The organism is Oscillatoria sp. HE19RPO, assembly GCF_024220515.1.
In the GTDB taxonomy this organism is placed as follows: Bacteria; Cyanobacteriota; Cyanobacteriia; order Cyanobacteriales; family Laspinemataceae; genus Laspinema.
The window spans coordinates 1-57,671 of record NZ_JAMXOT010000158.1 but is presented as its reverse complement, the minus strand read 5'-3'; the positions used below and the strand labels follow the sequence as shown (position 1 = coordinate 57,671).

At 47.7% G+C, this 57,671-nt stretch carries 49 protein-coding genes and 1 tRNA gene (1 of these 50 running past the window's edge); 32 read left to right on the top strand and 18 right to left on the bottom strand.

The window, feature by feature from the left end:
• The 3 genes from NG833_RS15150 to NG833_RS15140 form a co-directional block, all read left to right on the top strand.
• On the top strand, positions 1-822 hold the 3' portion of the coding sequence (locus NG833_RS15150) for a pitrilysin family protein (protein ID WP_254566116.1). 447 nt of this gene lie to the left of the window's left edge; only the last 822 of its 1,269 coding nucleotides appear in the window; its start codon lies beyond the left edge, outside the window; the stop codon is at positions 820-822.
• Positions 823-858: 36 nt separating this feature from the next.
• Positions 859-2,175 carry a pitrilysin family protein gene (locus NG833_RS15145; protein WP_254566115.1) on the top strand — a complete coding sequence of 439 codons (1,317 nt, stop codon included), beginning with the start codon at positions 859-861 and terminating at the stop codon, positions 2,173-2,175.
• A gap of 395 nt (positions 2,176-2,570) precedes the next feature.
• Positions 2,571-3,146, top strand: coding sequence for a peptidoglycan-binding protein (locus NG833_RS15140; protein WP_254566114.1), 576 nt, complete (start codon positions 2,571-2,573; stop codon positions 3,144-3,146).
• 720 nt (positions 3,147-3,866) lie between these two features.
• Here the strand turns inward: NG833_RS15140 and NG833_RS15135 are convergent.
• The 3 genes from NG833_RS15135 to NG833_RS15125 all read right to left on the bottom strand — a co-directional run bounded on the left by NG833_RS15135 (position 3,867) and on the right by NG833_RS15125 (position 7,819).
• Complete coding sequence (locus tag NG833_RS15135; protein ID WP_254566113.1) at positions 3,867-5,075, bottom strand: aspartate aminotransferase; 1,209 nt, start codon at positions 5,073-5,075, stop codon at positions 3,867-3,869.
• A 160-nt stretch (positions 5,076-5,235) separates the two neighbouring features.
• Entirely contained in the window at positions 5,236-6,447 is a 1,212-nt protein-coding gene (locus NG833_RS15130; RefSeq protein WP_254566112.1) for an iron-containing alcohol dehydrogenase family protein, read from the bottom strand.
• Positions 6,448-7,105: 658 nt separating this feature from the next.
• A complete protein-coding gene (locus NG833_RS15125; RefSeq protein ID WP_254566111.1) occupies positions 7,106-7,819 on the bottom strand; it encodes a Uma2 family endonuclease in 714 nt (237 codons plus the stop codon).
• 186 nt (positions 7,820-8,005) lie between these two features.
• On the opposite strand from NG833_RS15125, the gene NG833_RS15120 reads away from it, so the two are divergent.
• Entirely contained in the window at positions 8,006-9,058 is a 1,053-nt protein-coding gene (locus tag NG833_RS15120; RefSeq protein ID WP_254566110.1) for a type IV toxin-antitoxin system AbiEi family antitoxin, read from the top strand.
• Between the two features lie 299 nt (positions 9,059-9,357).
• Here NG833_RS15120 and NG833_RS15115 read toward each other — a convergent pair whose 3' ends face one another.
• From NG833_RS15115 to NG833_RS15090, 6 genes are all read right to left on the bottom strand, one after another.
• Complete coding sequence (locus NG833_RS15115) at positions 9,358-9,894, bottom strand: Ycf51 family protein (RefSeq protein WP_254566109.1); 537 nt, start codon at positions 9,892-9,894, stop codon at positions 9,358-9,360.
• A 50-nt stretch (positions 9,895-9,944) separates the two neighbouring features.
• The gene (gene sufU / locus NG833_RS15110) at positions 9,945-10,421 is read right to left on the bottom strand and encodes a Fe-S cluster assembly sulfur transfer protein SufU (RefSeq protein ID WP_254566108.1); all 477 of its coding nucleotides are present in this window, start codon (positions 10,419-10,421) and stop codon (positions 9,945-9,947) included.
• Positions 10,422-10,562: 141 nt separating this feature from the next.
• On the bottom strand, positions 10,563-11,420 hold the full coding sequence (locus NG833_RS15105; protein ID WP_254566107.1) for an NgoMIV family type II restriction endonuclease: 858 nt from the start codon (positions 11,418-11,420) through the stop codon (positions 10,563-10,565).
• A gap of 23 nt (positions 11,421-11,443) precedes the next feature.
• A complete protein-coding gene (locus NG833_RS15100; RefSeq protein ID WP_254566106.1) occupies positions 11,444-12,595 on the bottom strand; it encodes a DNA cytosine methyltransferase in 1,152 nt (383 codons plus the stop codon).
• Positions 12,596-12,843: 248 nt separating this feature from the next.
• Positions 12,844-13,410, bottom strand: a complete 567-nt coding sequence (locus NG833_RS15095; RefSeq protein WP_254566105.1) for an FKBP-type peptidyl-prolyl cis-trans isomerase — start codon at positions 13,408-13,410, stop codon at positions 12,844-12,846.
• A gap of 154 nt (positions 13,411-13,564) precedes the next feature.
• On the bottom strand, positions 13,565-13,888 hold the full coding sequence (locus tag NG833_RS15090) for a phasin family protein (RefSeq protein ID WP_015149625.1): 324 nt from the start codon (positions 13,886-13,888) through the stop codon (positions 13,565-13,567).
• Positions 13,889-14,180: 292 nt separating this feature from the next.
• Here NG833_RS15090 and NG833_RS15085 point away from each other — a divergent pair, with 292 nt between their 5' ends.
• Positions 14,181-14,543: a zinc ribbon domain-containing protein gene (locus NG833_RS15085; protein WP_254566104.1), complete on the top strand. Its 363-nt coding sequence runs from the start codon at positions 14,181-14,183 to the stop codon at positions 14,541-14,543.
• Positions 14,544-14,556: 13 nt separating this feature from the next.
• Here NG833_RS15085 and NG833_RS15080 read toward each other — a convergent pair whose 3' ends face one another.
• A complete protein-coding gene (locus tag NG833_RS15080) occupies positions 14,557-15,471 on the bottom strand; it encodes a glycerol acyltransferase (RefSeq protein WP_254566103.1) in 915 nt (304 codons plus the stop codon).
• A gap of 395 nt (positions 15,472-15,866) precedes the next feature.
• Between NG833_RS15080 and NG833_RS15075 the strand changes: the two genes are divergently transcribed.
• The gene (locus NG833_RS15075) at positions 15,867-17,138 is read left to right on the top strand and encodes an HhoA/HhoB/HtrA family serine endopeptidase (protein ID WP_254566102.1); all 1,272 of its coding nucleotides are present in this window, start codon (positions 15,867-15,869) and stop codon (positions 17,136-17,138) included.
• A 200-nt stretch (positions 17,139-17,338) separates the two neighbouring features.
• Here the strand turns inward: NG833_RS15075 and NG833_RS15070 are convergent, their stop codons facing one another.
• The 3 genes from NG833_RS15070 to NG833_RS15060 form a co-directional block, all read right to left on the bottom strand.
• On the bottom strand, positions 17,339-18,211 hold the full coding sequence (locus NG833_RS15070; RefSeq protein WP_254566101.1) for a GGDEF domain-containing protein: 873 nt from the start codon (positions 18,209-18,211) through the stop codon (positions 17,339-17,341).
• Positions 18,212-18,582: 371 nt separating this feature from the next.
• Entirely contained in the window at positions 18,583-19,662 is a 1,080-nt protein-coding gene (locus tag NG833_RS15065) for a cell wall metabolism sensor histidine kinase WalK (RefSeq protein WP_254566100.1), read from the bottom strand.
• Between the two features lie 225 nt (positions 19,663-19,887).
• Positions 19,888-19,959, bottom strand: a tRNA-Thr gene (locus NG833_RS15060).
• A gap of 253 nt (positions 19,960-20,212) precedes the next feature.
• On the opposite strand from NG833_RS15060, the gene ureE reads away from it, so the two are divergent.
• From ureE to NG833_RS14985, 15 genes are all read left to right on the top strand, one after another.
• Positions 20,213-20,656: an urease accessory protein UreE gene (gene ureE / locus NG833_RS15055; RefSeq protein ID WP_254566099.1), complete on the top strand. Its 444-nt coding sequence runs from the start codon at positions 20,213-20,215 to the stop codon at positions 20,654-20,656.
• 88 nt (positions 20,657-20,744) lie between these two features.
• Positions 20,745-21,428, top strand: a complete 684-nt coding sequence (locus tag NG833_RS15050; protein ID WP_254566098.1) for an urease accessory protein UreF — start codon at positions 20,745-20,747, stop codon at positions 21,426-21,428.
• A 160-nt stretch (positions 21,429-21,588) separates the two neighbouring features.
• Positions 21,589-22,185, top strand: coding sequence for an urease accessory protein UreG (gene ureG, locus NG833_RS15045; RefSeq protein ID WP_254566097.1), 597 nt, complete (start codon positions 21,589-21,591; stop codon positions 22,183-22,185).
• Between the two features lie 337 nt (positions 22,186-22,522).
• Positions 22,523-23,821 (top strand): urea ABC transporter substrate-binding protein, encoded by a 1,299-nt coding sequence (gene urtA, locus NG833_RS15040; RefSeq protein ID WP_254566096.1) that lies wholly within the window; start codon positions 22,523-22,525, stop codon positions 23,819-23,821.
• Between the two features lie 149 nt (positions 23,822-23,970).
• Positions 23,971-25,128 (top strand): urea ABC transporter permease subunit UrtB, encoded by a 1,158-nt coding sequence (urtB, locus tag NG833_RS15035; RefSeq protein ID WP_254566095.1) that lies wholly within the window; start codon positions 23,971-23,973, stop codon positions 25,126-25,128.
• Positions 25,129-25,165: 37 nt separating this feature from the next.
• Positions 25,166-26,413, top strand: coding sequence for an urea ABC transporter permease subunit UrtC (gene urtC, locus NG833_RS15030; protein WP_254566094.1), 1,248 nt, complete (start codon positions 25,166-25,168; stop codon positions 26,411-26,413).
• A gap of 66 nt (positions 26,414-26,479) precedes the next feature.
• Positions 26,480-27,232 carry an urea ABC transporter ATP-binding protein UrtD gene (urtD, locus tag NG833_RS15025; RefSeq protein ID WP_254566093.1) on the top strand — a complete coding sequence of 251 codons (753 nt, stop codon included), beginning with the start codon at positions 26,480-26,482 and terminating at the stop codon, positions 27,230-27,232.
• A 384-nt stretch (positions 27,233-27,616) separates the two neighbouring features.
• Positions 27,617-27,826, top strand: coding sequence for a hypothetical protein (locus tag NG833_RS15020; RefSeq protein WP_254566092.1), 210 nt, complete (start codon positions 27,617-27,619; stop codon positions 27,824-27,826).
• 39 nt (positions 27,827-27,865) lie between these two features.
• Positions 27,866-28,435 carry a GNAT family N-acetyltransferase gene (locus tag NG833_RS15015; protein WP_254566091.1) on the top strand — a complete coding sequence of 190 codons (570 nt, stop codon included), beginning with the start codon at positions 27,866-27,868 and terminating at the stop codon, positions 28,433-28,435.
• Positions 28,436-28,481: 46 nt separating this feature from the next.
• A complete protein-coding gene (locus NG833_RS15010; protein ID WP_254566090.1) occupies positions 28,482-28,817 on the top strand; it encodes a hypothetical protein in 336 nt (111 codons plus the stop codon).
• Positions 28,818-29,008: 191 nt separating this feature from the next.
• Entirely contained in the window at positions 29,009-29,707 is a 699-nt protein-coding gene (urtE, locus tag NG833_RS15005) for an urea ABC transporter ATP-binding subunit UrtE (protein WP_254566126.1), read from the top strand.
• Between the two features lie 267 nt (positions 29,708-29,974).
• Entirely contained in the window at positions 29,975-30,838 is an 864-nt protein-coding gene (locus NG833_RS15000; protein WP_254566089.1) for an urease accessory protein UreD, read from the top strand.
• A 10-nt stretch (positions 30,839-30,848) separates the two neighbouring features.
• Complete coding sequence (gene ureA / locus NG833_RS14995; RefSeq protein ID WP_254566088.1) at positions 30,849-31,151, top strand: urease subunit gamma; 303 nt, start codon at positions 30,849-30,851, stop codon at positions 31,149-31,151.
• Between the two features lie 43 nt (positions 31,152-31,194).
• Positions 31,195-31,506 (top strand): urease subunit beta, encoded by a 312-nt coding sequence (locus tag NG833_RS14990; RefSeq protein ID WP_254566125.1) that lies wholly within the window; start codon positions 31,195-31,197, stop codon positions 31,504-31,506.
• Positions 31,507-31,651: 145 nt separating this feature from the next.
• Positions 31,652-33,013, top strand: a complete 1,362-nt coding sequence (locus tag NG833_RS14985; RefSeq protein ID WP_254566087.1) for an NAD(P)/FAD-dependent oxidoreductase — start codon at positions 31,652-31,654, stop codon at positions 33,011-33,013.
• A gap of 124 nt (positions 33,014-33,137) precedes the next feature.
• On the opposite strand, the gene NG833_RS14980 is transcribed toward NG833_RS14985, so the two are convergent.
• The 4 genes from NG833_RS14980 to NG833_RS14965 form a co-directional block, all read right to left on the bottom strand.
• Positions 33,138-33,458: an STAS domain-containing protein gene (locus tag NG833_RS14980; RefSeq protein ID WP_254566086.1), complete on the bottom strand. Its 321-nt coding sequence runs from the start codon at positions 33,456-33,458 to the stop codon at positions 33,138-33,140.
• 714 nt (positions 33,459-34,172) lie between these two features.
• Positions 34,173-34,394, bottom strand: coding sequence for a hypothetical protein (locus NG833_RS14975; RefSeq protein ID WP_254566085.1), 222 nt, complete (start codon positions 34,392-34,394; stop codon positions 34,173-34,175).
• 265 nt (positions 34,395-34,659) lie between these two features.
• Positions 34,660-35,940: a C40 family peptidase gene (locus NG833_RS14970; protein WP_254566084.1), complete on the bottom strand. Its 1,281-nt coding sequence runs from the start codon at positions 35,938-35,940 to the stop codon at positions 34,660-34,662.
• A 237-nt stretch (positions 35,941-36,177) separates the two neighbouring features.
• The gene (locus NG833_RS14965; RefSeq protein ID WP_254566083.1) at positions 36,178-36,360 is read right to left on the bottom strand and encodes a hypothetical protein; all 183 of its coding nucleotides are present in this window, start codon (positions 36,358-36,360) and stop codon (positions 36,178-36,180) included.
• 97 nt (positions 36,361-36,457) lie between these two features.
• Between NG833_RS14965 and NG833_RS14960 the strand changes: the two genes are divergently transcribed.
• From NG833_RS14960 to NG833_RS14915, 10 genes are all read left to right on the top strand, one after another.
• Positions 36,458-39,871 carry an ATP-binding protein gene (locus tag NG833_RS14960; RefSeq protein ID WP_254566082.1) on the top strand — a complete coding sequence of 1,138 codons (3,414 nt, stop codon included), beginning with the start codon at positions 36,458-36,460 and terminating at the stop codon, positions 39,869-39,871.
• Positions 39,872-39,873: 2 nt separating this feature from the next.
• Complete coding sequence (locus NG833_RS14955) at positions 39,874-45,954, top strand: PAS domain S-box protein (RefSeq protein ID WP_254566081.1); 6,081 nt, start codon at positions 39,874-39,876, stop codon at positions 45,952-45,954.
• Positions 45,951-47,093 carry a response regulator gene (locus NG833_RS14950; RefSeq protein ID WP_254566080.1) on the top strand — a complete coding sequence of 381 codons (1,143 nt, stop codon included), beginning with the start codon at positions 45,951-45,953 and terminating at the stop codon, positions 47,091-47,093. The genes NG833_RS14955 and NG833_RS14950 overlap by 4 nt, the downstream gene beginning before the upstream one ends.
• A gap of 304 nt (positions 47,094-47,397) precedes the next feature.
• Entirely contained in the window at positions 47,398-48,486 is a 1,089-nt protein-coding gene (locus NG833_RS14945) for a PleD family two-component system response regulator (RefSeq protein WP_254566079.1), read from the top strand.
• Between the two features lie 238 nt (positions 48,487-48,724).
• A complete protein-coding gene (locus NG833_RS14940; protein WP_254566078.1) occupies positions 48,725-50,065 on the top strand; it encodes a response regulator in 1,341 nt (446 codons plus the stop codon).
• Positions 50,066-50,221: 156 nt separating this feature from the next.
• Entirely contained in the window at positions 50,222-51,328 is a 1,107-nt protein-coding gene (locus NG833_RS14935) for a succinate dehydrogenase/fumarate reductase iron-sulfur subunit (RefSeq protein WP_254566124.1), read from the top strand.
• Positions 51,329-51,333: 5 nt separating this feature from the next.
• Positions 51,334-51,525, top strand: a complete 192-nt coding sequence (locus NG833_RS14930; RefSeq protein ID WP_254566077.1) for a chlorophyll a/b-binding protein — start codon at positions 51,334-51,336, stop codon at positions 51,523-51,525.
• A gap of 820 nt (positions 51,526-52,345) precedes the next feature.
• A complete protein-coding gene (locus tag NG833_RS14925; RefSeq protein WP_254566076.1) occupies positions 52,346-53,449 on the top strand; it encodes a dipeptide epimerase in 1,104 nt (367 codons plus the stop codon).
• The gene (locus NG833_RS14920) at positions 53,433-54,479 is read left to right on the top strand and encodes a DUF1611 domain-containing protein (RefSeq protein ID WP_254566075.1); all 1,047 of its coding nucleotides are present in this window, start codon (positions 53,433-53,435) and stop codon (positions 54,477-54,479) included. Before NG833_RS14925 ends, NG833_RS14920 begins: the two co-directional genes overlap by 17 nt.
• Positions 54,480-55,324: 845 nt before the next feature.
• Complete coding sequence (locus NG833_RS14915) at positions 55,325-55,720, top strand: hypothetical protein (protein ID WP_254566074.1); 396 nt, start codon at positions 55,325-55,327, stop codon at positions 55,718-55,720.
• Between the two features lie 324 nt (positions 55,721-56,044).
• Here the strand turns inward: NG833_RS14915 and NG833_RS14910 are convergent, their stop codons facing one another.
• Positions 56,045-56,314 (bottom strand): hypothetical protein, encoded by a 270-nt coding sequence (locus NG833_RS14910; RefSeq protein ID WP_254566073.1) that lies wholly within the window; start codon positions 56,312-56,314, stop codon positions 56,045-56,047.
• Positions 56,315-57,008: 694 nt separating this feature from the next.
• Here NG833_RS14910 and NG833_RS14905 point away from each other — a divergent pair.
• Complete coding sequence (locus NG833_RS14905; RefSeq protein WP_254566072.1) at positions 57,009-57,272, top strand: hypothetical protein; 264 nt, start codon at positions 57,009-57,011, stop codon at positions 57,270-57,272.
• Positions 57,273-57,671 lie beyond the last annotated feature (399 nt).

Here is a 57,671-nt window from a genome sequence, read left to right as displayed (position 1 = left end):
CAAGCGATGATGGAGACGATTTATCAGCAGCATCCTTATCGACGCCCAGTCTTTGGCGAGGCGGAGATTTTGATGGATCGATCGCCTGAAGAAATGCGAATGTTCCATCGCTGCCACTACCAACCAGAAAATATGACCGTGGCGATCGTTGGCAACGTCACCTTAGCCGAAACCCTCGATTTAGTACAGGACGCCTTCAACAGCTTTCCCACCCCCCTAGACTGGGAAGACTGCAAACAAGAGGCCGAACCCCCCATGACTGAAATTCGGCGTCGGGAACTGTTCTTACCCCGTCTGGAAGTGGCGAGGTTAACCCTAGCTTGGACGGGACCGGGAGTCGAACAGCTACAGGATGCCTACGGTTTAGACTTGCTTGCCGTCGTCCTGGCAGAGGGGCGAAATTCCCGTCTAGTTCGAGAATTGCGGGAGATCCGGGGACTGGTTCACGGCATCGGCAGCGATTTTTCCCTCCAACGGGATTCCAGCTTGTTTACAATTGGGGCATGGCTCGATCCCAAACACCTGGATCTGGTGGAAAATGTGATTCTCGATCGCATCGAGGAGTTACAGGCTCAACCCATTAATCCGGCGGAACTGGCCCGCGCTCAACGCCTGCTCTGTAATGATTATGCCTTTTCCACCGAAACCCCGTCTCAACTGGCTGGGTTGTATGGTTACTATCAAACCATTGCCGAGGCTCCGGCTGCGGTGGCCTATCCGGATTGCATTCAATCCTATAATGCGGCAGACTTGCAACGGGTAGCCAATAATTATTTATGCCCGAAATATTACGCAGTCACAGAACTCAAACCGCTAGACTGAGTTAAACTCCAGACGAATACAAGGAACCTAATTTTCGTGACACAGAACGTGACGCAATCGCTACAGAAGACAATCCATCGCACGGTTTTGGACAATGGCATGGTGGTGATTGCCGTGGAAAATCCCGCTGCTGATATCATTGCTGCCCGGATTTTTATCAATGCCGGGAGTTCATGGGAGTCCCCAACTCAGGCGGGATTGTCGCATCTGCTGTCTGCGGTGTTGACGAAGGGGACCGAAGGGCGATCGTCCCTAGAAATTGCTGAATTGGTGGAGTCGGTGGGGGCGACCCTGAGCACGGATACGACGCCAGATTATTTTTTGCTGAGTTTGAAAACGGTTTCGGGTGATTTCCCGGAATTGTTGCGGCTGTCTTCTGAACTGTTGCGATCGCCCACTTTTCCCGAGTCTGAGGTGGAACTGGAACGCCGTCTAACTCTGCAAGGAATTCGCTCTCAGCAGGAACAACCGTTTACCATTGGCTATGACCAAATGCGGCGAGCCATGTACCCGGATCACCCCTACGCTCATTCAGTTCTGGGAACGGAAAGCACGGTCTCTCAGTTGACTCGGGAAGATTTAGAAACCTATCATCAGACCTATTTTCGCCCCGATCGCATCGTGATTAGTCTCACGGGTCGAATTACACCGTTAGAAGCAACGGCGTTGGTTGAATCGGTCTTTGGGGATTGGCAGGCCCCTGCTGTTGCTGTGTCCCCCTTGGAATTACCCCGGTTAAAACCTAATCCCCGCTTTCTGAGTTCCATCCAGGATACTCAACAGTCCATCGTGATGGCAGGGTATCTGGGTCCTTCCGTGGTAGGAAATGACTCCTTGAATCCTAACCCGAGGGATTATGCCATCCTCAAGTTACTGAATACCTATTTGGGAAATGGGTTATCCAGTCGGTTATTTGTGGAACTTCGGGAAAAACGGGGTTTAGCTTATGATGTTTCGGCATTCTACCCGACTCGTCTGCGGGAAGCGGCGTTTGTGGTTTATATGGGGACGGCTCATGAAAATACGGCGATCGCCTTAAAATGTCTCCAAACTGAAGTAGAGCGTCTGAGCAATACCATCCTGGAGGAGGACGAGTTACAATCGGCCAAAAATAAGCTCCTCGGTCAATATGCTCTCGGCAAGCAAACCAACGCTCAAATCGCTCAAGTCTTTGGCTGGTATGAAATCTTGGGTCTTGGCATTGAGTTTGATACCCGCTTCACCGAAGAGGTGGCCGGAATTTCTCCAGAGGAGGCCCAGGAAGCTGCCAGTCGCTATCTGACTCAAGCTTACATCTCTCTGGTCGGACCCTCAGAGGCGATCGCGCCGTTATGTGAATCGGTTGCCTATTAATCTGTAGCTCTGTCTATAAGGTACTTGCAGCAAAATGACTCGGCGAAGGAGTCACTACGAAAGTTTGTATTAACCCCTTAAGGGGTAGCCCTGTCAAGGTGTATTTGTAGGGGCGTATTGCATACGCCCTCTCATCTATGCAATACGCCCCTACAAGAAACTCCGGATGAGGCGGAATTGAATTTACGGATAAAGAGGGCGTATGCAATACGCCCCTACAAGAAACAAGGATGAGGCGGGATTCAATTTACGGATAAAGAGGGCGTATGCAATACGCCCCTACAAGAAACAAGGATGAGGCGGGATTCAATTTACCACCTTGACAGCGGCTAAAATCAGCAATAAGTTAGTCGAGTAGGAGGCTAGAGACATTGACAGAGGTTGTATTTAATCCAATGAGCTGGATCCGTTCCACCGCCCAGCTCATGGTATGCAGTTTATCTCTGGTTTTGAGTTCGGTGCCGATCGCCGCGATCGCCCAGCCGACCCCTTTCGTACAGCGATCGACCTTACAACAGGGCACCCGAGGTCAAGAAGTCACGGAACTGCAAGCGGTCCTCAAACTGATGGGATTTTACACCGGACCTGTGGATGGCATTTATAGCGAAGGCACAGTAAGAGCCGTTTCCTCGTTTCAGCAGGCAGCCGGGTTAACCCCCGATGGAATTGTCGGAGAGGGAACCTGGAATCGCCTCTTTCCGCCCTCCCCCGGTGCAGTTGTCTCCGGTGTGGTTAATCCCTCGTCCGTTCCGTTTATGCAATCCTCCCGTCCCATCCTGCGACAAGGCATGGAAAGTGATTGGGTAGCGCAACTCCAACAGCGTCTCAATCAACTGGGCTTTTTTGAAGGGTCCCCCACCGGCGTCTTCGGCCCTCGAACCGATGCCTCTGTCCGAGAATTGCAACGCCGCTACAATTTAGAACCCGATGGCATCGTCGGCCCTTCCACTTGGTCCATTCTGTTTCCTTAACTTCCTCTGTGGTTCCCTCGCCTTGACCTGGCGAGGGCTTTCGGAAGGGTGTCTATAGCAATCCTAAATCAGTTGTGACATTTTCTTCTCCCCTCTCCCGTTCTGGGCCGCCAACGGTTGGGGGCCGCCATCGTCTTCCACAATTGAGTTAGGACTACTATATTCAAGTAATTATGCTTATCAAAACGCTTATTTTTGGCAAATTGCTAACAAATGTAACAGCAAATATTTCAGGAAGTAAATCTCTGTAAAGTTTGTTAAACAAAGGGTTGCACTCTCAAAAATTTGTGGTAGTTTATAAATATGACGCGAGCAAGAACTAAAACTTCAACGCCAAACGAATTGTTTAGATTAGAGTTTTGCGTCATCCCGCTCTAATCTGCCCGTAGTAAAGCAGCGGCGAGCATCCCAACAAAAAGGTGGTGCTTCTGTCTAAGAAAAGTTAGAACTAGAAGCCAAAACTTTGAGTCTGGTATAGACTGAGTGGATGCCAACACCCAAAACTAACTGCGTGTTGTTTGTAAACCTTAGTAATCGTTAACTCCACCGTAAATTAACCTGAAAATTAATCTCATCAACTTACCGATTAAAAGGGTCTTGTCGCCTCCGACGAGACCCTTTTAATTTTGTCATGGGTCATGGGTCATTGGTCGTTGGTCATTGTTGATGACAAATGACCAATGACAACCAACAAATGACCAATAACCAATGATCCGAAGATTAACTCCCCGTAACTAAAGCCGGCATTTCCCCACAAATCCCTGCTTGTTTGAGGCGATCGAGGGCAACAGCGAGGCGATCGCAATCCTGAATTAAACTAATCCGGACATACCCTTCACCGCCGGATCCAAACGCATTCCCCGGCGTTAACACCACCCCGGTTTTATCCAACACCGACTCGATAAACTCTTCGGAACTATTGCCAAAAGGACATTTCGCCCAAACATAGAACGTCGCTTCAGGATTTTTAACACTCCATCCCAGTTCACGCAACCCACGCACCACCAAATCCCGACGAGTATAATATCGTGCCTGCACCTCGTGGATATAAACATCGGGCAATTGTAGCGCTGCTGCTGCTGCCGCTTGCACCACCGCAAACATCCCATAATCCATATTGGTTTTTAACCGGCGTAAATTCTTAATGACTTCAGAATTGCCCACCGCAAAACCCACCCGCCATCCTGCCATATTGTAGGTTTTGGAGAGGGTATGAAACTCCACCCCAATCTCTTTGGCACCGGGAATTTCTAACAAGCTCGTCGGATGATAGCCATCGTAGGCTAATTCCGCGTAGCACATATCATGCACCAGCAAGATTTCATGGCGACGTGCAAACGCAACAACTTCCTCGAAAAATTCCCGAGGTGCCGTGGCAGTGGTGGGGTTGTTGGGATAGTTGAAATAGAGAATTTTAGCCCGTTTTGCCACCTCGTCAGGAATGGCAGCCAGATCAATCAACCAATCGTTTTTCTCGGAAAGAACAATTTCGTGAATCTGACCCCCGGCAATTAAGGGACCCCGGAAATGGGCAGGGTAACCGGGACTGGGGACTAAAATCAAGTCCCCGGGATTGACATAAGCGAGGGCAAAGTGAGTCAGTCCCTCTTTGGAACCCAGAACCGGCAACGCTTCAGTTCCCGGATCTAAGGATACATCGTAGCGACGGTTGTACCATTCACAGATGGCTTGACGGAAACTCTCAGTGCCACCAACGGGAGGATAGCCGTGAGTCTTACTATCTTGCAAGGCAGCGATCGCGGTTTCCACCACAGCAACGGGGGTGGGTCCATCGGGGTTGCCCATGCCTAAATCGATTAAGTCAATTCCTTGCGATCGCGCCCCGGCTTTTAGTTCATCAAGACGCGCAAACACATAAGCCGGAAGTTGCTGCAAACGTTGAGCCGGTTGGATCCAATCTAAAGTCATGGGCGTTGTGCGCGGAAAAACCGCGATCTCCTTTTGCAAAAAAAACTACAAATAGACATTTAATCGCCAAAAGGTCACCAGGGATACAGAATTTAAAAAATAAACCGTCTATCCCGATGGACCTAGGTTGAGGATTGGCAGTTCTCTCCATCCAATTCCGTTAGACAGTGCCTGCGTCAAGGACTTCTGAGGTTTCTTTGACGACTCCCCCGAGATCTACCCCGGTTCGCCGAGATTCTACGGGTGCCGTTGTGGAAACCATTGCTGCCATCAGTTGTTCCGGTACCACGGTGAAAGGCAGCCGATGAATGTCTGAATTCGGTGCACAAGCAATTTCAGCCGCATGGTACAGTTCGCCTAAAGTGACCGTTTCTAAGCCTAAATCCTTTAAGGTTTGGGGGAGCCCCATCTCGGAATAGAACTTTAAGAGTTGCTGCCTTGCACTGGCGGCTAATTGGTTCCCTTGGAGCATTTCTTCCAGGCGCAGTTGCACCAAAATGCCATAGGCGACTTTTTCCCCATGTAGGGTATCATGAGCGGCTAACAGGTGGGTTAAGCCATTATGAACCGCATGAGCGGCAACGGTGCGGCATTGAGCGCCCCCGAGTCCCCCGATGACTCCGGCGAGTAACACAGTGGCATCGACGACTTCCTGCCAGACTTCTCCGCCAGGGGAGGCGATCGCTTGGGCGGATTTTTGGAACAACAAATCCCGCAATACCCGGGCTTGTTGGACGGCGGCGATCATCAGAGTTTGGTCGGAATGTCCGCTACTGACTGAGGCTTCATACCATTTGGCGATCGCATCCCCAATTCCGGCGACTAAGGTGCGCTGTGGCGCAGTTTGAACCAAGTCGTAATCGAGAATCAGGACATCGGGACATTTGGGGAGGGGGACATCGTAGAGAAATGCACCCCGATCAGAATAAATATTGGATAAGGCAGTCCAGGCAGCACAGGTAGCGGCAGAGGTGGGAATGGTGATAATCGGCAATCCACAGCGATAGGCTAAAAGTTTGGCTGCATCGAGGGATTTACCGCCCCCAGTTCCGATAATCAGATCCGCTTGATGGGTGGCAACGGCTTCTTGCAGTCGGGTGAGACTAGCTTCGCTACAGTCGGGACTATAGGAGGCAGTGGCGATCGCCAGTTGATATTGGGCAATGGCAGGTTGTAACCGTTCAGTCAGCAGTTGATTAGAGCAGCCGCCCCCCACAATCAAGGGACGATGCCCTAATCTGGCGATCACCGCGCCGGATTGTTCCAAACAGCCGCGCGATCGAATCACTTGGGCGGGTGCGACATTAAGCATCGGCAGTACAGCAGTTGGATTCGAGTTCGGTGTCGAGGAAGCCAAATTCTGATGGGGCATACAGTTCTACAGAGGTGTTGCTTTTCCTGGGATGAGTATTTATAACTCTACTGTATTCGGGGATTCCCGATTGTGGCGGGGATTTTATGTAAATTTCGGGATTGCGCCTTGAAGGTCCCAGGGTGGATAACCTCTGGGATATCTTAATTTTAAGGGGTTTAACCTTAAACCTGCACGCCAGGTTGAGTCATTGTCAGGGAAACTTGTGCTTAAAACAATACCTTCGCCAAAAAAAGGGAGGGCCAACGTAGTCCAGTTGTTGTTTACCACAATTACATAAGACATTTACATTAGACCTCTTGCACAATACGGGAGAGATCCCCCCAACCCCCCTGATTATCCCCCTCCCGTCCCCCTTAAGAAGGGGGACGGGAGGGGGATAAATGTTTAGTTCCACCGGGGGCTTTTTAGAATTTTCCAAGAAGTCTATTTTTTTTCTTGATTCGCGAAGACCAAAAACAAGCGGCGCGATCGCAAGTGGAGGCGAAGTGAATCGATGGGTTGGAGAGTGCCAACCTATTGAGATGAATCTCAATAGGTTGGCATTGGTCAAATGACAAATGACAAATGACAAATGACCAATGACCGATGACAAAATTTTTCATTCAACACGATCGCCTCTTGCTACGACCAGAAAGGCGATCGCACCTCCAATCCTTTAACTATCCGGATCCACTCCCAAATCCCGCAACCGTTGCGCCAGTCGTTCGGCACGTTGACGCTCTTGTTCGGCGCGTTCCTCGGGCCATAGGAGCAGTTCTCCTTCGGCATTCCACCAGCGCAACCAATAGCCGGTACGGTTAGCGCGCTTTCCCTGCCAGACTCCTAAAAAGAGTTCTAATCCGGGAATCCAATATCGACCCTCTACATTGGTCGTCTGGATTTGGTAGCGATCGCTCTCTAATTGATAGACTTCTAAAGTTGCGGTTTGAGCTTTGAAAATCGCATAAATGGGTACCTTCACCACCCGCTCGTAAAAATACCACTTCCCGATGCGCTGTTGAAACTCCACCGAGTATTCTTCGCCGTAGGTATCGGATAGAAATTCCATCACGACTAACGGAACTGGCCCTTCGGTGTGGGGAGTGTAGCTGCGACGAGGATAGGGATGCGGCCAAGGTTCTATCGGACGGACATACATCCAATCGGGTGCTTTGACAATGGTGCGATTATTAATTTCGGCACACAGGGCAAAATTTGCGACAATTAAAGCCTCTTCTGCTAATGCAGAAGGAAGGGCTTGACTTAGAGCATTTGCTAATAAAGGATGTTCTGTATTTTCCACTGGATCGTCAGGCAGTACAAAGTCATCGGGCAGTTTAGGCCAGGTAATTTTTATCTCAGAAACTGGGGTTTGAGGTATGACAGACATTATGCAACCTCGCATGACCGTTAATAGGGAATTTGCTGTTATTCTATCGGATAGAAGCTGGCGATCGCATCCCCGACGGATTTAACCTCGACTGATGCTCTTTGCCATCTGTGCTACAATTCCACCAGCAAATCCGGCTTTTGACACCCTTTCCTTAAAAATTGAGCATCCACAGGATTGGCATCCATGAAACAAGAAAGTCCGTTGTTGCGCGAGTGCCTAGACCATCTGAATGCTTTACCGGATATTGAGGCAACAAACGGCGATCGCAACTGTATTACCCTCCGCAACCGCGATAAATCGGTAGATTATGCTTACAAAATTCAGCCAGATGTTACCGGCACTACGGCTGAACTCATTATCCCTTATTTTCAACGGTTTGAACGAAATAACGGAGAAAAAATTCTCCTCCTTACTCGCTACTTATCCAACCCCGCTATCGATATTTTGCTGGAAAAAAAGATAGAGTTTATTGATACAGCAGGTAATATTTATCTCGATAATTCAGCCGCTTATATTCTGATTCGCGGTCAGCGTCGGCCAAAGGGTTCCCCTTTGTCTCGTTCCAAAATCACCGTTACGACTTTTCAACTCATCTATATTTTATTAAAAAATCCCCACATTTTGCAGGCAACGGTGGGCGATATCGCTGCTGCTGCTGGTATTACATCCTCAACGGTGAGTCGGGGTCTTCCGGATTTATATGAGTTAGGCTATTTACAACGGCAACGAGATGGAAACTATCGAATTATTAACTATCCCAAACTTTTAGAGCGGTGGGAAATGGGCTACGCTGAAAGTCTTCGCCCCAAACTGATAGTGGAAGCTTTTACCCCTGTAGGAGAGGGGAGTTTTTCAGATGTGGCCGAGCGTCTTATGGAAGGAGCGGAAGAGGGTAAATTTTTGTTAGGCGGAGAACTGGGGGCAGCGATCGCAACGGATTATCTTCGTCCCCAAAGCGCTACATTGCATTTAGTTGAGACTGCTCCTCAGACCTCTGTGAAATTACAAGCGATGGCAATTGCTGCGAAAATGAGGCTTAAGCCTAGTCCAAAAGGAAACATTGTCTTTGTTCAGCAATTTGGTACGCAGAATACCTGGAGTGAGGATGGAATGGAAACCCTCGCGGATCCATTGCTGCTTCATGCAGAGTTGCTGTTAATTCCGGATGAGCGAGTGCAAGAAACTGCCGATCGCCTTTACAAGCACTATCTTTCTAGGAAAGATGAAAATGCTTGACCCAAAAGAAAAACAGGTTTTAGTCGAGCTCAAGGCTGTACTAGATTCTCTAGTTGAAACTTGTAGGGTGGGCATTGCCCACCTCCATTCTGTGGGCAATGCCCACCCTACAATTGCTCAACTTGTTTTTAAAGACCTATTCCAACCGCATTCCGTATAAGAGGTCAGGGACCCTGAAATTGGCGAAGGTATTGAAGCGGAAGTTTTAATTCCATTAGAAATATAGAAAAATTGAGAAGACAGAACCCTAGGATTCTATCTTCTCAATTTTCAATTTTCAATTTTCAATTCTCAATTGTTTAGGCGTCTTTGGCTGCTGGTTTGAGTTTAGACAGTTCCGAGAATTGATCGGCGTAGATTTCGATTTCAAGGTTTTCATCATCGCGAACCGCGAGCGATCGCTTCACTTGACCCAAAAACAAGGGTTTAGACAGTCCCGGTTCGGGATGGACAATCGTGCGGGCGCGGATGGTTAATTGGTTTTCTCCACCGGCACCAAACCGACCCTGAGAAAACAAATCATTGGCGGCTTGACGCAGGGTTAATTCTAGTTCAGACTCGGTGATAGTTGGCGGTAAAGCAATCACGGTTTGAGTCGCGCCATTGTCGTAGACCCTAGAGTAATGGACGGCACCCGGGACTTGGACCCGAGTCAGAGGGACCAAGCTCAGGGCAAATAAACCGCCGGTGAGGACTCCCATAAAGCCGGTAATTCCTACCAAGCGAAAGCGGATTCCCCATTTGAAGAGAAATCCTAATAGACTCAGGACTCCACTAACCAGGGTGAGGATGCCTGCCCACTTAAAAGCTACGAAAAATTCTGCGGTTGTTAGCATATTGGTTTCTGGTGTAATTGAGGAGTAGTTCGGGTGAGTGCCATTCAGATTTAAGATTCCGCTTCATTACTGACAAAGCTATCGGAGTCAGGGTTCGCTGATTCGATCGCCGCTTTTAGAGTATGCCAGCAAAGGTTGGCGCATTTGATGCGAACGGGAAATTGGGCGACCCCTTGCATGACATTGAGCTTGCGCTGTTCTTTCGGAAATTCCGCCTCGCCTTTCATCATGGTTTGAAAGCGCTGTACCATTTCCAAGGCTTCATCGGTGGATTTGCCGCGCAACGCTTCTGCCATCAGGTCAACGGATGCCATTGAGATGGCGCAACCTTCCCCGTCAAATTTTACCTCTTCAATGCGATCGCCCGCCTCATTCAGCCGCAATGTCAGTTCGATGGTATCGCCACAGGAGGGGTTATGCCCTCGCTGTCGGCGATGCACCGGATCGGTGACCCCCCGATATTTGGGAGTCTTGTAACGCTCCAGAATGACTTGCTGGTAGAGGTCGCGCAGATTGCTCAGAGACATGGTGGTAATCCGTGAGAACTTAAATGAATCTTTAGTTTAGATCCTATCAGCACTAGCTCCCTTTGTCGTCGGTTAGGGGTTATGGGTTCTTGAGAATCATCATCAAAGCTCTGGGCTTCCCCTGAAACTCACGATCCGACTCTAAATTGCCAAGTCTAAAGGTAAATCACTAATATCGCGCAAACGCTTACCCTCGACCAAAATTCTTAACATTTCAGTGGCATCTTCCCATCCTCCTTCTTGAACGGCTGCTATGAGTTCATAAAGGGCAAAATGATAAACGCAGTCAATATCTCCCGTCCCCAAGGCGATGGAAGCCAGACGGCTAGGGAGGGGTTCTGCGGTCACTACAACAATATGAGGCGATCGCCCCTTCCGATTCCGAATTAAATTGAGTGCTTCCGTTCGCGAATTTTGACTTCTATCACTGCGAATTGTCCACTTACAAGAAATACTCCCATGGAGAATAGGCCGGTTTTGATTTTTGGCTCGTAGACTGGCATAAGTAACCGATTCATCATCTACTAATAAAGTCTGGGCATTAAGGTTTGAATCCGGTTCTGGCCAGCGAAACATGACAATATCTGGGGTGATCATATAGTCATTCCCCAAAGATGCTGCTAATTGGGGATTGGCTCGCGCTGCCTGATCGAGTATCAGTAAATGAGCGTATTGTTCAAATTGGGAGAGAAATAGCTTTTCTCGTTTTTTCACTGTCTGAATTTTCCAGTTTCCGGGTCTCAAGTCAGCAATTTGAGTAAAACTTTCAGCGAGAAACTCTAACACTAAGTCCTCAAAAACCTTGCCCGAAGTTTGCCCGGAAATATGACCGATGCCCATTTCTCCTTCAAGTTTAGTGACAATTCGTTGAGAGATGTCACAGCTTAGTCTACTATGTTTATCCGCAAAACTGGGAACGCTATTGTCCCTCAATCGCAATAAACTGGTCAAGATTCCCAGATGAAACGTTTTTCTAGCTTGGGAAAAATAAGCACTCATGTTACATACACCTCAGAGATCTACTAGCATGGGGTTTCCCCCGCCAAAAGTAAGGCATAGACACATTCGGCAATTTTGGCAGCTAATAAGGGTGGCACTGCATTGCCAATTTGTTTGGCAATTTCACTTTTACTCCCACAAAACTGAAAGTTATCTGGAAAAGATTGTAATCGCGCCGCTTCGCGATGGGTCAGGGGGCGATGTTGTTCAGGATGTAAATATCGCCCTTTTTCGGGTTTAAAAAATTCTGTTCTAATGGTCACTGAGGGTTTATCCCACCATAACCGGCCAAATAGATCTGTCCCTCCAGATTTTTTTCTAATCCAACAGGGCGGAGTTAATTCGGGTGCGATCCGTTGTAAATCAAAGCGATTCATCCCTTCTTGGGGAATTGCTTGATATCGCGCTAAACTTAACGGGGTAGGATTTCGACCAAACTGCAAATTTAAGGGTGGAATTTCCCCAATTTCTGTACTTTCTGGCGCGGGTAAATCGGCGATCGCATCTCTAACGGTTCGCCAAGGTTTTGGGTTTGCAATATATCCATTATCTCCATTTAATCCGCCTAATAATGCACCCTGGTCTGGATTATAGTGAGTTTTTTTTGGAGGAAATACGGTCTTTGGATCGGCAAAACGCGATCCGATGATAAATCCTCTCCAGCGAACCTGGGGGACGCCATAATCGGCAGCGCACAACTTAGAACAGGCTAATTTATAGCCTAATTTTTTTGCTATCCTAATGATCTGCTCATATTCTTCTGACCCGAATAATTGAGGCACGTTTTCTAAAACAAATATTTTAGCATTTGCCCGCTCAATTCCTTCAAAAAATGGTTTCCATAATTGTTTCCTAGAATCGCTATTTCTATTTTTATTGAGCAGGCTAAATCCTTGACAGGGGGGACCTCCAATCACTACATCGGCTTCCGGCATTCTGAGGTCGGAATCTTTGAAGACCTCTAAAATATCGCCTAAAACACAATGACTCCCAAAATTCCTCCGATAAGTTGCCACTGCATCTTTATTACAGTCATTTGCCCAAATCGGTTGAAAAGAGTTATTGCCAATTGTTGTAAACCCCAGGGTCAATCCCCCGGCACCAGCAAATAAGTCTATCAATTTAAAGGGGGGAATATTTACATGGCAATCCCTTTCAGATTCTCGAAGTTTCATGATTATTATTTATTTATCATTAATCATTGATATTTATAAGGATTTATTGTGGAATGATTCAAGGATTCCCAAAATTTTGGAGGATTGAGGGCGCAGTTAACATGGCATTAGGACAATTGGCAATGCGGTTCCACCCCCTGTTGCCTATCGAGTGGCGGAATCGGTACAAATGGCTATTAAAACTGATATAAATTAAGGACACGGCAGCAGCCGTGTCCTGATGATGCAAACTCAGAAATCGGGGAAATTTATCCCGCAATTCTGAGCAGTTCTACATCAAAAATTAAGGTAGCATTGGGGGGAATAACGCCACCGGCACCGCGTGCACCGTAGCCTAATTCTGGGGGAATCACTAATTCGCGACGTCCGCCCACTTGCATGGTGGAGAGACCTTCGTCCCAACCTTTGATAACTTGACCGACTCCGAGTTTGAAGGAAAATGGCTGATTACGATCGCGGGAACTGTCAAATTTCGTGCCATCTTCTAAAGTTCCGGTGTAGTGAACTACAACGGTTTGACCCGGTTGAGGGGTTGCGCCGGTTCCCTCGGCGATTTCCGTGTATTTCAGACCCGAAGGTGTTGTTACCATAGTTGTCGTTGTCTCCTCTTGTGTGGTGTCAGCACTGGCGATTTGCGTCTGAGCGGTCAACCTTTGCGCCAGCAGGGATTTGCTGGGCGTTGGTACTTCAGTTTTTGTTTGAGTCGGCTGAATGTTGGACGCGATCGCCTGACTTGAGCGATCGGTAAACTGAGCGACCACCAGCACCAAAACGCAGGCCAGCATCACCCCAAAGCTGATTAAAATTTCTCGCAAAATCAGTCCTCCTGAGTAGCCTGTAATGACTCCAATCGTTGGGCTAGAAATTGACCACCCAGCGATTGTAGCCCGATCCCTACTCTAACGCCAAATGTCCCCCGGGTCGTCCCGGATTTCTGAATTGAGTATCGGACGATTGGAGTCAACCCCCTTACCGCCACTGCTTATTTTCCAAGTCGCGAATTTGACGTTCTAGGCGATCGAGGCGTCCTCTGAGTTCGTCCATCTCCGCTTGGCGCGGCACTCCCAAGTCTTGCATGACGTTGCGGATCTGGCGCTGCACCTGGGTTTCAAAGTTCCCCTGTTCCGATTTCATCTGCTGCATGAGATCGTCTACAAAATGTTTCGCTTGGTCAGGATTGAGTTTGCCGTCCTGGACCCACTGGTCGCTGACCTCTTTAATTTTCTCGGCGACTAGAGAGGTTGTCCCAATGCCGATTAATAGCAGTTGCTTGAGCAGATTATTCGCATCCATATTGTTTTATTGTTTTCCTCTGACTGGGGTTATGAAAATATCATCTACGATAGCGCGGGCCTTCCAAAGGGTGCGATCGCTGTCTCTATTTTGGCCCACTCTTCTATTTTGGGATATCCTATCCTGATTCTGCGGCTGTTCTACCTCTTATGTTGTAGGGTTTCCATTCTGAGGCCGACTGCCCTTAGCCCAGATACTTAGGGTAGGATGAAACAAAGGGCTGCTCTATGAGTGAGGAAACCCGCACTCGTTGGCGATCGCCCCCTGCCGGATCCCACCCCCGTTTGCCATCATGTCTGACTGTCCCCGGTGCCATCAATCTGTTGATGACCAAGCTGTCAAATGTCCTTACTGCCAAACCCCACTCAAAGGATTTGGTCACCCGGGTATTCCCCTGCATCAGGCCAACTCAGAAGCATTTTTATGCCAGAGTTGCACTTACCATGAGGACGATACCTGCAACTATCCCCAGCGACCCTACGCCAAAACCTGTACGCTTTATCACGATAAATCTCAACCCCTGGTCCCGGTGATTCAAACCCCCTATGCTCAATCGGGGTCCTTGGGTGGCCTGAATCGATGGGTAAAGAGACATCCCGGGTCGATCGCCCTGGTGGCGATCGCCCTGATTAGTCTGTTTTTAGCCCTGCGCTAACCGCACCGACCCCCTAAGACCGATCGCCCACTTCCGCAATCAACTGGTCCAAAGACTGCTGCATCTGAGTACAAACCAACTGATAGCATTGATTCACATACTGGCGATCGCTGGCTGCCTCTCGTCCATACCGCTCAAACACAACTGGTGCACAAACCCGGGTATGAATCTGCGCCGGGAGGGGAAAATTCGGCCAAGGTCCAAAAGCAATCCCCCAAGGCAACCCTAAATAAATCGGAAACACTACCGGATCAATCCCAAATAACCAAGGCATTCCCCACTCCTCATGCAACTGGCGCATTTGTTTGTAAATATCCGCCATCACAAACAGGGTGTCATGAGCCCCATAGGAAATAATCGGTACAATTGGCACATTTTCCCGCAGGGCCAACTTAATAAACCCTTGGCGACCGGCAAAATAAATTTTATCCCGCAGGTGATGAGGGCGAAACACATCCTCCGGACCTCCCGGATAAACTAACACCGTTGCCCCCTTTTGCAAGGCGGCGATCGCCATTTTCGGATGCGCCCGGACCGCCCCACATTGGGCCGCTTGCCGAACCACCATCTCAGGAAAGATCTCCCAAACCGTCGGATGCATCAGTCCGTAGGTCAGGCGATCGAACCCTTGACGACAGAACCAATCATACATAAACATAAACATATCCGGTGTCGCGAGTCCGCCATTGTGAGAACCCACCACCAGCATTTTGCCCTCGGGTAAAATATGATGCCATCCGTCGGTTTGCACGCGAAAATAGTGGTGGTACGCCCATTCCCACAGGGGCATAAATGATTGAATCACCTTGGGGTCACGCCGGTCTAACGACCAACCATCATCGGGATGGCGATCGCCCTTTCGTGCGAGGAACCCAGGTGCAAAGAACGATTCCAGGTTGTCAAACAAAGCCTCTCCCAGCCCTTCCATAGCAGAATAGCGCTTTCCAGAATAGTCTGGTCTGGACGCTCTTGACAAATCCAGCAACTCTGTCGCCCCCCGATTCCCCGCCCCTCATCCCGATCCACAATCCTGCGATATCCTCGTCACATCCTCGTCATATCTACCTTTTACATTAAACATAGTCAGCCCTTCAACCCGGTTGAAACGGTCTCAAGCCGTGCTGATGCGAGTCTTGACTTTATGCTAGAACGGTCTATAAAATAGCTAGTCTCCATGTTGGGTCTAACCCGGACATAAAAGCAGGCCGCTTTTTTTCCTGGATTCTTCCCGATTGGTTTCGACGAGCTATATTATCCCGACTGCAAGCAAGAACGCTCGATTTTTAAGGTAATGCAGGAGTTTTGCAGCAGGAGTTATCACCCATGAAAACAACACAGGATCAGTTCAATACCCCCTCAGAACCATTGAAGAATTCTGATCGTCAGGGGTCGGCCCCCGGTTGGCAAAAACCCCTAACCTATTTTTCTATTTTTCTCCTCGGCGCGAGTGCTACCTGGTCCGCTACGCAATTTCTGAATGGACCTAACCTGGTTTCACCTGCGGTGAACGCCGCCTCTCCCGCTCAAGTCCAGGCGGCGAGTCCAGTGGCTCAGGCCAGATTACCCATCACGGACACCAATTTTATTACCAATGTGGTTAACAATGTTGGCCCTGCGGTGGTCCGGATTAATGCTTCCCGGACGGTGACTACCCAAATTCCCGATGCCTTTAACGACCCATTTTTCCGGCAATTTTTTGGGTCCCGATTCCCGAGTGAACCTCAAGAGCGGGTAGAGCGGGGGACGGGTTCTGGATTTATTATTAGTAATGATGGCCAAATTCTCACCAATGCCCATGTGGTTGCCGGTGCGGATACGGTGGAGGTCACTCTCAAAGATGGTCGCTCGTTTACAGGTCAAGTCTTGGGGACGGACTCGGTGACGGATGTGGCGGTGGTGAAAATTGAGGCGAACGATTTGCCGACAGCGGTTGTGGGAGATTCGGAGCAATTGCAACCCGGTGAATGGGCGATCGCCATCGGCAATCCGCTTGGGTTGGATAATACGGTGACGGTTGGCATTATTAGCGGCACCGGGCGATCGGGGTCTCAAGTCGGGGTCCCGGATAAACGGGTGAATTTTATTCAAACTGATGCGGCGATTAATCCCGGTAACTCAGGCGGTCCCTTGCTAAATCAGCGCGGTGAAGTGATTGGCATGAATACCGCGATTATTCAAGGGGCTCAAGGTCTCGGATTTGCAATTCCCATTAATCGCGCTCAAGATATTGCTCAACAATTGATTGCGAATGGGGAAGTTCAACATCCTTATCTCGGCATTCAAATGGTGGAGTTGACTCCAGAACTGAAAAATGAAATTAACAACAATCCCAATTCCGGGTTAACGGTTACCGAAGACAAAGGGATTTTAATTGTCCGAGTCATGCCGGATTCTCCAGCGGTTCGCAGTGGAATCCGCGCCGGTGATGTGATTGTCTCGATTAATGGAGTCCAGATGGCGGATGCCAATACGGTGCAACAGCAAGTGGAACGGACTCGCATTGGGGGCGAATTGCAAATGGAAGTGATTCGCAATGGTCAACCGATGACCTTGGCGGTCCAACCGGGTGCTTTCCCGAACCAAGCGAGTAATTAATTGGCATTCGAGTTACTTACTTATTCCCATCATTTTTCTGGCTCTGTTGTGGAACTGTTTACAAGGCTTCCCAACCGAGCCAATTTTTTTAGGTGTTTGATGTTGATATTGCAGTTTTTTTAACCGGGAATTAAATATTAAGTTTAAATAGGGCCGATCGCTGGTTACGAGCGCTAGAGAAACGGTTGAGAACACTCTGATTAACCTGTTGCCGTCACGACGCGATCGCGTCCTTGGGTCTTCCCCTGATATAACGCCGCATCTGCTGCTTGCATGAGCTTGTTTCCCGTTAACCCATGTTGGGGAAAAACAGCCAAGCCAACGGAAATACTTACATTGGGAAGGTCTTGATCTAAATACGTCAATTTTAGACGTTTAACCTGTTGGCGTAAATGCTCCGCTTGTTGCTGAGTTTTTTCTAAAGAGGCTTCGGGTAAAATGACCATAAACTCCTCTCCCCCATATCGACAAGCAATATCAAGGGCACCACTTTCCGTTTTGAGTAGCCATCCGAGTTCCCGTAAGACGACATCCCCCGCCTCATGTCCGTAGGTATCGTTGAATCCTTTAAAATGGTCAACATCCAGCATGATCAGGCCGAGCGATCGCTCGGTCAGTTGAGCACGACACAGTTCCCGTTCTAAAGATTTGGCTAAATACCGCCGGTTAAACAAACCCGTTAACGGATCGCGAATACACTGTTCATGCAATAACTCTTCCATGAGGTCGGAATGTTCGACGATCGTGTCGAGCATGATTTCTAGGTCTGCCTTTTCGCGAAGCAGGTTCGTCACCAGAAACTGGTACGTGGATTCAGTCTGCTGGCGATCGCGCCGTTCTGCTTCCAATTTTTGCGTCAATTCCGAGACCAAAGCACTCAGGGTCTGTGTATGGAACATCAAGGTCTTTTGGGTACAGAGCAGTTTAGCCTTTTCCTGCTTAAATTTATCAAGTTTCAGTCGCAGTCTTTCCACCTCCCAGAGTAGAGAGGTGTTGGGCTCGGACTCCTCTTCATCGCCTTGATAAAATTTGGTCTTGACACAAGTCAGGTTTCTAGATGGCTCAATTGTCATGACGCGGCACTCCTGTAAACTTTTTGATTATATCTCGAATATAAATCCACTGTCATCCCTTTGACAGATGCCAATTAAAAAAAAATACGCTAGGGATTCTATTCCTGTGCGCCTGATGCCCAATTCTGTCTTTTAAGAACATCATAGTTGGGGTAGCCATCAGCCGTTCGTATATTTTAAACAGCTTTATTAGGGTTGTCATTAATTTTCCGCAAAAGTTGACAAAGCGGCTGATGATTTCCCGGGTTTAAACTCCTCAACTTCCGTTTAACAACTTCCTTGATCATCAGGGACTGCTGTGATGACGCCACCCCCAGAAGCCGGCAATCTTCACTCCAGAGTGGGTGGAGTTGATCGCAAGTAATTCAGCCTCAAGCCAAAGGAAGAGAGAACTGAAACCGGCTGCCTTTTCCCACTTCACTTTCAACTTGCATCTGACCCCCTTGGAGTTCCACTAACCGCCGAGAAATGGCTAGTCCGATGCCGGTGCCATTGCTGCCACTGGACCCGCGCCAGAAGCGATCGAACACATGAGGCAGATCCTCTCGGGGGATACCGGACCCCGTATCAATCACGGCAATCCACAGATAACCTGCACTGGTCCAGGTTCGCAAACAAATCGAACCCCGCGCCGTATGACGCAAGGCATTTCCCAGAAGATTGACCAGCACTTGTTCTAAGCGATCGGGGTCCGCGAGCACTGCCGGGAGTTGAGGAGGACAGTCTAATTGCAACACTAGGTTTTCTTCCAGAATCCAATCGGAAAACCTTTCAATTAAGGTTTCTAACAAAGGACGCACATTCATCCCCTGCAAATCAATCGGCAAATAACCGGCTTCTGCTTTGGAGAGTTCCTGCAAGTCATTGACTAACCGTTCCAGACGCCGAGTTTCTTTGGCCAGACGGTGATAAATCTCGGGGTCCGGTGGAAGAGTTCCATCTTCGAGTTGTTCCAAATTGCCCCGAATAATTGTTAAAGGGGTTCGCAATTCGTGAGTCAAATCACTAATCAGTTCCCGGCGTCGGTGTTCCACATTTTCGATACTGGCTGCCATGCGATTAAAACTGGCGCTGAGGCGATTGAGTTCAGGAATTTCACTGGCAGGCATTCGCTGATGGAGTTCTCCTGCCGCAAATTTTTGGGTGACCCGTTCCATGAGAGTCATGGGTTTGGTAATCCGTTTGGCAACAAAATAACTGAGCAAACCGGCCCCGGTTGTTCCTACAATTACGGACCAAAATGTGCCACGATTCCAGGTCGTTTCAAAGACATCGACTAAAGAAGTGCGGACATAGCGGAGGTTAAATCCTTTGCCTTCAAGTTGTTGAAGGTGAACGATAAACAGGCGGGGGGAGGAGAGTTTGCCGGTAATTACGAGGACGGTCACCCCAACCATTAAGACGAGGAGATGGGACAAAAATAAACGCGATCGCAATCCTATCTTAGCCATTCTTAGCCCTAGTTTTGAGCAACTTTTACCCGGTTTCTGTCCCCATTGATAGGACTTACGCAAACCCAGACAGGGGAAACGCCCGATCGCATTTCGCTGTCCCAGTGGGCGTAACCACCTCGCTTTTGCAGGTGAAGTGCCTCAGTTCTGGGCGGGTTTTCTGACAGACCCTGCCCTGGTGACGGGCGATCGCGATCGGATGCTATTTTAGCGATTTTTAAGGAAAGCCGATGGCGGGATTTGAACCCGCGACCGCCTGATTACGAATCAAGTGCTCTACCACTGAGCTACATCGGCATGACTGACATTAGATGATTGTAGCAGGCTTTTTTTGAGTTGGCTAGAGGGTCTAGCAGATATTTTTCAGGAATTTTTTGAACCGTGACTAGGATGCCGGTCCCGTCAAGGCAAGGCCCCAGTTGAATCCAGCACTTTTTTAGGGAAATCCCTGAGAAAAATCAGGGTGGGATTCCTCGGGCGATCGCCTCAATGGTAGGATTTGGTCTAACCCAGTCCCACAAGTTCACAGCTTGCTGTTGATCCATTGCTAATGTTGACCTTAACCCACCGTTTGCCACCGGATCCCCAGGCGGCAGTCGCCTTGACCCTTTCCCTCACCGCAGGCGATCGCACCCGCAGTCGCCATCGCTTTGAATCCGAGTCAGGAGAAGAGGTTCACCTGAAGTTACCCCGAGGCACTGTCTTGAGTCATGGCGACTGCCTCACCGATGACTCGGGAAACATTATCGTTCTCGTCACCGCCAAACCGGAACCCACCCTGATGGTTACTGCTGATACTCCCCTAGATTTATTACGCGCTGCCTATCATTTAGGAAATCGTCACGTTCCTTTAGAAATTCACCCGAATTATTTACGGTTGACCATTGACCCGGTTTTAAAAGCGATGTTAGAACAATTAGGTCTAACAGTTCAAGAAGAAACCGCTCCCTTTCATCCAGAAATAGGAGCTTATCACTCCCCTCATGGTCATTGATGACGGTCGCAATTTGTCAATTACTGTTAACTTGGCCGCTACAAAATCAACTAAAATTCAAATTTTACCTAATATTATGCTTTAATTTATGGTTACTGATTTTTCATTATTATCCTTATTACAACTGGCAAGTCCTGCCTTACCTGTTGGAGCTTATAGCTATTCTGAAGGGTTAGAAATGTTAGTTGAACGTGGCATTGTCAACAGTGCAGAAACCCTTCAAAATTGGATGGACTGGGAATTGCGAGAAGGGGCGATTTCTTTAGATGGAGCGGTGATGGTGAGAGCCTTAAATGCAGCCTATACCGGAAATTGGGACAAGGTGCAGGAGTGGAATCACTGGTCATCGGCAACCCGAGAAACGGAAGAATTACGGCAACAGAGTTGGCAGATGGGAAATGCATTACTGCGGTTATTGATGAGCCTGTGGGCGGTAGAAGACCGAGTTAAACTCACCGCATTGGGTGAGGAAGATTGTAATTTTGCAGTAGCTTTTGGGATGGCTGCCTCCTATTGGCAGATTCCCCCGGATGTGGCTTTATTGGGATATTTACACAGTTGGGCTTGTAATTTTATTGGGGCTGGAGTGAAACTGATTCCCCTAGGTCAAACGGCGGGGCAACAGCTATTATTTAACTTACAACCCAATCTGGTGACGGCGGTTCAAACGATTTTAAGGATAGAAGATGATGACCTCAGCAGTTGCACTTGGGGGCTTAGTTTAGCCAGTATGCAGCATGAAACTCAATATTCTCGATTGTTTAGGAGTTGAAACTATCGTGGTCATTGGTTGTTTGTCATTTGTCATTTGTCATTTGTCTTTTGTCATTTGTCATTTGGATGAATGACCAACAACCAATGACCAATGACCAGTGACCAACAACCAATGACCAATGACCAATGACCAATGACATAAGACAAAAAACCTGATTATGAGTTCATTTCGTGTTGGAATTGCGGGTCCCGTTGGTTCAGGAAAAACAGCGTTAGTGGATGCGTTGTGTAAGGCGATGCGCGATCGCTATAACTTGGCGGTGGTGACGAATGATATTTACACCCAGGAAGATGCTCAATTTTTGGTGCGATCGCAGGCCCTTGAAAAAGAGCGAATTATGGGGGTAGAAACCGGGGGTTGTCCTCATACGGCGATTCGGGAAGATGCCTCGTTGAATTTAGCTGCGATCGCCCAACTGGAACGGCGATTTTTGACCTTGGATTTGGTCTTTGTCGAAAGTGGCGGTGATAATTTAGCCGCGACTTTTAGCCCGGAATTAGTCGATCTGACGATTTATGTGATTGATGTCGCTGCTGGGGACAAAATTCCTCGCAAGGGAGGGCCAGGAATTACCAAATCGGATTTGTTAGTGATTAATAAAATTGACCTAGCCCCTTTAGTCGGGGCAGATTTGGGGGTGATGGAACGGGATAGCCAAAAAATGCGCGGCAGTCGGCCCTTTACCTTTACCAATTTGAAGACGCAAGAAGGATTGCAAGCCGTGATTGATTTTATTGAGGCTAATCTGGTCTAAAAATTGGCACTTTTGTGCCGGTAATGTAGCGCTATTTGAGGCTGGATTCCGGGGGGCGATCGCATCAGGTGCAATCAACCCCCTGGACTGATGAGTATCTTAACCCAATGCTTACAGGGTATGTTAAGGTCCATAAAGCTACCGTTACCCCTCGACCTCACAATTGTTAGAAATCGCAACATTGTCAAAAATTGGCTCAGACTAGATATCAGAGGTCTCACCATTGAATATTTAAAAATTTTCTGTATCGAGAAATACAATTGTTTGCCGAGAACATCGCTTTAATATCAAGGCTCTGATAGGAGCAAGTCAATACCAGTAGGAGTAGAAAAACAGGATGACTCATCGACTTGGACGGCGTAAATTTCTGCTTTATGGTACCGCTGCCCTCGGAAGCAGCATTTTGCTGAAAGCTTGTACCGAAGCTAATGTACCGGAAACCGATGCAGCAACTCCGGAGGCAGGTGGTGGCGTAGATACGATTAAGGTGGGAATCCTCCATTCCCTCAGTGGCACGATGGCGATTAGCGAACAAAGCGTCGTGGATGCAGAACAGTTGGCGATCGAGGAAATTAACAACGCTGGCGGGGTTCTCGGCAAGAAAATTGAGGCGGTTGTGGAAGATGGGGCATCAGATTGGCCCACCTTTGCGGAAAAAGCTAGAAAACTGATCGATCGGGATCAAGTGGCGACGGTTTTTGGCTGCTGGACATCCGCCTCTCGCAAGGCAGTTTTGCCGGTGTTTGAGACGAGTGGTCATATGTTATGGTATCCCGTGCAGTATGAAGGGCAAGAATGTTCTAAGAACATTTTCTATACTGGGGCGGCCCCCAATCAACAGATTGAGCCCGCCGTGGATTGGCTATTAGAAAATAAAGGTCAGCAATTCTTTCTCGTGGGGTCGGATTATGTCTTTCCCCGGACTGCCAATACGATTATTAAGGCTCAACTGGAAGCCAAAGGGGGTCAAACCGTGGGAGAAGATTATATCCCCCTGGGCGGCACAGAAGTTACCGCGATTATTACCAAAATTCAAGCCGCTTTGCCTGATGGAGGCGTGATTTTTAATACCCTCAATGGCGATAGCAATGTGGCCTTTTTCAAACAGATGCAAGGGGCGGGGTTGACTCCGGACCGATATCCCACCATGTCCGTGAGTATTGCGGAAGAAGAAGTGCGGGCGATCGGGACCGAATATCTCAAAGGCCATTATGCCGCCTGGAATTATTTCCAATCCGTCAATAGCCCAGAAAACCAAAAATTTGTGGAAGCATTTAAGGCCAAATATGGTCAAAATCGGGTGACGAATGACCCAATGGAAGCCGCTTACATTATGGTTTATTTGTGGAAGCAAGCGGTTGAACAAGCCGGAAGTGCCGATGATATTGAGGCAGTCCGTAAAGCCGCTGTGGGACAAACCTTGCAAGCTCCAGGCGGTCTGGTTACCCTCCAAAACAATCATCACCTGTCAAAAACAGTCCGCATCGGAGAAATTGGGGATGATGGAATGTTTAAGATTGTCTCCGAAACCCCAGCCCCGGTTGACCCGATTCCTTGGAATCAATATGTAGCCGATACAAAAGGCTATTCCTGCGACTGGTCAGACCCCTCTAAAGGGGGCAAGTATATGATGTAAAGATTGCCAAGATTTGGTAACAGTAACGTTTAGAGTTTAGAGGGGTAAAGATAAGTCACTGTAAATTTTTTCTGGACCTATTTAAACTCTAAACGGTTACAATTCAAAGGAAATTAAACGCTTTATGGAGATTATTCAATTTAACTATAATGGCACTACTTTTACAGAGCCTGTTTAATGGCCTTAGCATTGGCGCGGTTTTATTAATTGCGGCATTAGGATTAGCCATTGTCTTTGGCATTATGGGTGTGATTAATCTTGCTCATGGTGAATTGATGATGCTGGGAGCCTACACAACATTTGTTGTCCAAAATGTGTTTAGAGGATTTGGAGAACCCTGGTTTGGGTTTTATATTATTGCAGCCCTTCCTCTGGCATTTTTGGTGGCTGGGGCAGCCGGGGTCCTCCTAGAAAGGGGGGTGATTCGCTACCTGTATGGACGACCTTTGGAAACCCTGCTGGCAACCTGGGGGGTGAGTTTAATTTTGCAACAATTGGTCCGCAGTATCAGTTGGCTGATTTGTATTCAAATTGGGGTGTTTTGTCTGCTATTTTTTGGCGGATTATGGGGGGTCAAGCGGCGTCCAGATTTTGAGCGGATTCGCAATTGGGCGATCGCCATTTTGCTGCCTCTTTCTGCTGGAATTGCTGTCGCCGTCGGTTCGATTTTAGGGAATGCCGTGGGATTAGCCCTCACTCAACCCTGGTTTGGGGCCCAAGGGGTGGATGTGACGGCACCGGGTTGGTTGCGTGGGGGGATTCCCATTGGCACGTTCCAATTGCCTTATGTCCGGTTATTTATTATTGCCTTGACCATTGTTTGTGTGGTCGGAATTTACCTGTTTTTGTTGCGATCGCCTTGGGGATTAAGAATTCGGGCGGTGACCCAAAATCGCAGCATGAGTGCTTGTCTGGGAATTCCCACCCAAAAAGTGGATGCCTTAACCTTTGCGATCGGGTCCGGATTAGCTGGAATTGCCGGTTGTGCCATTAGTTTACTCGGTTCCGTGGGACCGAATACGGGCCAAAACTATATTGTGGATGCGTTTATGGTGGTGGTTGTCGGGGGAGTTGGCAAAATTATTGGAACTGTTGTAGCGGCACTGGTCATTGGATTGGTGAACTACCTCATTGGTTCCGGAATTTTCATTTCAATGGTTTCTCCCGACGGGGTTTTATTTGATTTCTTGACCTTTTTTGCCACCACCAGTATGGCAAGAGTGATGGTATTTGTGCTGATTATTCTATTCTTACAACTGCGTCCAGCCGGACTGTTTCCTCAAAAGGGACGCACGGTCGATGCCTAGGTTAAGAGGTCAGTTAAACGAGGTAAAAAAAAACGGCATGAGCAATGATAAATTTCCGGAAAAATGGGAAGAAAACCCTGATAAAGAAAGCTCAGATACTAACAGTTGGATTGACAGATTTATCCGGACAAAGGATAAGGTTAATCAGATAGCAACGCAAAAACCGCGATTATTTGAACTCTCGACGATTGGGGTAGTGGCTTTAATCTTGATTGCCGTTATGCCGCTTGTCTTGTCGGATTTTCGATTGGATTTATTGCATCGGTATTTAGCCTTGGCGATCGTTGCCTTGGGGATTGATTTGATTTGGGGTTATACGGGACTGCTGAGTTTGGGACATGGGATATTTTTTGCTCTGGGGGGATATGCGATCGCCATGCATATCAAATTACAAATTCCTGAAACCGCCAGCAGTCAACTCCCCGACTTCATGGGACTCTATGGAGTAACCGAACTGCCTTGGTTTTGGGGACCCTTTTCATCCTTTCCCTTCACGGCGATCGCCATCCTGTTAATTCCGGGCATCCTCGCCGCCTTTCTCGGGTATCTCGTCTTCCGCAACCGCATCCGAGGCGTCTACTTCTCCATCCTCACCCAAGCCGCTACCATCGTCTTTTTTAACTTCTTCAACGGACAACAAAAACTCTTCAACGGCACCAACGGACTCACCGATTTTCAAACCCTCTTAGGATTTCCCATCTCTAACCCCAACACTCAGTATGGGTTTTATGTGATCACCGTCATCCTATTAGCCGGTTCCTATCTCCTCTGTCGCTGGTTAACCTCGGGACGCTTCGGACGCTTACTGATTGCCATTCGCGATGATGAAAGTCGCGTCCGGTTTTCCGGTTACAATCCCACCGGATATAAAGTTTTAGTCTTTGCCATTTCTGCCGCTTTAGCCGGACTCGGAGGCGCACTTTTTACCCTTAGAGCGGGTATCATTTCCCCTAGAGCAATGGATATTGCCTTTTCCATTGAAATGGTAATTTGGGTTGCCGTAGGCGGTCGAGCTACCTTAATCGGAGCCATCCTCGGAGCCTTATTAGTCAACTATGGAAAAAGTTTTTTAAGCGAACAATTTCCCGAAATTTGGTTGTTTTTCCAAGGCGCACTCTTCCTCATTGTTGTCTTAGTTCTTCCCAATGGCATCGTCGGCTGGTTGCGGACCGAAGCGGGTAATTTCATTCGCATGATTACCGGACGTCCGCGATATGTGATTACCTATCCCAAGTTAGCCGAAGACCCCGAAATTCAACGGGAACGTGAAACCCTAGAACCTTAAACCCATCCACTCCCGATGAGTTGACTCGGGAAATCGTCTAGTCATCCAGTGTTAGAGAGAGAGTCCGTGAACGAGAACATCTTAGAAATTGAAAATTTAACCGTTAGTTTTGACGGATTTAATGCCCTGAACAACTTAACTTTCACCATGAATACGGGAGAGTTGCGGGTGATTATTGGTCCTAATGGTGCCGGAAAAACCACCTTTTTAGATGTGATTACCGGAAAAGTCAAACCCACCCTAGGAAAAGTCTTCTTTAAAGGGCGAAACCTGCGGAAATATTCTGAAGATACAATCGCTCGATTTGGCATTGGTCGCAAATTTCAAACCCCACGGGTTTACCTGAATCTTACCCCTCGGGAAAATTTAGAAATTTCCTGCAATCGGAATAAAAATGTATTTCAGACCTTATTGAAACCCACTCCAGCATCGGAGCATAATACGGTCAAAACCCTCCTGGAAACCATCGGTTTAGTCGCTAAAGCGGATATTGCCTCGGGATTACTCTCCCACGGGGAAAAACAATGGCTAGAAATTGGAATGTTGCTGGCGCAATCTCCCGATTTATTATTAGTTGATGAACCCGTGGCGGGATTGACCGATGAAGAAACCGCCCTCACCGGAGAATTACTAATTTCCTTGGCCCAAAGTCATTCAATTATTGTGATTGAACATGATATGGAATTCGTGCGGCAAATTGCCCGCAAAGTCACGGTATTGCATGAGGGTTCGGTCCTCTGTGAAGGGAGTATTGAAGAGGTCCAAAATGACCCCAAAGTGATTCAAGTCTATTTGGGCAGTACCGAGGAACATGAATAAAAAACTAACCTACTGAAAGAGTTGAAGTTCGGAAACCTCGGCCTGATACCCATCCAGTTTTTAAAAGCCCAGTATGAATTGCGACAGCATAGGGAGCCTACCTGTCCAGCAGTCGTTGGCGCGTCTATCAAGCCGAAAACTCCACTGTGCAAGGGCTACAGTCGTTTTTGTCCGCTCTAAACCGATATCGTGAAAACCGCCCGGTCTTAAAGGGAGCAGTAATTTCAGCGCAGGAGGGAACCGCAAATTTACTCTGAGTCTTGGCCCGTAGCGGCGTTCCCCCTGCGCTACAGGCTTTCTTCCAAGGTTCGCCGTTCCCTTGACATATAAAAAATATATAGATATGATATAAAAAATATCAGGTGATGGAAAGGAGTAAAAAAGTTGAATAAAAAAACTTTAATTTCTTTAAATTTATCCGTAACTGAATTAGAATTGCTCAATTATTTGAGTGAAAAAAAGGAAATGAGCAAATCTGCCGTCCTGCGTCAGGCATTAAGGATGATAGGAGTAATTGAGGAACGGCTGGAACGAGGCGATAAACTTTATTTTGAATCTTTAGAACAAGATAAATCTGAAGTCTTGATTTTGTAAAACTTTCTGGGAGGATGTACCTAGCATGAGGGACATAGAGTGAGTGTAAAACTATTATTATTTAGGGTTCAAGACCAAAAAGCTGTAGAGGCAGAGTTACTCCCCTTATCTATTGTTCATTTGAACCACTTTCAGCAAAAATGGAATCCGAGGCTTCAACCTTCTAGTGAAGAAGATAGCCATTGGGATTGGGTAAAAAAGTATCAAGCAATAAGCAGGCTGGCTAATTACGAAGGGTACGCCATTGAGTGCGAACTTATGACGGAAGGTTTGATGTTGTTAGAAATTGACTATCACCGCTCTCGATTAGAACGGAACAAAAATTTAGTTTATGTGGATTATTTAGCAACAGCTCCTTGGAATCGTCCTTCTATCCAAAGCCCACCTAAATACCGGGGCGTGGGTACAGCTATGATTACGTTTGCCGTGCAACGCAGTATAGAGTTAGAATATAAAGGGAGGGTCGGTTTACACGCTTTACCGGAAGCAGAAAGATTTTACAAGAATCAGCTTAACATGGTTAATTTTGGCCCCGATGAAAGGTATGAAAATCTTACCTATTTTGAATTTTCTAAAGAGGAGGCTTTAAAGATAGTGAAACTCAGCTAGTTATTTCAGTCCAATGATTCTCAACTCAAGAATAGGAGAAAAATTAGTGAATAAACAATATGGAGAAGCCTGGTTAAAATGGGCGATTCAAGTTGAAGAGGAAGCGGGGTGCGATATCAATGCTGGATTAGGTCCTCAAGAACATCCGCTAACCCAGAAACCCGGCGATCAACCCATGAACGATCAATATGGAGAAGCTCGGTTAAAATGGGCGATTCAAGTTGAAGAGGAAGCCGGGTGCGATATCAGTGCTGGATTAGGTGCTGAAGAACATCTACTAACCCAGAAATCAGGCGATCAAGCCGGGGAGATGAACCAGAGAAAACAGAGGCAGATCAAACCGAAACTGCGCTCCCCTGAAATGGATACTAAATTGATTTAATGTCATACGAAAGTCCAGGGATGAAACTCTATTTACTTAAATCGGGGGACAATTTTTCTGTTTGATGCTAATCAATCATGAGACGCAAAGATAGGCGTCTCTATTTATGTAAAAATTAATTAGAGAGCAGCATAATGAGTCCAACTAATCCAGCGATCGCATTAGAAAACCCCCTCACTGCATCCCATCGGATGCTACAAGTATCCGGGTTGAATGTTTATTATGGGGAAAGTCACATTTTACGAGATGTAGATTTGAGCGTATCCCCGGGACAAATGGTCTGCCTGATTGGCCGGAATGGGGTCGGTAAAACGACTCTGTTAAAAACGATTATGGGATTACTGCAACCTCGGAAGGGACAAATCTATTTAGAGGGGCAACCCATCATCGATAAATCGAGCGATCGCCGTGCTAAAATGGGCATCGGTTATGTCCCCCAAGGGCGGGAAATTATTCCCCGGTTGACGGTAAAAGAAAATTTAATTTTGGGCTTAGAAGCGCGACCCACTCGGCCTAAAACTCCGGAAATTTCTGATGAAATCTTCGAGTTATTTCCGGTTTTAAACCAAATGTTGAATCGGATGGGGGGAGATTTGAGTGGGGGACAACAACAACAACTAGCGATCGCCCGCGCCTTGATGGGAAATCCTCGCTTACTCATCCTCGATGAACCCACGGAAGGCATCCAACCTTCGATTATTTTAGAAATTGAAGCGGCAGTGCGTCGGATTATCCAAACCAAAGGCATTTCAGTCCTGCTAGTAGAACAGCATTTGCATTTTGTTCGAGAAGCCGATTGGTATTATGCCATGCAAAAAGGAGGAATTGTTGCCTCGGGTTCCACTGAAGAACTCAGCAATGAAGTCATTCAACGATTCCTAGCGGTTTAATCAGAAACTCGGTTTTTTACAGGCTATGACAACCGAATTTCTTGTCAAACTACACGCTATAGTAGAATTTATAGCGGTTCCTGGACTCATGAGGTACAGATATTTATAGGAGTGCGTAAAGCCTGCGGCATAGCTCCGCTTACCGCGTAGCGTGCCGTAGCATCACATCTTGCTCGCTAGGGAGGATAGCGAGCAAGATGCTCGCACTCCCAAAACGTACCTCATAACTATGGGAACCGCTATAATGTAACCTGAATCCGAGAATTTGTGAGTAATAGTCAGACTGAAAATCAACCCGTTAAAGGATGGCATGGCAGCTTAGAATTAGCCTACGCTCAATCTGGAAATGCTACTCAGGTAGCATCAGCAAAAGTTACAGCACCCCTCAAGATTCAGCGACCCTTTTATCCCGAAGGGGAAGGGGTTTGTCATAGCGTCATTCTGCATACCGCTGGGGGAATTGTGGGCGGTGATTCCCTGGGACAATCGATCCATCTCCAGGAGAATGCTCATGCTTTAATTACCACAGCAGCGGCAGCTAAAATTTATCGCAGTATGGGTGAAGTTGCACGGCAAACTATTCAGATTCAGGTGGACTCTGGCGCTTGTTGTGAATGGCTTCCCCAGGAAAGTATTATTTTTAATGGGGCAATTTATCGCCAAAATTTACGCATTGAATTAGCGCAGGATGCCCGCTTTTTGTTGTGGGAAATTAACCGATTTGGACGGAGTGCCCGGGGGGAAACGTTTGTCCAGGGAGAGTGGCGATCGCACACGGAAATCTGGCAACAGGGTCGTCCCCTGTGGATCGATCGCCAACATCTCAACGGCAGTGAATCCTCCGTTGCCTCCAACTCGGCTTTAGCCGGTTTCCCCATTGTGGCAACCCTCGCCTGGATTGGGGACCCAGTGACCCCGGAACTGGTCCAGGAAGCGCGATCGCTGTGGGAGGCGCGTTCCAGTTCCTCCCTGGGTGAAACTGGCGTCACCAGGCTCCCTCACGGATTATTATGTCGATATCGTGGATCTTCGACCCCAGAAGTGCGAAACTGGTTTAGCGAAGTTTGGCAACTCCTGCGCCTGAGTTTTATAGGCCGTCCGAGTTGTCCTCCGCGAGTTTGGCCGATTTGAAGGATTTATTATGCAACTTTCTCCCCAAGAAAAAGACAAATTATTGATTTTTACCGCAGCGTTAGTTGCCGAACGTCGTAAAAATCGGGGCTTACTTTTAAATTACCCTGAAGCTGTCGCCTATATTTCTGCTGCTATTTTAGAAGGGGCGAGAGATGGCCGAACCGTCGCTGATTTGATGAGCTATGGTGCCACCTTACTCACCCGAGAGGAAGTCATGGAAGGCGTCCCGGAAATGGTGGCGGAAGTGCAGGTGGAAGCGACGTTCCCCGATGGCACAAAATTGGTGACGGTTCACAATCCAATTCGGTAAGTTGAACTGATTTAATCTGAAATACTACAGGGTAGAGGTGATGATGATTCCCGGAGAAATTATTGTTAAAACTGGAGAAATTGAGTTAAATGCGGGGCGAAAAACCGTCCGGTTGCAAGTCGCTAATGCGGGCGATCGCCCGATTCAAGTTGGCTCCCATTTTCATTTTTTTGAAGTCAATGAAGCCTTGAATTTTGACCGGGATGCCGCCCGAGGAATGCACCTGGATATTCCCGCAGGAACTGCGGTGCGATTTGAACCGGGAGATGAGCGAGAGGTGGAATTAGTTCCCTTTGTCGGCAGTCGTCAGGTGTATGGCTTTAATGGTCAAATTAATGGACCCCTGGATTCCTAAAGCTCAAAGTCTGTAACCGTCACTACTACCATTGTTAAGAATTTCTTTTAAAGTGGAAAGAATCCTCAATGTCCCCCTGGTTCTTGCGGGAGTTAGGGGGAGAAAGTGGGGATGAATTTCCTCTAAAACTAGAAAAATATAACTCATGATAGATGTAAACTCGACGACACCGATTCATCAGGTTGTGATTGTGGGGGGTGGATTTGGAGGGCTGTATGCCGCCCAGTCCCTCGGGCGTGCTCCCGTCCAAGTCACCCTGATTGATAAACGGAATTTTCATTTATTTCAACCCCTGCTTTATCAAGTGGCAACGGGAACTCTTTCCCCGGCAGATATTGCCTCTCCCTTGCGTGGGGTGCTCAGTAAAAATAAGAATACCAAAGTGCTGCTGGAAGAAGCGGTGGATATTGACCCAAAACAGCAAACATTGAAGTTGTTAGGGGAAGAAATTCGGTATGATACGTTAATTGTTGCCACGGGAGTGAGTCATCATTATTTTGGAAATGACCACTGGGAAGACAAAGCGCCGGGGTTAAAAACGGTGGAAGATGCCTTAGAAATGCGGAGACGAATTTTCATGGCATTTGAAGCCGCAGAAAAGGAAACGGACCCGGAAAAACGTCAAGCTTGGTTAACCTTTGCGATCGCAGGCGGAGGACCGACCGGGGTGGAATTAGCCGGGGCGATCGCTGAACTGGCTCATAATACCTTAAAAGAAGATTTTCGCAATATTAACACCACAGAAGCGAAAATTTTACTGTTAGAAGGGATGGATAGAATTCTCCCTCCCTATCCTCCAGAACTGTCCGTAAAAGCTGAAAAATCTTTACATGAATTAGGGGTAACTGTCCAAACCAATAGTTTGGTTATCAATGTCACGGAGGATGCAGTCACAGTGCGACGCGGTGACACAGAGGAAATCATTCCCACGCGCACTTTATTATGGGCGGCAGGGGTGAAAGCGTCGGGACTGGGTGAAATTTTAGCTGAACGGACGGGAGTGGAACGCGATCGCGCTGGACGGGTGATTGTGGAACCCGATTTAAGTTTACCGGGATATTCTAATATTTTTGCGATCGGGGATTTGGCGCATTTTGCTCATCAAGATGGCAAACCTTTACCCGGGGTTGCGCCGGTGGCGATGCAGCAAGGGGAATATGTGGCGAAGGTGATTCAACACCGTTTTAAGCAGAAGGAATATCCGCCCTTTCATTATGTAGATTTTGGCAGTTTAGCGGTGATTGGACGTCATGCAGCGGTGGTGGATTTAGGATTTATTCAATTTTCTGGGTTTATTGCATGGCTATTTTGGGTGTTTGTGCATATTTATTTCTTGATTGAATTTGACAATAAATTAGTAGTGATGATTCAATGGGGTTGGAACTATTTTACCCGCAAACGGGGAGCCCGATTAATTACGGGAGAAGAGGCCAAAATGTTAATTGAAATTGATGGTCGAGGGGACTATCATCTCCCGGAACCGGAAAAAGAAACCCTGGAAGTATAAGCTGGAACCTCGATTCAGATGGTAAGCAGATGGTGAGGGAGCAGAAACGGGGGAAATGAACCGAAAAGCAGGCGATCGCAAGATTACCCTGAGCCACCCTATAAGCAGGGCGATCGCCCTCTTTTCAAAAAACAATTTTATCCACAATCTCCATCGGTTCATCATCCTCGGATAAAATATCCAGCAACCCATCCAGTTCGGTAATTTCTAACAGATACATCACCGATCCTTTCAGGTTACACAAGCTTAAACGGCGGCCTGTTTTTTTAGCCAGTTGATTGGCGGTGATTAATGCCATGAGTCCGGAATGACTCACCGTCGTGACTTCCCCTAAATCAATAAACCAGCGATTGTATTTTTCCCAGGCTAAACGAGCAATATTTTGTTGAAGCATTGCCGATGCTTTTAAGTCTAAATTCCCTTGGGGCTGAAGGACTACGTTCATACAAATTTCCTCTGTCGATCGGTATGTTCTTTAGAATCGGCGCGAGTTTACGGGTTCACGCCCCTTTCTAACTCTGCGTAAAAATACGAATGGTTTCCCCTGACTTCTTGTCAATATCCGTGATTTTGCGGTGATCTTGTGTGATGCAGAAACCTAGAAACAGCGATCATTTGGCAGAATTTCGGTGATCCAAATCACTGACAAGTTGTAGATTCTCACATAATAGATGGGGTAATCCCAGCCTAGCAAGGCACTGCCACAATGAGGCCCTGGGAATCCGTCAACCCCCTGACTGTTTAACAGGATTGGGGTTGGACTTCAATCCGTCAGAATTTCCCCACAATTGCGGGGATGGCGTCGGGAAGCAGTTCCTACTCCTCTCTACAGTTTTTGGGACAGAGTACCCACCGCCTATTCTACTTCTTTGGTCGGGCGGATAAGTGTTACTCAGCTATAGCAGTCCTATCTCAGTTGTGGAAGACCCTCACCCCCAACCCCTCTCCCAGAACGGGAGAGGGGAGCAAGAAATGTTACAAATCATTTAGGATTGCTATATCAGGAGATTGCAAAAAGCCGGTTTATTTTTCCATAAACCGGCTTTTTGGCTGAATTATTGAGTGAAATCCCATCAAAGAATAGTGAAAAATGTGATAATTTGACTCGGGTTAGAGTCGCTTGGATTATTTTTAAATAGAGTCTTGAAATTTCGAGGGCTTAATCGACTACGCGAATTAACCCCTGGTGGATGAGGTCGAATACCTGGTTGATTTTATACCAATCGGCCTCGCCGATCGCCTCTCTCGATAGCAAACCCGACATCAAGAGTTGTTGATCCAAACGAGTAATCTGACGACATTTAAAAATTCTTTCGAGGATTTCATCCGTTGATATGGGCGTTCTCTGGGTGGTTGTATGCAGGGTTTCCCCGTAAGTCATAGTTGTTTAGAAAAACTCTACGGTTTCAAGTATGAAGTTTGTTGAAGAAAGCGGTGGCGATCGCCAGCATACAAAACCTATGAGGTTGATCAGGTCATCGCAGAGATCTCGATCATTGACATTTACAAATGAAGGAGGTAATCACCAAGTGAGGGGTTTGACCCCCCACTTTATGGGGTGAGTACAAAACCTGTTAACTTCAGGCGGTTTTCATAGACCTTTGAATACCAGATTCCGGATCACTCCTGACCCAGAAGTTACAGGATTAGGTGGCAAGGCGCAGAGTGCGATCGCCGATGGGAATGGACGGGACTCGTCCTCCCCCAAAATAAATCCGTTGAAAATAGCGATCGTACTGAGTGCCATTTCTGAGACGATTAATTTTCACCCCACTGTAACCGCCTCGCGGGGTAGAATGAATGAATTGGGAATTGCCAATATAAATCCCCACATGAGTCGCTAACCGGCGATTTTCACTGAAAAAAACTAAATCCCCCGGTTGTAATTCATTGAGGTTTTGCAACGTTTCAGCCACAAGTTGAGAATAGAGTTGTTGCTGATAGGCATCCCGGGGTAAGTAAAAATTTCCCTCACGAAAAACTGTCTGGACGAATCCGCTACAGTCGAGACGATTCCCGACTGTTCCCCCCCATAAATAGCGACCCCCTCCATATTTTTTCTCGGGCATAAATTGTTGGGCCAGTTGAATTAAAGGAGTTTTATCGGAGATTAGTTGAGGAGAAATTACTTGGCGATTAGACAATTCTAGGAGGCGATTATCGGGTAAGCTAACGGTGATTTTATACCCGGAAGTTTCTTGAGGAACTAAGGGGAGACGGGTTCCTAAATAGAGGGTTTGGGGTTGGGAAATCGTCTCGGTGAGTTGGACTTTTGGAGCATTAATCCAAGCCTCAAAAGTCGGGCGATCGCATTCTAGTAAATCTTGCCGTTGAATCCAAGCCAGATATCCATCATCTTCGATTCTGACTCGGGCAAATTTGCCGTCAGGACTATAGTCTAATAGCTTAACCGCCGTTCCCATCCGCACTTGGGTGGCTAAGTCTCCAATTTCTAGGGTCGGTTTGGTATAGAGATTGCTAAAAGCTTTGACCGTAATCCCATAATCTAAATCAACATCAGAATAGGGGAAAATGGCCAAATGGGATTCAGCCCCATGCGGGAAACTTTCCGCAGCTAATCCTTCAATTAAGTTGCGTTCTTGGGCGGTTAAAACCTTTCCCGTTATAACCGGAATTTTGCCACTGGAAGTAATGCTAACTTCAAACACTGTATCTCGGTTAATTCGAGCATAAGGTTCCAATCGGGTAATCGTTCCAGACTGTTGAGGAGAAATATCAAAAAAGACTTGGCGGCGATGGAATTGCTGTTGTAAAAGCTGTTCCATCTGCGGGGTCAATTGATTCACAAAATTTTGGATATCGGCGGAAACGGCTTGTCCCGGGCTCGATAAACTGATGGCGAGGAAAAAGGTTAATAATCCGATCCAAAAAGAGGGGATTGTGAACTTAAATAGGTTAGATTTCATCGTGATTCTGTTGTGTTGTAACCGCAACGGAAGGCCCATGCCTAGCCATTGTTTCAACCCCTCACTCGCAAATCCGGATAGTCTATTTCTGAGTGGGGTGGGAGTCGCCTCTGTGGGAACGAAGCTTCCCTCGCTATAGCCTTCTCTTAACTGTTGTGAGTCATAACGGTTAGTGGCGAGATTGCCCAGATTTCCTAATGAGTTTAGGCTGCATCCGAAGGCCGATCGCGCTTATTCTCAATTGGGAAATTCGGTGAGTATTAATTGGGGTAGAAGCGGTGGTGCGATCGCTGATTTTAAATCTAACTGGCGGTGAACCCGGGAGGAAGTATAGCCCGGATGAATCCAGTGGCTAGGAAATAGGGATTGAGGGGTTTTACCCTTGGGGAGGACTGGCAGTCCGGGAGAGTCATGAATCATTCTTAAAGTGAATAGAAAATTCGATTCAATTCGGTTTGGAGAGAGTATTCCGGGATACAATGAGTCAAGACTATTTATCCCGTTATCTTGATAATTTATGTTCAAGAGCGCGATCGCCACTCGGGTTACTCACTTGGTTAAACAGGTCCCTCTTCGTCGGGTTTTAATCATTCCGTTTGTGCTGCAAATTGTGGTGGCGGTGGGGTTGACGGGATACCTTTCATATCGGAACAGTCAACAGGCGATCGGCAGACTGGCTGACAAGTTAATGGCTGAGGTGAGCGATCGCCTCAAAGAACAACTCACCCACCATCTTGCGGTTCCCCACCAGATCAATCGCATCAATGCCGAAGCGGTTCGCAAAGGTCAACTGGATCTCGCAGATCCGCAGGCCCTTGAACGCCATCTTTTTCAACAGGTCCAGGTATTTGCAGAGGTGAGTCACCTTTTAGTTGGCACAGAACAGGGGGTATTGCGAATCGCGGTTCGCCATCCCGTCTGGGGAATGTTGATGTCGGATCCGGTGGAACCGAACTTAATCTATTATTATCGCCTGGGGCAGGATGGTAAAAAAACTTATCTAATCCGCCAATTTCGGCAACCGCCCGTACAGCAATGTCCCTGGTATCGTGAAGCAGTAGAGGCGGGTGAACCGACTTGGGTGCCGATTTTTGAACTAGGGGATGGTTCGGACCTCTCGCTGAATGCCAGTTATCCCATCTACAACCCGAAGAGTGGGGAACTGTTGGGGGTATTTTCTGCTGCCTTTGATCTTTCGATGATTCCTGAATTCCTCGCCCAATTGAGGGTTGGGAATACGGGACAAGTATTTATCCTGGAACCGAATGGGTTGCTTGTCGGCTGTTCCAACTCGGAACCCCCCTATCGGATTCGGGAGGGAAATCAGACTCAACGGTTGCAACGGATCCAGGGGACAGAGAGTGAGGACCCTCTGGTGCAAAAAACCAGTGAATATTTGCGATCACACGTCACTCATTGGCAGACTCTGAAGACACCTCAAGCGTTAAGGTTTCGCATCGACGGAAATCTTCATTATTTACAACTGGTTCCCTTCGAGGATGAGTTGGGATTAGATTGGCTGATTGCCGTGGTGATTCCGGCTGCGGATTTTATGCAGGATATCGAGGCAAGCACTCGGCTGATGGTTGTGTTTTGTATCCTTGCTCTTTTTGGGGCGATCGGCTGCGGACTGATCACCGCTAGATGGATCGCCGAACCGATTTTATCCCTCAACTTAGCCGCTAAGGAGATCGCCAAAGGAGAACGGCACAAACCTGTGAATATCTCTGTGATTCATGAAGTGGGAGAATTAGCCCATTCCTTTAATCAAATGGCCGATCAACTCCAAAACTCTTTAGGAGAACTGCAATCCTTAAATCTAGCCCTCTCCCAGAGTGAACGGCGCTTGCAGGATTTCCTAGAAGCCTTACCCGTAGGGGTGGCGGTGATGAATCCTGATGGCAGTTTGGCTTATGTTAATCCCACAGGAGAATGTTTGTTTAGAAAAGGGATTGTTCCCAACGTCACCGCCAAAGATTTATCGCAAACCTATCAAGTGTATCGGACTGGAACGGATCAACTTTACCCCACCGACGAACTCCCGGGCCTCCGGGCATTACGGGGGGAAACCGTGAGCATTGATGATTTAGAAATTCGCTTCGAGTCGGGGGAAATTGTTCCTTTAAAAATTAATTCAATTCCCATTCATAATTCAGAAGGACAAGTTATTTATTCTATTAATGCTTATGAAAATATTTCTGAAATCCAGGAAGCTAAGGCCGTTTTAACCGATTACAATCGAGTATTGAAACAACAAGTCGAAGCCCGAACCACTGAATTAGTCGCGGCGAAAGAAGCGGCGGAAATTGCGAATCGAGCTAAAAGCCGCTTTTTAGCTAATATGAGCCATGAATTGCGGACCCCTTTGAATGCGATTCTCGGTTTTAATCAGTTGATTGGACGCCATCCCAAATTACCCCAGGAATGTCGAGAACAGACTGAGATTATCCAGCGCAGTGGTCACCATCTGCTCAACCTGATTAATAATGTTTTGGATATGGCGAAGATTGAATCGGGACACCTGAGTATGACCGAAACCTGTTTTGATTTGTATGGGGTACTCGATGATGTGAAATCGATGTTTTACTTTAAAGCTCAGGAAAAAGGATTGCAGCTTTCGGTAGAGTATGCTCCCGAGGTGCCCCGGTACTTACAGACTGATGAAATGAAGCTGCGACAGGTGTTGATTAATTTATTAGGAAATGCCATAAAGTTTACCCAAACCGGAGGGGTTAGTTTATGGGTGAGACGAGAGGGAGAAAATCCAGATGCGGGGACAGTTTTGGAGAATCAAGGGGGGGAAATTTCCCGGATTTCGGGGAATAGGTTGGGGGAGCATCTCAATGGGGAAAAGAGACCTAACCCCCCAGCCCCCTTCCCTACGAGGGAAGGGGGAGAAAGAGATTTATTCCCCCCTCCCCTCGTAGGGGAGGGGGGCAGGGGGGAGAGGTCCGACTGGGTTTTAGGCAACATTGAGAGGCTCCCTATGTTAGCCTTTGAAGTGAGAGATACCGGACCCGGAATTCCCCCGGAAGATATCCCGAGTCTGTTTGATGCCTTTGTGCAAACCAAGATCGGATCCAACGCCCTTGAAGGAACAGGGCTGGGACTCCCGATTTCGCGCAAGTTCGTCCAACTGATGGGAGGGGAGATCCTCGTAGAATCGGAAGTGGGGCGCGGGAGTTGCTTCACGGTTTATCTGCCGGTGAAGGAAGTTTCGGAAATCCCCGAGGCGACGCCACAAAAAGCACCCCGTCCAGTGGCCCTCGCCCCGAACCAACCCCGGTATCGGATTGGGATTGTGGATGATCAATTAGATAATCGGCAACTGTTAATCGCCCTGTTGTCTCCCCTCGGCTTTGAACTGCGGGAAGCGACGAACGGGTTCGAGGCGATCGCCCTGTGGTCAGAGTGGCACCCCCATCTGATGTTTATGGATATGCAAATGCCGGTCCTGGATGGTTATCAAGCCACCCAACGGATTAAAAAACTCTGCGGCGATCGGGCCACGGTGATTATTGCCATCACTGGGAGTATCCTCTCCTCAGAAACAGCCCGTATCCTCTCGGCAGGATGCGATGATTGGATTCGTAAACCCTTGGATGAATCCACTATTTTTGAGACAATACATAACTATATCGGTGTGCAATTTATTTATGAAGAAAAATCAAAATCCCCTTTACAACCGTCTCGCTTCATGCCGCCGATTATACTCAGTTCAGCATTGCTCTGGGACCTACCGGCGGGGATTCTCGAAGAACTGGAACGGGCAGTTGTCTGCATTGATGTAGCGGCAATGAACCAGACGATCGCCCAAATTGCCCTTTATCCCCCGGAGCAAAATGCAGCAGTCGCCGAGGCCCTACAGCACTGGGTCGATGAATTTGATTATCCGAGTATTTTGTCGTTTATTCGTCAGAGTCAATTATAAAAATGAACAGCGCTGAAACTGCCGATAATAATATATTAGTCGTAGATGATACCCCAGAGAATCTGCGCCTGTTAACCCAAGTCTTGTCCCAGCAGGGGTATGTGGTTCGTCCAGTCCTAGAGGGGAAATCTGCCATTGCCGCTGCCCTCGTGCATCCCCCGGACCTCATTTTGCTGGATATTTTGATGCCCCAACCCGACGGCTATGAAGTCTGCCAACTCCTGAAAGCTGACCCCAGGACAAGGGATATCCCGATTATTTTTCTAACGGCTTTAAGCGATGCCCTGGATAAAGTCAAAGCCTTTTCCCTCGGGGCCGTAGATTATATTACCAAACCCTTTGAGGTTGAAGAAGTCATTGCCCGAATTGAAAATCAACTGCGCTTGCGATCGCTGCAAAAAGAACTGGAAGCCAAAAATCTTCACCTCCAACAAGAAATCCAAAATCGCCGGTTGGCAGAAACCGCCCTCCTAGACCGGGCCGAAGAACTTCGCATCCAAAACACCCTCTTAACCGACCTCGCCAAAAGTCCAGACCTCTATCAGGGAGATTTAGAAACCGCCTTTCACGAACTGATCGCCGCTGCGGTTAACTATTTAGACTTGGATCGCGCCGGGGTGTGGTTATATGACGAACCGGGAACAAAACTCAAACGATTTGCCAGCTTTGAAAAACATTTAGAAGGGGTTGAGGCCGTCAATCCAGATATCCTCGGGGATTATTTAGCCTCCCAAGCCGCCTCCTCCACGGATTCCCTGACCTTTGTCTGCCACGGTGACCCCGAAAACCCCATAGACTCTTCCCCGCAACCCGGGTCAAAGGGTTCCCTAGGACTGGCCCCCATCCGCCAGGACGGTCAAACCATTGGATTTTTAGAAAGTGTCCGGTTCACCCTCGATCGCCTCTGGACCCCGGAGGAGGAAAACTTCATTCGGTCCCTCGCGGACCTGGCTGCGGTTATCCTGCAAGGGGCGAAACGACAACAGGCCGATCGCCAGCGTCAGATCACGGAAGAAAAGTTTGCCTTAGCCTTTCGCGCTTCTCCCGATGCAGTCGCCATCCTCTCTTGGCCCGAATGCCGGTATTTAGAAGTCAACGAAGCGTTTTGTCAGCAACGGGGCTATTCTCGGGCAGAAATCCTCGGCAAAACCTCTCAAGAACTCAATTTTATTACCAATCCAGAAGCTGCTAGCGACATTGTGGAGCAATTTAGCCAGCAACGCAGCCTGAGCAACGTAGAAACCCAAGTTCGCACCAAAACCGGGGAAATCAAAACCATCCTGATCTGTGCCGAATTCGTTGACCTCAATGGGAATCCGGGCATTTTGACCTTTAGTAAAGATATCACCGATCGCGAACGGAACCGATTGGCGATCGAACAACAATTACACCGCAGTCATCTGCTGCGGGAAATCACCGATCGCATTCGCAGCGAAATCGAAACCCAGCAAGTCTTTGAAACCGCTGCCTTCGTTATTGGACGGGCCTTTAAAGTTTGTCGATGCCTGATTCATACCTATGTAGATGAACCTGTGCCGATGATTCCGGTGATCGGAGAATATTTAAGTCCCGGCCATTCCTCCCTCAAACCCCGCAGCATTTACCTGGCAGACAATCCCGGATTACAATCCTTGCTATCGGAAGAACGGGCGATCGCCTACGATGATGTCAATACCGACCCCAGGCTAGACAGTCCCAATTCCCTGCATCGCCAAGTCACCATCAAGTCGATGCTATCCGTGGGAATTTTTTATCAAGGTCAAGCCAATGGGATTATCAGCTTGCATCAGTGCGATCGGTTTCGCCAGTGGACCGCACAAGAGGTAGAACTGATCGAGACGATCGCCGCGCAACTGGGAATTGCGATCGCCCAAGCCCAACTCCTAGAAGAGGAAAAAGAAGCCCGCCTCGCCTTTGAGCAACAAAATCTCCAGTTACAACGAGAAATCAGCGAACGCCGCATTGCCCAAGAAGCCCTCCGGCACAGCGAACAGAAATATCGAGCCCTGGTAGATGCCTCACAAGATGTCATTTGGTCGATAGATATCCGAGGATGTTATACGTTTGTCAATCCGGCAGTCGAAAAAATTTACGGTTATACTTCTAGCGAAACCCTCGGCTGCAAACTCACTCAATTTGTCGCCCCGGAATACCGGCAGGGGGAAAGAAAGCTCCTGCGACGGCTGCTGCAAGAGGGAGAACCCCTGCTGCAACATGAAACCCGCTATCAGCGTCAAGACGGCAAACAGATATACGTCCTGGTGAATGCGATCGCCTTACGGGACTCGGAAGGGCGGATTCGCGGGGCCACCGGAACCACCATCGATATCACCGAACGCCGCCAGCAGGAAGAAGCTTTACGAGCAATGGTAGAAGGCAGCGCTGCCACCGCTGGCACGGAATACTTCCACGCCTGTGTTCGATCCATCGCCAACGTGCTGCAAGTCAAATATGCCCTCCTAGCCGAATGTAGCAACTCGACTCCAAATCGGGCCCGTTCCCTGGCCTTTTGGCTTGGCAATCGCTGGAGTGAACCCATTGAGTATGAACTCCCCGGAACCCCCTGCGATCTGGTGCTAAAAACGGGCCAAACCTGTTATTATTCCCAATCGCTCCAAACTCTATTTCCCACGGACCTCGGCTTAGTGACTCTCAATGCCGAGAGTTATCTGGGTTTACCCATCCGAACTGCCCAGGGCGAAACTTTAGGCTATCTAGCGATCCTGGATGACAAACCCATGTTTGCCACGGCTCACACCGAATCGATTTTAAAACTGTTTGCCGATCGCGCTGCTGCCGAAATTCAACGCTTGAAATCGGAGCAAGCCCTGCAACAAAGTGAGCAACGATTTCGGGCTATTTTTAACTCTATGTTCCAATTGATCGGCTTGCTCAACCCCGATGGCACGGTGTTGGAACTGAATCAAACCGCCTTGGATTTTATCGGGTTAGAACCGGCCCAAGTCGTCGGTAAACCCTTCTGGGAACTGCCTTGGTGGAATCAGTCGGCAGCACTCCAGCAGCAACTGAAGGCAGCCATTTCCCAGGCATCGGCAGGGGAGTTTATCCGCTATCAAGTCGAAGCCACCGGGGTTCAAGGAGTCACCCTCACTTTTGACTTTTCCCTGAAACCCGTCCTGGACGAACAGGGGAGGGTCATCTTGCTGATCCCCGAAGGACGAGACATCAGCGATCGCGTTTCGGCTCAAGTCCAGTTACAACGAACCACGGAACGCCTGCAATACTTGCTCAGTTCCAGTCCAGCGATTATCTATAGTGCGGAAATTTTCGGTAACTATCGCGCCACCTGTATGAGTGAAAATGTTCAAATGATCCTGGGGTATGAAGCGCGGGAATTTTTAGAAAACCCCAACTTTTGGCGATCGCGGATTCATCCCGAAGACCGCGATCGCCTTTTCGGAAAAATCCCTACCCTGCTCTCCAAAGGCACTCTGAGCGCAGAATATCGCTTTCTCCATGCCGACGGCACTTATCACTGGTTTGACGATCGCATGAGATTAATCCATGATGAAATCGGCAATGTCAGGGAATGCGTCGGGTATTGGATCGATATCACAGAGCGCAAAATCGCCCAAGAGGCATTCCAGGCTTCTGTGCGCCGCTATCAAACCTTAGCAGAAGCCTCCCCCGTGGGGATTTTCCACACCGATGCTGCGGGTAACTGTCTGTATGTCAATCAACGCTGGTGTGAAATTACTGGACTATCCCAGGCTGAATCTCTGGGGCCGGGATGGATGAGTACCTTGCACCCGGAAGACCACAGTCGGGTGAATCACGAGTGTCATACCGCCTCGGAAAATCAAGTCCTGTTTAAGTCCGAGTATCGGTTCTTACGTCCCGATGGAAAAATAACCTGGGTCATGGGTCAGACGATCGCCGAAATCAATCCCGACGGGACTTTGAAAGGGTACATTGGTACGATTTCTGATATCACCGATCGCAAACTGGCCGAAAATGACCTGTTAGAACGCTCAGAACGCGATCGGGCCCTTTTTACCCTGTTCCAACGAATGCGCCAAACCTTGGAACTGGACCAGATTTTCGCTGCAACGACCCAGGATTTACGACAACTCCTAGAAAGCGATCGGGTCGTCGTCTATCGCTGTCCTCCGAAACCCGATATAAACTCGATTTGGGAGTCCGTGGGTCAAGACTGGGTTCCCCTGATGGCTGCACCGGACGGAAAACCCCCAGAGAAACTCCTCCAGAAGCAAGGGTTGAGGGATACTGAAGCAGCTTTGAGTGCCTGGAACTTGACCCTGGAAGCCCTAGACCAGCGCAGTCGCCACCCCGACCCCCTCTATCCCCGTCCGTCAGATTTGCCTTGCTTAATCATTCCCGACCTCACCCAGGCCCCTTTAAACCCCGACGAACTCCCCCATCTCTATCGACTGCAAGTGCAAGCCTATCTAATCGTCCCAATTTTTGCCCATAATCAACTCTGGGGAATGTTGGCGATCTATCAAAATAGCGCTCCGCGCTATTGGAAACAAGCGGATGTCAATATTGCCATCCAAATTGCCACCCAATTAGGGGTAGCCTTGCAGCAAGCACAACTGCTCGAACGGACCCAAAAGCAAGCTCAGGCCCTGCAAAAAGCGGCGATCGCCGCTGATACCGCCAACCGTGCCAAAAGCGAATTTCTCGCCAATATGAGTCATGAACTGCGAACTCCCCTAAATGCCATCCTCGGCTTTTCCCAGGTGATGACGCGCGATCGATCCTTGAGTAGCCAACAGGCAGAGCAATTACGGATTATTAATCGCGCCGGAGAACATCTACTGGATTTAATTAATGACATTTTGGAAATGTCCAAAATTGAAGCAGGGCGCACGGCGTTTCATGAAACCAATTTTGACTTATTAGATCTGCTGGAAAATCTGGAAACGATGTTGCGACTCAAGGCTAAATCTAAAGGGTTACAGCTTCAGTTGGAGATTGATCCCCAAGTGCCGCAGTTTATCAGCACCGATCAAGGAAAACTGCGGCAAGTGTTACTGAATATTCTGGGGAATGCCATTAAATTTACCCAAACTGGCGGGATTTTTCTACGGGTTCGGGTCGCCACCCACGAGGAGATGGAACCCGGGAAAACAATTCTAGGCGATCGCCTTCCCAAACTTTACTTTGAAATTGAAGACACAGGTCCGGGAATTGCTCCCCAGGAAATGCACCGGCTATTTGAACCCTTTGGCCAAACCGAAACCGGGATGAAATCCGGACAAGGCACGGGTCTGGGGTTACCGATTAGCCAGAAATTTGTGGAACTGATGGGGGGACAGATTCAGGTCCGCAGTATCCCCAATCAAGGAACCGTGTTTTCCTTTGACCTCACCCCCGGCCAAGGGGAACCTGTGAAGAGTCCCCCACGACAGACTCAACCCCGACCCATCGCCTTAGCACCCAATCAACCGGAATACCGGATTTTAGCCGTTGATGATGCCTTTGAAAGCCGTCTGCTGCTGATGACGCTGTTCTCCGGATTAGGATTTTCTGTCCGGGGTGCAGCCACGGGTCGCGAAGCCCTGGAAATTTGGGAAAGCTGGGACCCTCATTTAATTTGGATGGATATGAGGATGCCGGACATTGATGGGTTTGAAGCCACTCGACTGATTAAAGCCACCCCAAAGGGTCAAAACACCGTGGTGATTGCGTTAACCGCCAGTGCCTTTGAAGAAGACCGTCAACTGGTGCTTGCGGCTGGATGTAATGATTTTATTCACAAGCCTTTTCGCGAAGAAGTTTTGCTCTCCAAGGTGGTGGAGCATATAGGGGTACGATATATTTATGATGAGCCAATAGAGTCGGACTCTGACAAGAAGATTCAAGATTCAACCGAGGATTCAGACTTTACTCTGGATGCTCAATCTTTCCAAGTCATGCCCCGGGATTGGGTGGTCCGCGTTTATGATGCAGCCTGCCAATGTAGTGATGATATGATTTTGGAGTTAATTGAGGAAATTACCCCTGAGAATGCTCCCTTAGCAAAGGCACTGACGAACCTGGCAAATAACTTTCAATTTGAAATAGTAATGGCACTGACGCAACAGGAGAAATCATGAATTTAGACCCCCTCGAACGTACCCACAAAGATATTCTGATTGTGGATGATACCCCCATCAATCTCCGAGTCTTGGCGAAGATTCTCAGCGATCGCGGCTATAAAGTCCGCAAAGCCCTCAATGGTCAAATTGCTCTGACCGCTTGTCAAAACCTGTTACCGGATGTCATTTTGTTGGATATTATGATGCCGGATATGGATGGTTATGAGGTCTGTCAACGGCTGAAATCTGACCCGAAGACTCAGGATGTTCCCGTGATTTTTATTAGCGCCCTGGAAGATGAATGGGATAAGGTCAAAGCGTTTAAAAGTGGGGGGTCTGACTATATTACTAAACCCTTTCAAATTGAAGAGGTGCTCGCCCGAGTTAAACATCACCTGACCCTTCAAAAACTCCAATATCAACTCAAAGTCCAAAATGCAGAGTTGCAAGCCTTAAATGCTCAACTGGTGCAGTCTCATCGGGAACTGGAGCAATTTGCTTATATGGCGTCCCATGATTTACAATCTCCTCTCCAAGTGATTCTTGGCAATGCAGATTTACTCACTTGGAAATATGAACAGCAACTCGGTCCCGATGGCGATCGCTATCTCACAAATATTGTTGAGGCTTCCGGGCGAATGACCCAACTGATTCAGGATTTACTCACCTATTCTAAACTGGACATTCCTACCTCAACTTTTGAATCCATTGATTCTAACTTTGTGCTGGAAGAAGCCCTCGCCAATTTAAGTGGGGAGATTTCCAAAAGTGGGGCAGTGATTACCCATTCCCATCTGCCTACAGTCAGCGGAAATGAGATGCAATTGATGCAGCTTTTTCAAAATATGATGGCTAACGCTATTAAGTTTAGACTCCCGAATGTTTCCCCCCAAATTGAAATTTCTTGTCATCTGAATCATCCAGAAGAATGGCAGTTTGAAATCCGGGATAATGGCATTGGCATCGACCCAGATCAAGGCGATCGCATCTTTGATGCATTTTATCGTCTACATTCCTACGATGAATATCCGGGGACCGGCATTGGGTTAACCCTCTGCAAAAAAATCGTCGAACGTCACGGGGGAAGACTTTGGTTTGATTCCATCAAGGGGGAGGGGACCACATTTTATTTTACCCTCCCTGCCCTAAAATCCTGAACCGGCAAGGATGATTGATCGGGATCCATCGGTCAGGGTTCTCATCCATCTGTTGATTTAATATTCAAGTTCTACCCTTTAATCCTTTACGAAAGATGACTTCTTAAGTCGCTCACCTCAACCAATCCATATTTTTACAATGGGGAGATAGCCAGCATGAAAAAAACAAAAACATTCAGGGGTATGCTATCATCGGCTCCATCTATCCCAGTTTCCGTCAATCTAAAGGGCCTCAACCTATCTGCATCCGCGCTAAACCGGCTCAATCCTGGGCAGTTTTAATCATCACAGGGATGCACAGACTATGATTGAAGGATTGACTCCCCCATCATGCAAAGGAAATATTCTCCTCGTGGATGACACCCCAGATAATTTGCGGGTCTTATCCTCTCTTTTGACGAAGCATGGCTATTATCTTCGCAAAGCCTTGAATGGAGAAATGGCGATTACGGCTGCCCATGCCTTAATCCCGGATTTAATTCTCCTAGATATTAATATGCCCTCCATGAATGGATATGAAGTTTGTCTCGCTTTAAAAAGCTCAGAAACAACTAGAAGCATCCCAATTATTTTTATCAGTGTTTTAGATGATGTTTTGGATAAAGTTAAAGCATTTAAAGTTGGCGGAATCGATTATATTACCAAACCCTTTCAGCTAGAAGAAGTCATTGTCCGCATTGAAAATCAACTCAAAATCCAACGCTTACAAGACCAACTCCAGGAGAAGAATCGCCTTTTAGAAGAACAAAACTACAGACTTTTGCAGGAAATTGATAACCGAAAAAAAGCTGAAAGTGCCTTAAAAAAAGTCAATCAAAAATTACAAAAACTGGCCTGCATTGATGGGTTGACTCAGGTTTCAAACCGCCGCAAATTTGATGAATATCTCAAACAAGAATGGACCCGTTTAGGGCGACATCATCATCCTTTGTCCTTGATTTTATGCGATATTGACTATTTTAAAGCCTATAACGATACTTATGGTCATCCCGCTGGAGATGAGTGTCTAAAACAGGTGGCCCAAGCTATTTGTCACGCGGTTAAACGTCCGGCGGATTTAGTGGCGCGCTATGGCGGAGAAGAATTTGCCGCCATCCTTCCCCATACCCATTGCCAGGGAGCCTTGTCCGTCGCCCGCAACATTCAGCGGGAAATCCAGCAGCTAGATATTAAACATTGTGCGTCTAATGTCTGCGATATCGTGACCATCAGTCTCGGAATTTGTACGATGATCCCCACCATAGAAGAGTCCCTGGATACCCTGATTTTAAGCGCTGATAAAGCCCTCTATCAAGCCAAACAAACTGGCAGAAATTGCTATTGTACTTATCTCCCTCAACCTCAAGGGGAAGCCTTTAAATGTGGAAACTATCAATGTGAATTATATGAATAAACATCAAAAGATGCCGTAACTTTATCATATTTTTATGAAATTCAGAAAAACCCTAATCCCCAGTGCTATCCCGTTTGTGCGCTCCTTACCAAGAGGGGTCAATCAATCTTGTTGTCCATCCTCCCCTGTAATGGTTAAGGATTTGCCATAATCTCCTCGACAAACTCTTTAAAGTTTGATAGACTAAAATTCATCAAGCTTTTCAAATTTTATTGATTGCCCAGTCCTTTATAATCTGATGAAGAAAAATAACACAGGCCCTGAATCTTCAGATATTCTGATTGTGGACGATACCCCAGCTAATCTCCGGCTTTTGTCCATCATTCTCACCAAAAAAGGGTATCGGGTTCGGAAAGCCCTCACCCCTCATCTGGCACTCAATGCTGTAGAACTCAGTTTACCTCACCTGATTTTGCTGGATATTAATATGCCCGAAATGAATGGGTATCAGGTCTGTTCCAAGCTCAAGGCCAATCCCAATACTCGGGAAGTTCCGATTATTTTTATTAGTGCGCTAGATGATGTTTTTGATAAAATTAAAGCCTTTGAAGCCGGGGGAAATGATTATATTACTAAACCTTTTCAAGAAGCTGAAGTTCTAGTGCGGGTGGAACATCAATTAAAATTGCGATCGCTCCAAATGGAACTGATGGATAAAAACCGAGTATTAGAACAAACGTTAATCGAACTGAAACAGGTCCAACATCAGATTATTCAAAATGAAAAAATGGTCAGCCTTGGCCAACTGGTGGCCGGAGTTTGCCACGAAATCAACAATCCCGTTAATTTTATTTATGGCAATCTGATTTATGTCAAAACTTATGTGAAGCAATTATTAGGGTTGCTCTACGAGTATCGTCAGGCGTTAGGCTCTATTCCCCCGGAACTTCAAGAACTTGAAGAAGAAATAGAGTTAGACTTTCTAGTTGAAGATTTCCCAAAATTGGTCCTTTCCATGCAAGGGGGAGCCGAACGGATCCGCACCATTGTGGAATCTCTGCGGAATTTTTCTCGACTGGATGAAGCAGAACTCAAATCCGTGGATCTCCATGAAGGATTGGAGAGCACATTAATGATGTTAGGACATCGCCTGGAACCGAGTGGCGATCGCCCTGGAATTACCGTCATCAAAAACTATGCGAAACTCCCCCTCGTCCAGTGCTATGCCGCTCAACTCAATCAAGTCTTTATGAATCTGCTCACCAATGCGATCGATGCTTTAGAGTCAGCCTCTCGCCATCCCCAGTCCCTCCCCAATCACCATGATCAGGGTGCGATCGGTCCTCAACCTCGTTCCCCCACCATCTGGATTAACAGCGCACAACCCACAGAAAACACCGTCACCATCTCCATCGCCGACAATGGTCCGGGAATGACCCCAGAATTACAACAACAAGCCTTTGACCCATTTTTTACCACGAAAGAAGTTGGATCTGGCACCGGATTAGGATTGTCCATTTCTTACCAAATTATCGTAGAAGGACATGGGGGAACCCTCGATTGTCAGAGTTTGCCCGGAAGGGGAACCACTTTTACCCTCGGACTACCCATTCAATGTCGCCAAAAACCCCCGAAATAGCACCGATACCTCCCCCGGACCACAATAGCTGCCCTCGTGACGCCCTTGATCCCCGTCACCAGGACCCCGGGAGAAAAAATCACCGTTCCTGATCCTGTGCAAATCAACGTACAATATATAATCGAAGCAGTTCCCCCACGGGATTGGGTAGCCATCATGCAAGTTTTATTTAAAATCGTTCGCCAAAGCCAAAATACGGGTCCTCGGATCCAGACCTATCAACTCGATGTAGAACCGGGGAATACCATCCTCGATTGCCTGAATCGGATTAAATGGGAGCAAGACGGAACCCTCGCCTTTCGTAAAAATTGCCGCAATACCATCTGCGGCAGTTGCTCAATGCGGATTAATGGCCGTTCCGCCCTCGCCTGTAAAGAGAATATCGGCGCTGAACTGGCCCGATTGAACCAAATCTCCGAACAGAGTACCGAAACCGAATCTGCCACCCGCGATCGCGAACAAACCGAAAATGCGGCACTCAATGCCTTACCGGGCGCACCCCCAAGGGCGACTGCACCGGGAGCCATTCCAGAAATTACCATTGCGCCAATGGGAAATATGCCCGTTGTCAAAGATTTGGTGGTGGATATGCAGCGGTTTTGGAACAATCTCGAAGCCGTTGATCCCTATGTGAGTAATAGTGCCAGAAAAATTCCCGAACGAGAATTTCTGCAAACTCCAGAGGAGCGATCGCGCCTAGAGGAAAGCGGCAATTGTATCCTCTGCGGTGCCTGCTATTCTGAATGCAACGCCGTGGAAGTCAATCCGAACTTTGTCGGTCCCCATGCCCTCGCTAAAGCCTATCGCATGGTGGAAGACGATCGCGACGACCAAACCGAATCCCGCTTACAAAACTATAACCAAGCGAACTCCGGAGTCTGGAGTTGCACCCGCTGCTTTTACTGTAATTCCGTTTGTCCAATGGGCGTCGAACCCCTGGATAAAATTGGTAAAATTAAGGACGAAATTCTCGAACGTAACGATGACCAAGCCAGTCGTTCCATCCGTCATCGCAAAGTCTTAATTGATTTAGTCAAAAAAGGCGGATGGATCGATGAACGTAAATTTGCCGTGATGGTCGTCGGTAATTTCTTCCGAGATATCAAAGGATTATTAAGCCTGGGTCCGGTGGGATTCCAATCGATTAAACGGGGCAAAATGCCCTTAACCTTTGAACCGTCCGAAGGCACAAAAGAAGTGCGATCGCTGATTGAATCCGTTCAAGAACTCGAATCTAAATCCTCAAAAGCTCCTAAAGAATAACCCCGATGACTGAGCAAAAAATCACCCCGACTCAACCCCCGGTTCAAGATTTACCCGCCGAACCTGAACCGGCCTTTGGATGGACTGAATATGCAGAACGCATCAATGGCAGAGTTGCCATGATAGCCTTTCTCGCCTTGCTCTTACTCGAAGCCTTCACCCATCAAGACCTCTTTACCTGGTTAGGATTGCGGTAATTTCATCCAAATGTTTGTAGTAACGACTTCAGTCGTTCTCTTCTTTTGTTCGTAGTAACGACTTCAGTCGTTCTCTTATCTGAGTTCGTAGTAACGACTTCAGTCGTTCTCTTATCTGAGTTCGTAGTAACGACTTCAGTCGTTCTCTTATCTGATACCAAATCCGGTTGATAAAAGTCGGTTTTTGGTTTTAGCCCGCGCAGGCACCGCTTCGTCCGTATAGCCCCACCCTTGAGGGTGCAGGTTTTTACAGACCTTTGACAACCGGATTCCGTATGAGTTAGTAGTAACGACTTCAGTCGTTCTCTTCTCTTGTTCAACGTCCCGACTTCAGTCGTTATCCGGGACAAGAAACCGGGTTTCTGACCCAGATTTGTTGCTAATCGCTATAAATTCTGTAAAGAAACCCGGTTTCTAACCTCTACTGTACTTCCGGACTTGATGGGTTAAAACTTGATGAGGGTTGTTTGGATTAATCCGGAAACGACTGAAGTCGTTCCTACGAACTTGGATAGGGAACTCCACAAAATAAAATATCCAAAAACCCCGCACCCTGTTCGCGAAGCGTTCCGTTAGGAAAGGGTGGAGGCTCACAGGACGAAGCCCGCCTGCGCGGGCTAAATACAGTCTTGTTAGGTGCGATCGCATCAAAGCAAGGATGATTTATTTGTTGGAATACCCATAAGAGAACGACTGAAGTCGTTACTACAAACATAGAAAGAAAACGACTGAAGTCGTTACTACAAACATAGAAAGAGAACGACTGAAGTCGTTACTACAAACATAGAAAGAGAACGACTGACGTTGTGACGTTGAACTTATGAAAATTCAGATTGAAACTTTTACTGTTCATAAACGATTTGCCCTGACGATTAGTCGGGGAACTACGGCTGAAAGTACGAATGTTTTAGTTAAAGTAGAAGCTGAAGGGATCACCGGATGGGGGGAAGCATCGCCTTTTTCTGCTGGGGGGACGCCTCAAAGGACCTCGGAAATTGTGGCGGCGTTACAGAATGTTGCCCCGAAATTGGAGGGGTTTAGTCCTTTCGATCGCCAGGAAATAGAAGCATTCTTGATGACTCTCACAAAGGCGGGTAACTTTCCCTCTGCCGCCCAAGCGGGGTTAGATACCGCGTTACAGGATTGGTTAGGGAAAAAAGTCGGACTCCCGTTATGGCAATTGTGGGGACTCGATCGCCGTCGGATTGTCCCCACCTCCCTCACCATTGGCATTAGTAGTCCAGAGGCTGCAAAAACCCGGGTTCGACATTGGTTTAATTTAGACTCAGGCAGTCCCGAAACTGAGGCAGTCCCCTCCACCCAAGGTTGTGCGATAAAGGTAAAATTGGGCAGTCCTGCGGGAATTGCTGCCGATCGCGCCATGTTCTTGGCAGTCCAAGAGGAAGCCCCACCGGGTTCCGAGTTTAGCATTGATGCCAATGGCGGATGGACCCTGGAGGATGCAGTCACGATGAGTCACTGGTTGAACTCCCGGGGGGTGAACTATTTAGAACAACCCCTCCCGGTGGCAGCACAAGCGGAATTACGGCATCTCTATCGGGAATCTCCGTTACCGATTTTTGTGGATGAAAGCTGCTTTACCCGGGCTGATATTATCCCCTTAGCCGATCGCATTCATGGAATTAATATTAAACTGATGAAATGTGGGGGATTAACAGAAGCAATGCGGATGATTCACACCGCCAACGCCTGCGGATTGCAGGTGATGTTTGGGTGTTATTCCGATAGTGTGGTGGCGAATACTGCCCTGTCTCACCTCTCACCCTTAGCGGATTATCTGGATTTAGATAGTCATCTGAATTTAATTGACGATCCGTTTACCGGGGCGATCGTCCAGGAAGGACGTTTGCTGCCCAATAATTTACCGGGTTTAGGAGTACAACGTCGTGCGTATAACAGCTAATCATCGCGTCGCCATTCTGCTACATCAAGGGATTCTGGGTTCGATTGGCAAAACCGGGTTAACTTTGTTGAGATACAGCGAAGCCCATATTGTCGCCGTCATCGATGGGGAATCGGCGGGACAATCGCTACTTGAACTCACAGGCATTGCCCGAGATGTGCCAATTGTAGCCTCGGTAGAGGCGGCCCTCGCTATGAACCCGGATGTGCTGGCGATCGGAATTGCACCGCCTGGGGGTGCGTTACCTCCGGAGTGGTTTGCGGAACTCCGTCGCGCCGTTTCTGCGGGATTATCTATTGTGAATGGATTGCATACCCCGTTAAATCATCATCCAGAACTGCCGTTTCCGTTACGGGAGGGACAGTGGATTTGGGATGTCCGCCAAGAGCCCACGGTACTCAAAATCGGCAGTGCACAGGCGCGGCAACTGACTTGTCCCCGGGTGTTGGCGGTGGGGACAGATATGGCGATCGGGAAAATGTCTACTTGTTTGGAAATCCATCGTCTCGCCAAACAGCGCGGCTTGCAGTCGCAATTTGTGGCAACGGGTCAAGCGGGGTTAATGATTGCTGGGGCAGGAGTGGCCCTGGATGCGGTGCGGGTAGACTTTGCTGCGGGGGCGGTGGAACAAGCGGTAATGGAATGTCCACCGGATTCTGACTTGATTTTGGTGGAGGGACAGGGGTCTTTGTTTCATCCCGGTTCTACGGCGACTTTACCCTTGTTGCGCGGCAGTCAGCCGACTCACTTAGTTCTGGTGCATCGGGCGGGACAAACTCACATTAAAAACCATCCTCATGTACCGATTCCCGGATTGCCGGAGGCGATCGCCTTGTATGAAGGGGTCGCTAGTGCTGCTGGGGCTTTGACTCCCTCCCGGGTGGTAGCAATCGCCCTCAATTCTCGGGATTTAGATGAGGCGGCTTCCCGAGAAGCAATTCAGCAAATTGAAGCGGAAACCGGACTCCCCTGCACGGATCCCGTCCGTTTCGGGCCAGAGAAATTACTCGATGCCATTTTAGCCCCCTAATTTCCGGGGAAAATCTCCCCACCCCATTACCCTTGCGAAGGCGGGTTTTAAATCTATCCCTAGAGGGATTCGGGCCGTTTACCCTAGGGATAAACTATGCAAATACAACGGGGTGAGACCGTTGACCCCCTGTACCCCGGCCAAGTCACCCCTAAATTACTGCCCCTGCGATCGTGCTGAACTTTCCCGGTATTCCCTACAAACCCTTAGAGAAATCTACGTTAAGGTGATCTCAGTCCATGTATCCAATTGCTCGTTGGCTTCACTTTGAAACAAACTCAAGTTAAGGGGAGTTCAGGAAATCTAGCTGGAAATTATCTCATCCATTTAATTGAGAAAAAAATCCGGCGATCGGCTAACAACTCAACTTCAGCCTAGGGGTATATTGAGAGAAAGAGATAAACCCAACCAGAGAAAGAGATCGCTGGATTTGTTCCTGAGTTATATTTTGATTAACCCTTTGAAGGCGCTTTCTTTATTTATTAAGTCTCGATCGCGTTTTCGTTTGGATGAAGTCCATCAAGGATTCTCCTAAATTCCCCGTTCCCTAAGCATCACAGTTTTCTGGAAGGATTACCCCAGAGAAAGAGTTGGTGACAAAAAAGCGAATGGTCGGGAAACTAAAGCCATAAACTATTTAGAGCAAGGGGAGTCAGGGGAAGAATTTAGGGGTTAGAGTAAATTCGGCTGCTGTACCTCATATTAGTGAAAGTAGCTAGACTTTTTCTGATTAAATCGGGAGAGTCTATCCCTCGACATCGACTGGCGGTTAGAAAAATTTTTCTTAAAGGTTTCAAGACGAATATATTTGGCTAAACCATCCTAAACATCCAGAGTAAAAAAAAATGAATCAAATTCCAACCTATCAAGACACAACAACTCGCGTCACCCTATCTCGAATAGAGCCTCTGGAGTTAAATGCTTCAGAACAGATTGACATTCCAGCCTCCCAGTCTCCGATGAGACCCGAGCAAAGCTTTTCTACCGGCGACCTGTTATTAGTGCCGCTTTCCTTTGCTGCACTGGTCTGGGTCGTGCTGTTTGTCATGCACTTTAATTTTTGGAAATCAGTCCGGAGTCGCCTCTCCAATTTACCTACAGTAAGTCAATTACCCTGCACAAATTGTAAATATTTTAAAAATAATCCTTACCTAAAATGTGCGGTGCAACCGGATAAGGTCCTGCGTACTGAAGCCACGGAATGTCCCGACTATTCTAGTAATGAAGAAGTGCTGAATTAGCAAGAGATGCAGCGGCAGAATTTAGGAACCCTTTAGGAACCCTGGATAGGGAACCTACATCATTTTAATTTAGGAGTTACCTATCGCCTCATGTCGGAAGTTGGGGCAGTATATCAACCCTGACAAGGTGGTAAATTTAATAAATAAAAATCGGGGTTTCTTTCATATAGGGGTTTGCTCTCCAAACCCTCTCTCAATAGCCCGCCTGCGCGGGCTATTAGAGTTCCCTGAGTTAGATTAGATATTTCACCAGAGGTACCGTTGAGGTACATCTGGCGTTCATCAGTGATACTGGGAAGATCGAAGGCTTAAGAGATGATCGCTTTACCACCACTGACGATTTCCGTCGTCATCAGTTCGGGCTTGTCGAATGACATCAGAAATTTCTTCTGCATCTTTGACATGATGAAGTGCTTCCTGATGGCCTTCTTCATCTTCCACGATAAAATAGGTCGGGACCTGAATATGGTCTCCAGTAATATCGGGAGAATCTACCGCCAGTTGTTTAGATTTCTCTTCAATGGTTTTCTCATTTGTAATGCGATCGCCGGGATTAGCTGTTCGTCTTTTGTCAATATTTTTGTAGTCGCTCATAAAACCTCTTTGTTTGGTTGTTTCAACTTTTTTATTAAGGTAAAAAAGAGTGGAAGACTTCCACGGATTTTGGAAAAATCTGGAAACACAGTGATGAAAATGCCCTTTTCTTTTTTATCTGGATTTTTTATCCCTTCGCCATGAATTTTACCTGAAGGTTAGAATATTGCCTAGCTAAAAAGGGTGGGTGTGGGATAGAAAAAAAATCACTTGAAAGGGTCGGGATTCAACACTTTATGTAGTTGGGTCAATTATTTAGATGATTAACATGGGATACCTCATGAATTCTGGAACAGGCTTGGAGTAACTTATGCTCTAATCCTATCTAATAACCAGAGAATATTCATCTTTCTAAGGTTACATTTTATTTGCTTATTTTTTCTGGGAGGTAACCGGCCATTTTAAAGGAGAAAACTGGGGCGCTACATGAGATAGATAACAGATCTCACTCCGGAGATAGATAAACGAGCCACCGGATCTCTGAGGGATTCAATGCAATTTGGGATGAGACCCCAGGCAGAATCAGCCGCACTGATGCCTCCCAACCCACCACCGGAGTCAGGAAACTGCGGATAATAAAATCAAACCTTCAATCCCGTTTGAGAAGAGACAACACCTTGTCCTTCCGGTCAATCCAGAGCGGGTCTGTTCTGAGGGGACACCCACCCCAATTTGTAGCTAAGACCCCAAAAAAATGCTGGGACCCACCATCGCGATCGCCATGCCACCCAAACCCCCAATGGATGCTGACGCGGGTTGGATGGCATGGTGGGTGAGCCTCTCAGGCTCCACTTTCACTCAGTTATCAGGAGACATCAGACAAGCAAAATTGGTCGAGGAGCCTGTTGCCGGTGGAAAAAAATCCTACCGCTCTTTTCTCACAAAAAACCGATTCCAATGGCTCATCGCTAGTTTGCGGCAGCTCGGGAAACTTGAAGGATACAGCGAAATTTGCTAACACCAGGCATAGGGCTAGACTTAAGAAGGCTCGGCACTTTCTCAGCTCTTTATCGAGTTCATCTACCATGATTCTAGCTCCGTAACTCTATCTAATCCTTTAAAAACACTCTAACTTGAACTATCGATGAATGAGCCGTTTTTAACCCCCAAAGGGCGGCATCATGGATCCAATGGAATCGGGTTCAAAATTTTGCTATCAATTTGAACCTACAGAAAATATATCGTCAATCTCTCGCTACATCCTCTCCCTTTAGTATGAATCCCCTGGGAAGGAGTAACGCGATCGCATTAAAACCGGGACCTCTATTCTGGGGGAGGGACCTCATATCGTTCTACCAGTAGAGTGCATTGTAAAAACCAGAATGGAGGTTGAAACTTAAAATAGGTTTCTTGTGAC

Coding starts and splice junctions, on each gene's coding strand:
- NG833_RS15140 (WP_254566114.1), top strand. CDS start 2,571: ATGAGCTGGATCCGTTCCACCGCCCAGCTCATGGTATGCAGTTTATCT.
- NG833_RS15135 (WP_254566113.1), bottom strand. CDS start 5,075: ATGACTTTAGATTGGATCCAACCGGCTCAACGTTTGCAGCAACTTCCG.
- NG833_RS15130 (WP_254566112.1), bottom strand. CDS start 6,447: ATGCCCCATCAGAATTTGGCTTCCTCGACACCGAACTCGAATCCAACT.
- NG833_RS15125 (WP_254566111.1), bottom strand. CDS start 7,819: ATGTCTGTCATACCTCAAACCCCAGTTTCTGAGATAAAAATTACCTGG.
- NG833_RS15120 (WP_254566110.1), top strand. CDS start 8,006: ATGAAACAAGAAAGTCCGTTGTTGCGCGAGTGCCTAGACCATCTGAAT.
- NG833_RS15115 (WP_254566109.1), bottom strand. CDS start 9,894: ATGCTAACAACCGCAGAATTTTTCGTAGCTTTTAAGTGGGCAGGCATC.
- sufU (WP_254566108.1), bottom strand. CDS start 10,421: ATGTCTCTGAGCAATCTGCGCGACCTCTACCAGCAAGTCATTCTGGAG.
- NG833_RS15105 (WP_254566107.1), bottom strand. CDS start 11,420: ATGAGTGCTTATTTTTCCCAAGCTAGAAAAACGTTTCATCTGGGAATC.
- NG833_RS15100 (WP_254566106.1), bottom strand. CDS start 12,595: ATGAAACTTCGAGAATCTGAAAGGGATTGCCATGTAAATATTCCCCCC.
- NG833_RS15090 (WP_015149625.1), bottom strand. CDS start 13,888: ATGGATGCGAATAATCTGCTCAAGCAACTGCTATTAATCGGCATTGGG.
- NG833_RS15085 (WP_254566104.1), top strand. CDS start 14,181: ATGTCTGACTGTCCCCGGTGCCATCAATCTGTTGATGACCAAGCTGTC.
- NG833_RS15080 (WP_254566103.1), bottom strand. CDS start 15,471: ATGGAAGGGCTGGGAGAGGCTTTGTTTGACAACCTGGAATCGTTCTTT.
- NG833_RS15075 (WP_254566102.1), top strand. CDS start 15,867: ATGAAAACAACACAGGATCAGTTCAATACCCCCTCAGAACCATTGAAG.
- NG833_RS15070 (WP_254566101.1), bottom strand. CDS start 18,211: ATGACAATTGAGCCATCTAGAAACCTGACTTGTGTCAAGACCAAATTT.
- NG833_RS15065 (WP_254566100.1), bottom strand. CDS start 19,662: ATGGCTAAGATAGGATTGCGATCGCGTTTATTTTTGTCCCATCTCCTC.
- ureE (WP_254566099.1), top strand. CDS start 20,213: ATGTTGACCTTAACCCACCGTTTGCCACCGGATCCCCAGGCGGCAGTC.
- NG833_RS15050 (WP_254566098.1), top strand. CDS start 20,745: ATGGTTACTGATTTTTCATTATTATCCTTATTACAACTGGCAAGTCCT.
- ureG (WP_254566097.1), top strand. CDS start 21,589: ATGAGTTCATTTCGTGTTGGAATTGCGGGTCCCGTTGGTTCAGGAAAA.
- urtA (WP_254566096.1), top strand. CDS start 22,523: ATGACTCATCGACTTGGACGGCGTAAATTTCTGCTTTATGGTACCGCT.
- urtB (WP_254566095.1), top strand. CDS start 23,971: ATGGCACTACTTTTACAGAGCCTGTTTAATGGCCTTAGCATTGGCGCG.
- urtC (WP_254566094.1), top strand. CDS start 25,166: ATGAGCAATGATAAATTTCCGGAAAAATGGGAAGAAAACCCTGATAAA.
- urtE (WP_254566126.1), top strand. CDS start 29,009: ATGCTACAAGTATCCGGGTTGAATGTTTATTATGGGGAAAGTCACATT.
- ureA (WP_254566088.1), top strand. CDS start 30,849: ATGCAACTTTCTCCCCAAGAAAAAGACAAATTATTGATTTTTACCGCA.
- NG833_RS14990 (WP_254566125.1), top strand. CDS start 31,195: ATGATTCCCGGAGAAATTATTGTTAAAACTGGAGAAATTGAGTTAAAT.
- NG833_RS14985 (WP_254566087.1), top strand. CDS start 31,652: ATGATAGATGTAAACTCGACGACACCGATTCATCAGGTTGTGATTGTG.
- NG833_RS14980 (WP_254566086.1), bottom strand. CDS start 33,458: ATGAACGTAGTCCTTCAGCCCCAAGGGAATTTAGACTTAAAAGCATCG.
- NG833_RS14975 (WP_254566085.1), bottom strand. CDS start 34,394: ATGACTTACGGGGAAACCCTGCATACAACCACCCAGAGAACGCCCATA.
- NG833_RS14970 (WP_254566084.1), bottom strand. CDS start 35,940: ATGAAATCTAACCTATTTAAGTTCACAATCCCCTCTTTTTGGATCGGA.
- NG833_RS14965 (WP_254566083.1), bottom strand. CDS start 36,360: ATGATTCATGACTCTCCCGGACTGCCAGTCCTCCCCAAGGGTAAAACC.
- NG833_RS14960 (WP_254566082.1), top strand. CDS start 36,458: ATGTTCAAGAGCGCGATCGCCACTCGGGTTACTCACTTGGTTAAACAG.
- NG833_RS14955 (WP_254566081.1), top strand. CDS start 39,874: ATGAACAGCGCTGAAACTGCCGATAATAATATATTAGTCGTAGATGAT.
- NG833_RS14950 (WP_254566080.1), top strand. CDS start 45,951: ATGAATTTAGACCCCCTCGAACGTACCCACAAAGATATTCTGATTGTG.
- NG833_RS14945 (WP_254566079.1), top strand. CDS start 47,398: ATGATTGAAGGATTGACTCCCCCATCATGCAAAGGAAATATTCTCCTC.
- NG833_RS14940 (WP_254566078.1), top strand. CDS start 48,725: ATGAAGAAAAATAACACAGGCCCTGAATCTTCAGATATTCTGATTGTG.
- NG833_RS14935 (WP_254566124.1), top strand. CDS start 50,222: ATGCAAGTTTTATTTAAAATCGTTCGCCAAAGCCAAAATACGGGTCCT.
- NG833_RS14930 (WP_254566077.1), top strand. CDS start 51,334: ATGACTGAGCAAAAAATCACCCCGACTCAACCCCCGGTTCAAGATTTA.
- NG833_RS14925 (WP_254566076.1), top strand. CDS start 52,346: ATGAAAATTCAGATTGAAACTTTTACTGTTCATAAACGATTTGCCCTG.
- NG833_RS14915 (WP_254566074.1), top strand. CDS start 55,325: ATGAATCAAATTCCAACCTATCAAGACACAACAACTCGCGTCACCCTA.
- NG833_RS14910 (WP_254566073.1), bottom strand. CDS start 56,314: ATGAGCGACTACAAAAATATTGACAAAAGACGAACAGCTAATCCCGGC.
- NG833_RS14905 (WP_254566072.1), top strand. CDS start 57,009: ATGCTGGGACCCACCATCGCGATCGCCATGCCACCCAAACCCCCAATG.